At 56.6% G+C, this 55,255-nt stretch carries 53 protein-coding genes and 1 pseudogene; 14 read left to right on the forward strand and 40 right to left on the reverse strand.

Annotation, left to right across the window (positions count from 1 at the left end; translation table 11 throughout):
* Positions 1-278 precede the first annotated feature (278 nt).
* The 7 genes from LARV_RS02115 to LARV_RS02145 all read right to left on the reverse strand — a co-directional run bounded on the left by LARV_RS02115 (position 279) and on the right by LARV_RS02145 (position 6,403).
* Positions 279-641, reverse strand: coding sequence for a nuclear transport factor 2 family protein (locus LARV_RS02115; protein WP_075072086.1), 363 nt, complete (start codon positions 639-641; stop codon positions 279-281).
* Positions 642-658: 17 nt separating this feature from the next.
* Positions 659-1,477, reverse strand: a complete 819-nt coding sequence (locus tag LARV_RS02120; RefSeq protein WP_075072087.1) for a YybH family protein — start codon at positions 1,475-1,477, stop codon at positions 659-661.
* Positions 1,478-1,607: 130 nt separating this feature from the next.
* Positions 1,608-2,066, reverse strand: a complete 459-nt coding sequence (locus LARV_RS02125; RefSeq protein ID WP_083522265.1) for a hypothetical protein — start codon at positions 2,064-2,066, stop codon at positions 1,608-1,610.
* A gap of 8 nt (positions 2,067-2,074) precedes the next feature.
* Positions 2,075-3,301: an aminoacetone oxidase family FAD-binding enzyme gene (locus LARV_RS02130; RefSeq protein ID WP_075072088.1), complete on the reverse strand. Its 1,227-nt coding sequence runs from the start codon at positions 3,299-3,301 to the stop codon at positions 2,075-2,077.
* A 48-nt stretch (positions 3,302-3,349) separates the two neighbouring features.
* Positions 3,350-3,772 (reverse strand): VOC family protein, encoded by a 423-nt coding sequence (locus LARV_RS02135; RefSeq protein WP_075072089.1) that lies wholly within the window; start codon positions 3,770-3,772, stop codon positions 3,350-3,352.
* Between the two features lie 335 nt (positions 3,773-4,107).
* Positions 4,108-5,013 carry a CPBP family intramembrane glutamic endopeptidase gene (locus tag LARV_RS02140; RefSeq protein WP_075072090.1) on the reverse strand — a complete coding sequence of 302 codons (906 nt, stop codon included), beginning with the start codon at positions 5,011-5,013 and terminating at the stop codon, positions 4,108-4,110.
* 469 nt (positions 5,014-5,482) lie between these two features.
* On the reverse strand, positions 5,483-6,403 hold the full coding sequence (locus LARV_RS02145; protein WP_075072091.1) for a GNAT family N-acetyltransferase: 921 nt from the start codon (positions 6,401-6,403) through the stop codon (positions 5,483-5,485).
* 310 nt (positions 6,404-6,713) lie between these two features.
* Between LARV_RS02145 and LARV_RS02150 the strand changes: the two genes are divergently transcribed.
* Entirely contained in the window at positions 6,714-7,691 is a 978-nt protein-coding gene (locus LARV_RS02150) for an aromatic ring-hydroxylating oxygenase subunit alpha (protein ID WP_075072092.1), read from the forward strand.
* Between the two features lie 84 nt (positions 7,692-7,775).
* Here the strand turns inward: LARV_RS02150 and LARV_RS02155 are convergent, their stop codons facing one another.
* Positions 7,776-7,979, reverse strand: coding sequence for a hypothetical protein (locus tag LARV_RS02155; protein WP_075072093.1), 204 nt, complete (start codon positions 7,977-7,979; stop codon positions 7,776-7,778).
* A 220-nt stretch (positions 7,980-8,199) separates the two neighbouring features.
* Here LARV_RS02155 and LARV_RS02160 point away from each other — a divergent pair, with 220 nt between their 5' ends.
* The gene (locus LARV_RS02160) at positions 8,200-8,751 is read left to right on the forward strand and encodes a TetR/AcrR family transcriptional regulator (protein WP_075072094.1); all 552 of its coding nucleotides are present in this window, start codon (positions 8,200-8,202) and stop codon (positions 8,749-8,751) included.
* 58 nt (positions 8,752-8,809) lie between these two features.
* Here LARV_RS02160 and LARV_RS02165 read toward each other — a convergent pair whose 3' ends face one another.
* Complete coding sequence (locus LARV_RS02165) at positions 8,810-9,268, reverse strand: GNAT family N-acetyltransferase (protein WP_075072095.1); 459 nt, start codon at positions 9,266-9,268, stop codon at positions 8,810-8,812.
* Positions 9,255-10,064 carry an endonuclease/exonuclease/phosphatase family protein gene (locus tag LARV_RS02170; protein WP_075072096.1) on the reverse strand — a complete coding sequence of 270 codons (810 nt, stop codon included), beginning with the start codon at positions 10,062-10,064 and terminating at the stop codon, positions 9,255-9,257. The genes LARV_RS02165 and LARV_RS02170 overlap by 14 nt, the downstream gene beginning before the upstream one ends.
* 294 nt (positions 10,065-10,358) lie before the next feature.
* On the opposite strand from LARV_RS02170, the gene LARV_RS02175 reads away from it, so the two are divergent.
* Genes LARV_RS02175 through LARV_RS02195 form a run of 5 tightly spaced genes read left to right on the forward strand, consistent with a single transcriptional unit; the run spans position 10,359 to position 14,234 of the window.
* Entirely contained in the window at positions 10,359-10,913 is a 555-nt protein-coding gene (locus LARV_RS02175) for an RNA polymerase sigma factor (protein ID WP_236709903.1), read from the forward strand.
* The gene (locus LARV_RS02180; protein ID WP_075072098.1) at positions 10,910-11,809 is read left to right on the forward strand and encodes an anti-sigma factor family protein; all 900 of its coding nucleotides are present in this window, start codon (positions 10,910-10,912) and stop codon (positions 11,807-11,809) included. The genes LARV_RS02175 and LARV_RS02180 overlap by 4 nt, the downstream gene beginning before the upstream one ends.
* A 52-nt stretch (positions 11,810-11,861) precedes the next feature.
* Positions 11,862-12,644, forward strand: a complete 783-nt coding sequence (locus LARV_RS02185; protein WP_075072099.1) for an ABC transporter permease — start codon at positions 11,862-11,864, stop codon at positions 12,642-12,644.
* Positions 12,645-12,654: 10 nt separating this feature from the next.
* Positions 12,655-13,320 carry a hypothetical protein gene (locus LARV_RS02190; protein WP_075072100.1) on the forward strand — a complete coding sequence of 222 codons (666 nt, stop codon included), beginning with the start codon at positions 12,655-12,657 and terminating at the stop codon, positions 13,318-13,320.
* 11 nt (positions 13,321-13,331) lie between these two features.
* Positions 13,332-14,234: an ABC transporter ATP-binding protein gene (locus tag LARV_RS02195; protein WP_075072101.1), complete on the forward strand. Its 903-nt coding sequence runs from the start codon at positions 13,332-13,334 to the stop codon at positions 14,232-14,234.
* 97 nt (positions 14,235-14,331) lie between these two features.
* On the opposite strand, the gene LARV_RS02200 is transcribed toward LARV_RS02195, so the two are convergent.
* The 12 genes and pseudogenes from LARV_RS02200 to LARV_RS02260 form a co-directional block, all read right to left on the reverse strand.
* Positions 14,332-15,600: a tail fiber domain-containing protein gene (locus LARV_RS02200; RefSeq protein WP_075072102.1), complete on the reverse strand. Its 1,269-nt coding sequence runs from the start codon at positions 15,598-15,600 to the stop codon at positions 14,332-14,334.
* Between the two features lie 39 nt (positions 15,601-15,639).
* Positions 15,640-16,200, reverse strand: coding sequence for a hypothetical protein (locus tag LARV_RS02205; protein ID WP_152031658.1), 561 nt, complete (start codon positions 16,198-16,200; stop codon positions 15,640-15,642).
* Between the two features lie 29 nt (positions 16,201-16,229).
* A complete protein-coding gene (locus LARV_RS02210) occupies positions 16,230-16,796 on the reverse strand; it encodes a hypothetical protein (RefSeq protein ID WP_075072104.1) in 567 nt (188 codons plus the stop codon).
* 260 nt (positions 16,797-17,056) lie between these two features.
* Positions 17,057-18,229, reverse strand: coding sequence for an acyltransferase (locus tag LARV_RS02215; protein WP_075072105.1), 1,173 nt, complete (start codon positions 18,227-18,229; stop codon positions 17,057-17,059).
* Positions 18,230-18,350: 121 nt separating this feature from the next.
* On the reverse strand, positions 18,351-18,590 hold the full coding sequence (locus LARV_RS02220; RefSeq protein WP_075072106.1) for a hypothetical protein: 240 nt from the start codon (positions 18,588-18,590) through the stop codon (positions 18,351-18,353).
* Entirely contained in the window at positions 18,587-19,147 is a 561-nt protein-coding gene (locus LARV_RS02225; protein ID WP_075072107.1) for a DUF1697 domain-containing protein, read from the reverse strand. The genes LARV_RS02220 and LARV_RS02225 overlap by 4 nt, the downstream gene beginning before the upstream one ends.
* A gap of 582 nt (positions 19,148-19,729) precedes the next feature.
* Positions 19,730-20,895: pseudogene (locus LARV_RS02230) on the reverse strand (IS3 family transposase).
* A gap of 207 nt (positions 20,896-21,102) precedes the next feature.
* Entirely contained in the window at positions 21,103-22,038 is a 936-nt protein-coding gene (locus tag LARV_RS02240; RefSeq protein ID WP_075072110.1) for a hypothetical protein, read from the reverse strand.
* Positions 22,039-22,068: 30 nt separating this feature from the next.
* Positions 22,069-22,512 (reverse strand): hypothetical protein, encoded by a 444-nt coding sequence (locus LARV_RS02245; protein ID WP_075072111.1) that lies wholly within the window; start codon positions 22,510-22,512, stop codon positions 22,069-22,071.
* A gap of 159 nt (positions 22,513-22,671) precedes the next feature.
* The gene (locus LARV_RS02250) at positions 22,672-23,415 is read right to left on the reverse strand and encodes an ABC transporter permease (protein ID WP_075072112.1); all 744 of its coding nucleotides are present in this window, start codon (positions 23,413-23,415) and stop codon (positions 22,672-22,674) included.
* A gap of 10 nt (positions 23,416-23,425) precedes the next feature.
* Entirely contained in the window at positions 23,426-24,352 is a 927-nt protein-coding gene (locus LARV_RS02255; RefSeq protein ID WP_075072113.1) for an ABC transporter ATP-binding protein, read from the reverse strand.
* A gap of 9 nt (positions 24,353-24,361) precedes the next feature.
* Complete coding sequence (locus LARV_RS02260; RefSeq protein WP_236709904.1) at positions 24,362-24,904, reverse strand: MarR family winged helix-turn-helix transcriptional regulator; 543 nt, start codon at positions 24,902-24,904, stop codon at positions 24,362-24,364.
* Positions 24,905-25,202: 298 nt separating this feature from the next.
* Here LARV_RS02260 and LARV_RS02265 point away from each other — a divergent pair, with 298 nt between their 5' ends.
* Positions 25,203-25,976, forward strand: a complete 774-nt coding sequence (locus tag LARV_RS02265; protein ID WP_075072115.1) for a zinc ribbon domain-containing protein — start codon at positions 25,203-25,205, stop codon at positions 25,974-25,976.
* 210 nt (positions 25,977-26,186) lie between these two features.
* Here LARV_RS02265 and LARV_RS02270 read toward each other — a convergent pair whose 3' ends face one another.
* The 6 genes from LARV_RS02270 to LARV_RS02295 form a co-directional block, all read right to left on the reverse strand.
* Complete coding sequence (locus tag LARV_RS02270; RefSeq protein WP_075072116.1) at positions 26,187-27,134, reverse strand: alpha/beta hydrolase; 948 nt, start codon at positions 27,132-27,134, stop codon at positions 26,187-26,189.
* Between the two features lie 32 nt (positions 27,135-27,166).
* A complete protein-coding gene (locus LARV_RS02275) occupies positions 27,167-27,775 on the reverse strand; it encodes a TetR/AcrR family transcriptional regulator (RefSeq protein WP_236709905.1) in 609 nt (202 codons plus the stop codon).
* A gap of 149 nt (positions 27,776-27,924) precedes the next feature.
* Positions 27,925-29,391 (reverse strand): serine hydrolase domain-containing protein, encoded by a 1,467-nt coding sequence (locus tag LARV_RS02280; protein ID WP_075072118.1) that lies wholly within the window; start codon positions 29,389-29,391, stop codon positions 27,925-27,927.
* Between the two features lie 167 nt (positions 29,392-29,558).
* The gene (locus LARV_RS02285) at positions 29,559-30,476 is read right to left on the reverse strand and encodes a GNAT family N-acetyltransferase (protein ID WP_075072119.1); all 918 of its coding nucleotides are present in this window, start codon (positions 30,474-30,476) and stop codon (positions 29,559-29,561) included.
* Between the two features lie 35 nt (positions 30,477-30,511).
* Positions 30,512-31,360: a DUF2208 domain-containing protein gene (locus LARV_RS02290; protein WP_152031659.1), complete on the reverse strand. Its 849-nt coding sequence runs from the start codon at positions 31,358-31,360 to the stop codon at positions 30,512-30,514.
* Between the two features lie 130 nt (positions 31,361-31,490).
* Positions 31,491-31,904, reverse strand: a complete 414-nt coding sequence (locus LARV_RS02295) for a hypothetical protein (protein WP_075072121.1) — start codon at positions 31,902-31,904, stop codon at positions 31,491-31,493.
* Between the two features lie 538 nt (positions 31,905-32,442).
* Here LARV_RS02295 and LARV_RS02300 point away from each other — a divergent pair.
* Entirely contained in the window at positions 32,443-33,000 is a 558-nt protein-coding gene (locus LARV_RS02300) for an RNA polymerase sigma factor (protein ID WP_075072122.1), read from the forward strand.
* A complete protein-coding gene (locus LARV_RS02305) occupies positions 32,997-35,309 on the forward strand; it encodes a PD40 domain-containing protein (RefSeq protein WP_075072123.1) in 2,313 nt (770 codons plus the stop codon). Before LARV_RS02300 ends, LARV_RS02305 begins: the two co-directional genes overlap by 4 nt.
* 166 nt (positions 35,310-35,475) lie before the next feature.
* On the opposite strand, the gene LARV_RS02310 is transcribed toward LARV_RS02305, so the two are convergent.
* Both LARV_RS02310 and LARV_RS02315 read right to left on the reverse strand, forming a co-directional pair.
* Entirely contained in the window at positions 35,476-36,738 is a 1,263-nt protein-coding gene (locus tag LARV_RS02310; RefSeq protein ID WP_075072124.1) for a diaminopropionate ammonia-lyase, read from the reverse strand.
* A gap of 136 nt (positions 36,739-36,874) precedes the next feature.
* On the reverse strand, positions 36,875-37,849 hold the full coding sequence (locus LARV_RS02315; RefSeq protein WP_075072125.1) for a hypothetical protein: 975 nt from the start codon (positions 37,847-37,849) through the stop codon (positions 36,875-36,877).
* 141 nt (positions 37,850-37,990) lie between these two features.
* Here LARV_RS02315 and LARV_RS02320 point away from each other — a divergent pair, with 141 nt between their 5' ends.
* Positions 37,991-38,584 carry a TetR/AcrR family transcriptional regulator gene (locus LARV_RS02320; protein ID WP_075072126.1) on the forward strand — a complete coding sequence of 198 codons (594 nt, stop codon included), beginning with the start codon at positions 37,991-37,993 and terminating at the stop codon, positions 38,582-38,584.
* A gap of 16 nt (positions 38,585-38,600) precedes the next feature.
* Here LARV_RS02320 and LARV_RS02325 read toward each other — a convergent pair whose 3' ends face one another.
* The 6 genes from LARV_RS02325 to LARV_RS02345 form a co-directional block, all read right to left on the reverse strand.
* Positions 38,601-39,185 (reverse strand): hypothetical protein, encoded by a 585-nt coding sequence (locus LARV_RS02325; RefSeq protein WP_075072127.1) that lies wholly within the window; start codon positions 39,183-39,185, stop codon positions 38,601-38,603.
* 91 nt (positions 39,186-39,276) lie between these two features.
* Positions 39,277-39,687, reverse strand: coding sequence for a hypothetical protein (locus LARV_RS02330; protein WP_075072128.1), 411 nt, complete (start codon positions 39,685-39,687; stop codon positions 39,277-39,279).
* A 27-nt stretch (positions 39,688-39,714) separates the two neighbouring features.
* A complete protein-coding gene (locus LARV_RS02335; RefSeq protein WP_075072129.1) occupies positions 39,715-40,569 on the reverse strand; it encodes a DUF2785 domain-containing protein in 855 nt (284 codons plus the stop codon).
* Positions 40,570-40,762: 193 nt separating this feature from the next.
* On the reverse strand, positions 40,763-41,497 hold the full coding sequence (locus tag LARV_RS02340; protein WP_075072130.1) for a DUF72 domain-containing protein: 735 nt from the start codon (positions 41,495-41,497) through the stop codon (positions 40,763-40,765).
* A 304-nt stretch (positions 41,498-41,801) separates the two neighbouring features.
* Complete coding sequence (locus tag LARV_RS20010; protein ID WP_152031660.1) at positions 41,802-42,836, reverse strand: hypothetical protein; 1,035 nt, start codon at positions 42,834-42,836, stop codon at positions 41,802-41,804.
* Between the two features lie 173 nt (positions 42,837-43,009).
* Positions 43,010-43,975, reverse strand: a complete 966-nt coding sequence (locus LARV_RS02345) for a hypothetical protein (RefSeq protein WP_075072131.1) — start codon at positions 43,973-43,975, stop codon at positions 43,010-43,012.
* 439 nt (positions 43,976-44,414) lie between these two features.
* Here LARV_RS02345 and queF point away from each other — a divergent pair, with 439 nt between their 5' ends.
* Both queF and LARV_RS02355 read left to right on the forward strand, forming a co-directional pair.
* Positions 44,415-44,873 carry a preQ(1) synthase gene (gene queF, locus LARV_RS02350; RefSeq protein WP_075072132.1) on the forward strand — a complete coding sequence of 153 codons (459 nt, stop codon included), beginning with the start codon at positions 44,415-44,417 and terminating at the stop codon, positions 44,871-44,873.
* Complete coding sequence (locus LARV_RS02355; RefSeq protein WP_236709906.1) at positions 44,845-45,600, forward strand: queuosine precursor transporter; 756 nt, start codon at positions 44,845-44,847, stop codon at positions 45,598-45,600. The genes queF and LARV_RS02355 overlap by 29 nt, the downstream gene beginning before the upstream one ends.
* 72 nt (positions 45,601-45,672) lie before the next feature.
* On the opposite strand, the gene LARV_RS02360 is transcribed toward LARV_RS02355, so the two are convergent.
* Positions 45,673-47,223, reverse strand: a complete 1,551-nt coding sequence (locus tag LARV_RS02360) for a hypothetical protein (protein WP_152031661.1) — start codon at positions 47,221-47,223, stop codon at positions 45,673-45,675.
* Positions 47,224-47,431: 208 nt separating this feature from the next.
* Positions 47,432-48,037, reverse strand: a complete 606-nt coding sequence (locus tag LARV_RS02365; protein ID WP_152031662.1) for a hypothetical protein — start codon at positions 48,035-48,037, stop codon at positions 47,432-47,434.
* A 550-nt stretch (positions 48,038-48,587) separates the two neighbouring features.
* Between LARV_RS02365 and LARV_RS02370 the strand changes: the two genes are divergently transcribed.
* Positions 48,588-52,844 carry a choice-of-anchor Q domain-containing protein gene (locus LARV_RS02370; RefSeq protein ID WP_075072135.1) on the forward strand — a complete coding sequence of 1,419 codons (4,257 nt, stop codon included), beginning with the start codon at positions 48,588-48,590 and terminating at the stop codon, positions 52,842-52,844.
* Between the two features lie 106 nt (positions 52,845-52,950).
* Here LARV_RS02370 and LARV_RS02375 read toward each other — a convergent pair whose 3' ends face one another.
* Entirely contained in the window at positions 52,951-53,757 is an 807-nt protein-coding gene (locus LARV_RS02375) for an SDR family NAD(P)-dependent oxidoreductase (RefSeq protein WP_075072136.1), read from the reverse strand.
* Between the two features lie 223 nt (positions 53,758-53,980).
* The gene (add, locus tag LARV_RS02380) at positions 53,981-55,051 is read right to left on the reverse strand and encodes an adenosine deaminase (protein WP_075072137.1); all 1,071 of its coding nucleotides are present in this window, start codon (positions 55,049-55,051) and stop codon (positions 53,981-53,983) included.
* Positions 55,052-55,255 lie beyond the last annotated feature (204 nt).

The raw sequence follows: 55,255 nt of genomic DNA on the forward strand, positions 1-55,255 counted from the left end.
AGGTCCTGCATTTTACAGAAACAATCCTACACTACTTGATCAATTAGAATTGTCTTCTAGTTAACCAACAAGATATGTAAAATCCATTACTAATCTCTGGTTAATCGAATCAAATCATTGAAGAACTGATTCTTTATTGATAGAGAATTTATCCTTAATGATAATCCCCACTTTTATTATTATACCTTTTATACTCATCCTCACAATAAAATGAAAACTATATCCATTATGGCTATATCCGAACATTTGGAAACTGGCATCAACCCAAGGTCCTCCCATCAGGTTTCGAAGTAAATAAACGTATGTCGCTTGAGAATCTGTCGATCCTTTACGACGAAGATCGCGACACCTTTTTGGATAGTTTGGCGGACGCCCTTTTCGGTCCGGTACCACTCCAGAAATGCGGTGATCACGTCGTCCTGCACCATGGCGTCCTTCACCGCCACCCGGATGGTGGGTTCCTTCTCGAACCAGTCCCGCAGGAAGTTCTTGGAATTTTGAATGGGATCCGCTTCACCCGGCCCGATGTCGTCGTCAGAGTAATCCGGATGGAGATAGACATCGAGCGCGTCGACATTGTGTTTGACAAAGAGTTCGTCGAAATAATCGCGAATGAAATCAAGGGCCTGTGCGTTGGTCATAGGTACCTCCTTCGGGCTCATGCAGCCCGCTGCCCCTGATTGAATGAAAAGTGGGTATGCAGGATACGCCATTGGCCATCCCGCCGCACGTATACCTCGCTCACATTCCAGGGAGTGCACCGGGCAACCGAACCGTCCGGATTCAACGAGGTTGAGATGAAGCGGAAGGGCATGACGGCCAGGTCGCCGCACACGCGCACCTGCGGATCGACGAAATCCATGACTTCGAAGAATATCTTTCCAGCAGCCTGGGCGTAGTAGGCGCGCAAGGCCTCGCAGCCGGTCAGGCGCGGCTGTGTGCCGACGTCGAGGTAGGTGACCTCAGGTGTGCTGATCTCGACATAACCGAATGGGTCGCCTGTGCGCCAGCGCTGCATGGCGGCTGCCTCGAGCGTCATCAGCTCGCCCAGCACACCCTCGAAGGGCGCCGGCGCCACCTGGATGGGGATGGGCACCTCCAGGCGCTCGGGCAGGCGCTGCTGGATGTAACCCCAATGGCCATGTACGATCTTCCACTCGCCCTGGCGCCGAAAGTAGACCTGGGTCACGTTCCACAGCGGCCGGCCGCCTTCGGCTTCGAGCAGGGAATAGGTCAGCACGGCGGCGTCCCCGACCCGCGTGACCTGCGGCTCGATCAACTCGGGATCGATCGGGCAAATGCGCTGGACGGGGCCCTTCAGGTAGGCCTTGAATTCCGCCAACCCCAGGATGGGTTTGGACAGGTTGGGATCGATGTAGATCAGATCCGCGGCGCTGATTTGCGCCCAGGCAGGCGAGTCGCCGCCGCACCAGCGCTTCACGGCAGCTTGCTCGAGAGAGAGGATGGATTCAGACATATCTGAAACTCCAGATGATAATTTGATCCGTATCAGGGAGGATCGGTTATCCAATCCATCGATGATTGTACAAATTTTCTATGATCGCGTCAAGAAAAAGCGCCCTCCAAAACTGGAAGGCGCTTAATTTTTACTTCTTCGAATACCGCCTCACGGCCGGCGACAGCGTGATGATCAGGATCAGCCCCGCCCATGTGTAATAGGTGGTGTGCAAAAACATAAACGGCACCCAGATCAGTTCGACCGACAGCCACAGGATGACGATTACCGCGGCCGCCAGCGAACCCGCCCAACTCCAATGAAATTGCTTGAACGGGTTGATGGCGTCCGGCCAGGTCCAACCCGGCTGCTTCCACAATCCGTAAGCGACCCCGAACGGGTAGATCCCCACGAACAGGAAAAGGATCAGGCCGGGGATGAAAAAGCTGGAAAAAGGCGCGCCCTTCATCACACTGAGCGGCATGTGCATAAGGCTGCCATCCGGCGAGGCCATGAGCAGCGCCCCACTGGCGACCGCGCCCACGCCCAATAAAAGCTGCAGGACGATCAAGATCCAAACGAGCAAAGGCTTCGATGTTTTTTCTTTCATGATGGCTCCTATCCATCCTTTCCGGCAGCCGCCCGGCCGGCCAGGGCTCCGCTGCTGAATGCGAATTGCAGGTTATACCCACCGCACGGGCCGACCACGTCCAGCGTCTCGCCGGTCAGGTACAGCCCCGGCGCTCGGAGCGATTTCATCGTCTGCGGGTCGACTTCGCTGACCGGCACGCCGCCGGCTGAAACCTGGCAGAATTCGAAGTCGCGCACGCCCTTGACCGGCAGGCGCATATCCTTCAATCCGCCGACCAGCCGGCGCAGCGTGGCATCGTCCACATCGCGCAGGGCGACCTCGCCTGCCAGGTGGGCGATCTGAAGGAGCAGCCCGGACACTTTGGGGGCGAAAAAGGCGTCCAGAAAGACGCCCAGCGGCATGGAACTGGCCCGTTTTTGGGCCAGCAGGGCGTCGAACTCGGCCTGGATGTAACCCAGCAGGTCAAGCGACAATTCGATTGTTTGTCCCGGGCGGGCGGAGACCAGGTGCGAGAGGTCCATTACCGCCGGGCCGTTCAGACCCCATTCGGTGAAGATGAGGTTGCCGCGCGTGGCGCCCAGGACCTGTTCACGGCTGTCAAGCAGGCTGGCGCGAACGTTCAGACGCATACCCTGCAGCGGGCGCAGCCTGCCCAGGTCGACCAGCAGCGGGGCCAGCGCCGGGCGTTTGGGCAGGACGGTATGACCCAATTTCTCGAGCACCGGGAACAACTCGCCGCGCGATCCCAGGGACGGGTAGGCCTTGCCGCCGGCCGAGACGATCGCGCGCGCGAAAGTCTGCTCCTGCTCGCGTCCGTCACGCCAGAACCGGACGCCGAAACCGCCTCCGGCAGCCCGCAGCGAACTCACCTGCGCCGCGGTCAACAGCGCCACCCCGGCCTGCTCCAGCGCGCTGGCAAAGGCCTCCACCACCGACTGGGCCGAATTGGAAAGCGGGTAATACCAGCCGTCATCGGTCATCTGGACCGGGACGCCGATGGCCGTTAACATGTCGATCCAATCCGACACGCCGAAGCGCCCGAGCAGCGTCTCCATCCAGGCCGGATCCGCGCAGGCGTACTTTTCGGCTGCCACACCAGCGTTGGTGATGTTGCAGCGTCCGCTGCCGGTGACCAGCAGCTTGCGCCCGACCGCGGCGTTGCGCTCGAATAGGGTCACATCGGCCCCATTCCAGGCCGCCTGGAGGGCCGCCGCCATACCCGATGCGCCCGCGCCGAGAATTGCGATCTTCATGCCGCAATTATACCCGTGGATTTCCGAACCCACCGGAGGATGCAGTGTTCAGACATCCCGGCCGGCCAGCGGGTGGTCCGGGCTGAACTCGATCAGGTCCCACAGGTTGCCGTACAGGTCCTCGAACACAGCCACCGTGCCGTAGTCCTCGGTTTTCGGCGCGCGGATGAAATGGATGTTCCCGGCGAGCATCTCGTTATAATCGCGCCAGAAATCATCGGTCTTCAGGAACAGGAAGACCCGCCCGCCGGCCTGATTGCCGATGAAGGGTTCCTGCTCGGGTTTGGAGGCGCGCGCCAGAAGCAGGGTCGTGCCGGTTGATCCGGGCGGCGAGACCACCACCCAGCGTTTGTCCTGGGCCGGCTGGTAAGTGTCCTCGACCAGGGTGAAGTGCAGCTTTTGAGTATAGAAGGCGATGGCTTCGTCGTAGTCGCGGACGACCAGGGCAATGTGGGCGATGGATTGTTTCATAAAAATTCCTTGATTCAATTGACAGCGAATAGGCAATTCATTCGGGGGCGCCGTCCGATCGCTTCGTAGCGATCGACCCGCCTGTCCTCGTAGGAGAACATGTCGAATCTCGCGGCAGTTGGCGGACACACAGGTCCGCGTCTACATAATTCTATCCGAGCCGGGTGCCTGTACCCAGCACAGGTGCCTGTACCCGGCATGGGCACCTGTACCCGATATGGGTGCCTGCACCCGATATGGGTGCCTGCACCCGATATGGGTGCCTGCACCCGGAACGGGTGTCGACCAAACCCGGGCGGGCGGACACATAGGTCCGCGGCCACACAGGCCGGGGATTAACCGCCCGGGGTGATGGAGCCCATGGCCAGGAAGATAAAGATGAGTACGTCCTGCCAGAAGTGGATGAACCAGGCCCAGAAAAGCCCCCGCGTTTCCAGCATGGACTTCCCCAGAAACCAGCCCAGGAAGGCGGCCAGGATCACGCCGATCATACCATACGGGACGCCGTAGAAGTGCAAAATGCCAAAATATGCCGCCAACAACAGCAGCGATTGGCGCCGGCCGACCACATCTTCCAGCACGGACAGGAACGAGGCCTTATAAGTCATCTCTTCGTTGAACGCGTTCAAGGCCGCCGAGAGCAGCACAGCCGGCAAATAGGGGGTGACCTGGATCAGGATGCTCAGCGACGGCCGGCCGGCGATGACCAGGAAGGCCAGCGTGCCCAGGCTGATGCAGCCGGCCGAGATGAGGCCCACCCGATTCCAACGGTCCCCGCTCTTGATTCCCAGCCACGGAACGGGCTCCACCACCGGCGCGGAGAGGTCGCCCCTGGCGAGGAAAAAGGCAGTGCGCTTCTTTTTCAGGATGAACAGACAGGCAATGATGACCAGCGTCACGATCAGGTTCAGGGTTTGCTCGGCCGGCATGTACACCTTGAAGGACGGGTTGTTCAACCAGGTCCGGTAGATCGCCAGGCGGTCGACGCGCGTGTAGACCAGCCACTGCGCGCCGGCCAGGACGACAAAAAGGCCGAAGAAGGCTCGCAGCGGGCGAATCGGCTTCCACAGGAAGGCCAACCCCAAACCGGCGACGGCGATGCCGGCGTCGATAGCGTACTGCAGGTTCTCAGAGACGTGATAATGAAAGATCTCCTGGAGAACGATCCTGGTGAGTGTCATCGCGAGAATGGCTGCCCAGGCCGTGACCAGAATGAAAATTCGATTCTGCCGGTTATCCATCGTTTCCCTCCCCAGACACCCGTCGGTTACGGCACACCATCCAGTATAGAGGTTCTTGTAATTTCTCAGGCGAAATTCTCGGCCCAATTATAAAGAAAGCGCCTTCCCAGGGGGAAAGCGCTTCGCATTCTCAAACCAGTTATCGACCCGTACAGACGAATTGGGCCCGGATGAATCGGAAATCGGATCGTCCCGGTTAATCCATCCGGCCGGCCTTTCCCGGATCATTCGGGTTTCTTGCCGGAAGGCAGCTTGGCCTTCTGGTGCTCCTGCTTCTTTTGAAGCTGTTCCTGCTTTTGTTTGTTGGCTTTTTCCTTGTTCTTCTTACCGCCTTTGTCTCCCATCCTACTCCTCCTTTTATGGAATATCAGGCTCAATGAAATCAGAGAGGTTTTTCAAGCTGTTCGACTGAAATTATTATAACCACTTAGGGCTCAATAACCAACCGGATCAAGTTGCCGGTATTTTTCTACCCCGGTTTTAATTCATAGTGAAACCACCGCATGCAGCCGCAGGGGCCCAACTTCTCGTATAACCCATTGGCTTCGTTGCTGTAGCCGGTGATGTAGGCTCTGCGGATACCGCGCGCTTTCAGACGTTGCATGCAGGTGCGGATCACGGCTTCGGCCAGGCCCAGACGCCGATATCGGCTGTGGGTGCATACTTTTTCGATTTCGGCCACCCCATGGACCGGGTCGTTGAAACCCACGCAGGAAGACACGTGGACGCCTTCCGGGGTCACCACCGAAAAATCGAAGGCGGGTTCGTAAGCCGGGTTCTGATGAGAATATACCGTCGTAAGCAAATCGAACTCGCTGATCTGATCCTGGTTGTGATAGGCGTTGTGATACAACAGCGTCTTGCTGCGTTCGTCGGTGTTCTCGCACATGTTCAGGATGCGAAAACCCTCCGGCAAGCGCAGCGGATTTTCCGAAACGGCCTGGATATCGTAGGCCCGCGTGGTGGCGACGATGCCGTTGGAGTGAAAGCCGCGCCGTTGGAGCGCGATGAGCGCGCCCGCCTGATGCTCGTGCACCTCGGTTTTAAGCGAGCCGTAGCGCGGCATCCAGTGCTCGACGGTCCATTCCAGGATCTCGGCGTACAGATAATCGCAGCCGGGCAGCGTGAAGATGAAGAAAATATTGTCCCCGTTCTCCGAAAGCACAAAACCAAGCAGTTCGTCGAATGGCCCGAACCAAAGCTGCGCATGATCGCGGCAAAAAGTCGGCATGCACTTCTGGTCGTTCCACAGTCCGTATTTCCAATCACCCAGGCGGCTGAAGAGCCAGATGAAATGATCCTGCCGGGCGGCGTAATCGGCACGCACAAAATGCCACATCTTCTCGAAATCGCGGCGCTCATCGTCGAAAGGGCGGTCGTAGACGTACATCGTACAGCCTCCATTGGAATAACAAATCCAATATCGTATCTGGAAGTTAATTCTACTGCATGGCAGTCTTCAGAAACGCCAGACTCGCCTGACCATCCGGCGAGTTCCGGATGATCCATTCGACCGGAATTTCTCCCGCCCACGTCCACACGACCCTGCAGAAGCAACCGCCTGGCCGGAATCCGCCGGATGATTTGCCTCTGTCTATCTACTATATAATAGTAGCAATCCCCCTCGAGCCTTTTGGCTGGAAATCCCCAATCTCATTTTCGAACCCTGCCGCTTCTTCTCACCGGTCAAGGAGAACCCAATGATTCGCAATCAATGGTATGTCGTGCTGGAATCGAATGAAGTGAAAAGTCGCCCCGTCGGGGTCACCCGCCTGGGCGAGAAGCTGATCTTCTGGCGGGAACCGGGCGGCAAGGTCTGTGCTGCTCTGGACCGCTGCCCGCACCGCGGCGTGGCCCTTTCCAAGGGGAAAATCCAGGACGGTCATCTACAGTGCCCGTTCCACGGCTTCGAGTTCGACGGTTCCGGCCGGTGCAGGCTGATTCCGGCCAATGGGCGCAAGGGCGCCATTCCAAACGCCATGCAGTTGAACACCTATCCGACCTATGAAGCCCACGGGCTGATCTGGCTGTGGTGGGGCAACCCTGTGCCCGAAGGGGTGCAGGCACCCGAATTCTTCGACGACCTCGACGACACCTTTTCCTACGGATCGGCGCATGATCCATGGGACGCGCATTACTCGCGCGTCATCGAAAATCAACTCGACGTCGTTCATTTGCCGTTCATTCACGGCAGGACCATCGGACGCGGCAATCGCACCCTGGTGGATGGGCCGGTGGTGGAATGGAAGGGCGACCGGCTGCTGTATACCTATGTTTTCAACCGCGTGGACGATGGGACGCCGCCGCGCCGGCCGCGCGAACTCTCGCCCCGAGAAGCATCCAGCGTACACCTGGAATTTATCTTCCCAAACTTGTGGCAGAACTACATCAGTCAGGATGTACGCATCCTGGCTGCCTTCGTCCCGGTCGATGATGAGCACACCTTGCTGTATCTGCGTTTCTACCAGCGATTCCTGCATGTGCCCGTCCTGGGGAAACTGCTGGCTCAGCTGGCCATGCCGGTCAACCTGTATATCGCCCATGAAGACCGGCGGGTGGTCGTCACCCAGCAGCCCAAGGCCAGCGGTCTGAAAATCGGCGAAATTCTGATCCCGGGCGATCTGCCCATCGTCGAATACCGCCGGAAGCGGGCCGCTTTGATGGACTCGCGATCCTGAATTTTCAGGAACATCGAAAAGCGCCCTCCATCTGGAAGGCGCCATTGAGGGAAAAAGGGTTCGATCCGCTTGGAAGTGAGACGGTTATTCTGCTCTGAGGATTTGTCTGGCGCCGACAACCCTGCGCTTGCCATTGCCGGTCTCGACGACGTAAGTGGTCTTTCCAAGTATTTCCCGGACCTCGACGACCTTTCCGGTGACGGTCTGTTCTTCGTTGGTGATCGACTTTTCTACGAGCAAGACTTCATCACCAATCGCAAATCCGTCATTGGATACCTGAGATGTCATTTCAAAACTCCTGTGAATGTTGATCACGGCAGGCGCACCAATGGTTTGGACGGAGCGCGCATACCCTTGTATTTATACCGTCCAGACGGTATAAATATACCACAGAATCCCGATAAGACAAGGGTAACCCGCTCCGGCGCCGGTTTGGAGTCGCTCCCATACACTCCAGGCACCGGCTCGACGGTATAATTACCCGAGAAATTCACGAGGAGCCGCCAAGATGCCCAAATCCGGAGAGCCGACCCACAGAGCGCTTTTGGACGCCGCCAACCGCATCGTTCAGAAATACGGCGTGGAACACCTGACCCTGGAACTGACCGCCGAAGAAGCCGGTATCAGTAAAGGCGGTCTGCTTTACCACTTCCCGACCAAGGAAGCGCTCATCAAGGGCATGATCCAGGATTACCTGGAACGCTTTACCACCGAGTTCAACGCGACGGCGCAGGAAGAAGCCCTGTCTTCAACAGGCCGCTGGACGCGCGCTTACCTGAAGACCACCTACGAAGATAACCAGCGCAATCCGAGCATGAGTTCAGGGCTGCTGGCGGCGGTGGCCACCAATCCGGCGCTGCTCTCGCCCATGCAGCAGACCTTTGGCGAATGGGTCGAACTGTTGGAGAAAGACGGCATCGATCCGACCCGCGCGCAAATCATCCGCCTGGCCGTGGACGGCCTGTGGATGGTCGAGTTGTTCGGTCTGGCGCCGCCCGATCCGGAAATGCGAAAAAAAGTTTTCGAAGCCCTCAACGCAATGATCGATGCCGGTTCGTGAGGATTTGAGCCATTATTTCACGATAAAAGAGGGCGAACCTGTGAGTTCGCCCCGATGGTCATGCGGATAGAGCCAGGACAAAATAGGCATCTCCATCCTGGTAATGTGTGATGCGAAAACCGTGAGTCTGATAAAACTCGATCACATCCTGCCAGGTGGCCGTGGTCTCGAGAATGATTTTCTGAAGTCCGTTCAGTCTGGCGTGATCGCATAAGCGCGCCAGAATTTGCCCGCCGATGCCTTTGCGGCGCAGTCCGGCCGCCACCGACATGCGTACGATCTGGGCGGTATCCGCCGACAGCGGCACCAGTGCGCCGGTGCCAACGACAGTCTGTCCCTGCCAGGCGACCAGAAAATACGCGCCGGCATAGGAGCGGCCGATATCGTTCAGATCGGGATTCAGGCTCAGGTCGAGCGTACCCCAATGCCCGGCCAGCCCCGCCAGGATGAGCGCTTTGACCGCGGCCTGATCCTCGGCCTGAAACGGTAGAAACCGAATTTCCTTATCCGGGTTCATTTTTCGTCCCTTCCCCGGTTTGCTTCCACTCGACCTCGGCCCTGAGTGGGTAATGATCGGAGGGATAGCGGTTATGATTCTGCCAGGGATCGACCGAGGTGGACAGTGTCGTGAAGTGCCGCGACCCCAGAATCCAATCGATGGTCTTGAAGGCTTCCGGATTGCCGTAGCCGTGGAATGTGATTGCATCCGCCTCGCCCGGATGGGCCTGGCGGTAGACGTCGTGAAGTCTGTCCTCCGCGGTCAGCTCGCGGTAGGCCGGCGAATCTTTTTCGGAGTTGAAATCACCGGTCACGATCAGCGGCAGGTCGGGCGTAATTTTCTTCGCCCACCCGCGCAGCAGGTGGGCCGCACCGGCGATGGCTGCCGGTTGAAGATCGAAATGAGTGTTGAGAAAGACCAGCCTCCGTCCGGTCGGGCGGTGGAGGAGTTCGGCCCAGGCGGCGGTGCGCGCAAAGGTGGCGTCCCAGCCAATGGAGCCCGGAATTTGCGGTGTTTCGCTCAACCAAAAATGGCCGGCCCGGAGCACCTGAAAGCACTCCTTGCGCACGAAAATCGGCGCCATCTCGACCCCCGTTTCACCCCCGCCGCCGCGCTGGACGCCGTAGAATTGATATTCCGGCAGGGCGGCTTTGAGAAAGCCAGCCTGGCCGTCGTCGCGGCACTCCTGAACACCGAGCAGGTCGGGCTGAAAGGCCTGAATCCGGGCCAGGACCAGCGGCTTGCGATTCTCCCAACGATTCAGGCCATCGGCGCAGTTGCTGCAACGGATATTGAAGCTCATGATGCGGATCATGCACCCATTATCCCACGAAGTGGGACTTTGCCATAAAATGGCAGAATGCCATAAAATGGCCTTGTGCCATAAAATGGCTTTGTGCCATGAAATGGCAACTTGCCATGGGTGGGCAGAAAAACGGTTCGGCCATTTCTTACGTATATCTTTTCAGAAATAATCCTCCAATATTGAACCTTTTGCCTTCGGTGGGGTACATACGGATGAAAGCAACCGGTTGAAACCAACGAAGACAAAATGATCGCAGACTCCTTGGCTAAGAACTTCCTTCAGACAAATCCGAAAGAGCAGGTTGTGCCACCGGATCAGGTGCACGACTTCGAATTGCTGCGCCGCATCGCCGGCAAGGACGAGGCCGCCCTGCAGGAGTTGTACGCCATCCACGGCCAGCGCCTGTACGCCTTCGCGCTGCGCCTGACGGACGACCCGGCCCAGGCCGAGGACGTGGTCCAGGATGCGCTGGTGGCGGTCTGGAACCTGGCGGATTCGTACCGCTGCGAGGGCCGCCCGATCGCCTGGTTGATGGGCATCGTCCATCACACGGCGCTGAAATCCCTGCGCCGGCGCTCCACCCCGCTCTCCGAGGAAGACGAAGCCAACCTGGCCGCAGCCGACCCGCTGCCTGAAGAACAGGCCCAGGCCAACCAGCAGGCGATCTGGATCCGGCAGGGGCTGCGGGTGCTGTCGCCCGAGCATCGCACGGTGCTCGAGCTGGTCTTCTACCAGGGATTGAGCCTGCAGGAAACCGCCAAGGTCTGCGGCTGTCCGCTGGGCACGGTCAAGAGCCGCCTGAACTACGCGCGCCAGCGCCTGCGCGGCCTGTTGAGCCGAACGGAGGAAACCCGATGAGCCACTATCGTGATGAACTGCCGCTGTACGTCGCCGGTCAGTTGAAACCGCAGGAAAAAGCAGCCGTGGATGCGCATCTGCGCGAATGTGTGGCCTGCCGGGATGAATTGGCCATCTGGCTGTCCCTGGCGGTGGAGATCCGCGCGGCGGACGCCAAAGTGACCGCTCCGGCTGGCCTGGCGGAGCGTGCGCTCGAACGCATCCACACCCCGGAAGCCGAGCCCAAGCCGGCCCCGCGCCTGTGGAGAACCTGCCAGAGCGTCTTCAGCCTCCTGCGCGCGCAGGCCTACCTGATCAAGCGCGAGATCTGGCCGGCCACGGCTGGCATCATGGCGCTTGGCGTCATCCTGGGCCTGCTCTCGAACCACGTCGAGGCGATTTCCTACATTGCCCCGCTGGTGGCCGCGGCCGGTCTGACCGCGCTGTACGGTCCGGAAAATGATCCGGCTCACGAACTGGTCCTGGCCACGCCCACCTCGTCCTGGAAGATCCTGCTGGCGCGGTTGAGCGTCGTCTCGGCCTACAATCTGCTGCTGGCGCTGCTGGCCTCGCTGGCCATGCTGCTCATCGTCCCGCCCAACCTGCTGGGCATGATCATCCTGGGCTGGCTGGCGCCGATGGCCTTTCTCTCCGCCCTGGCGCTGCTGCTCTCGCTGTGGATGAAAACCAGCACGGCCATCGCCATCGCCTATGGGCTGTGGATTCTCCAGTATATGAAGTTCTCCAAGGTTTTCGACAACTGGGGTATTTCAGTCCAATTGAATCACTTTCTGGATATCTATCGAAGTTTCTGGCAATCCCCGGAGTTGCTGCTGATCTTCGCGCTGGTTTTACTGGCCATTGGCCTGTTCTCGACGCACTTCAGCGAGCACAGCCTGAATCAGACCCCGGGTTGAGTCTCCGTCAACCGGTTGCAGGAACTTCCATCCCGAACCTTTGGAAAATTCGATGAAACAATTCTTCAATGTCACACGCTATGAGTTTTCGATGTCCATCCGGCGCGCCGGATTTTGGATCACCTATGTGCTGTTGGGCGGGTTCTATCTCGTCTCGATTTTGATCCCGGCCGGCAGAGACAGCGCAGTCATCGCCCCCGACCAGATCTGGCCGGAAGCCGGCCACCTGGTGTTCATGTTCAACATCTTTCTGCCGCTGCTGGCCGGACTGCTGTCCGCCGATCGTATGCAGCGCGACTTTCGCAATGGGGTGCGCGAACTGCAACGCAGCAGCCCACTCTCGACGCCGAATTACATCCTGGCGAAATATCTCGGAGTATTGATCTCGACCCTGCTACCGTTTTTCCTCATCCTGATCATTGCGGGGTTGTATTCGGTGTTCAAGGGCCTCGCCCCGTGGGAATTCCTCTGGCCGCTTTTTGTGGCGTTCCTGGCCATCGCCCTGCCGGCGCACGCCTTCGTGGTGGCCTTTTCACTGGCCTGCCCGCTGGTCATGCCGCTGCGGGTTTACCAGGTGTTGTTCACCGGTTACTGGTTCTGGGGCAACCTGCTCAGCCCAAAGGCATTTCCCACCATCAGCGATACCGTACTGAACGCGGTCGGCCAAATTCCGTTGCAGGCTTACTTCAGTGTAACCAATGCTTCGACCCACCCCGTCAGCGATACTTTCACCCGCCCGCAGGCAATGCTCAACGTGCTGGTGCTGACGGTTCTCATCGCCGCCGCCCTGTCCACCGCCAACGCTTACCTGCGCTGGCAGGCCAGACGCGCCTAGGAGCATCGCCATGAAACGATTCTCACTGCGCTATTTACTGCTCACCTCGCGCTTCGAACAGATCTGGTTTCCGCTGGCTTTCTGGGCGTTGTTCGTGATCATCGCCTTCCTGCGCGGGCCGGAATACATCGTGGATACCACTCGCGCCTACCTGGGTGCGGTCATTCCGCTCGGCGGCGGCATCCTGGCGGCATACGCCGTCCTCGAAGACCCCGCGCTCGAACTGCGTTTTGCCACCCCGGTCACCAGCCTGCAAACGCTGCTGGAACGGCTGGTCCCCACTTTCCTGGTCCAAACCCTCTTTGCGCTGACCTATCAACTCTTTGCGGTTGCGTTTGGGGCGGATTTCGCGCCGATCTACGCCACCTGGGGTAGTCTGCAACTGGCCTGGTTGGTCCCAACCCTGGCGCTGATGGCGCTGGGCTGCTTCAGCGCCATGCTGGCCACACGGGCCACCACCGGCGCCCTGCTGGCCGGCATGGTCTGGCTGGTGCAACTGGTCGCGCGGAGCTGGTTTGCCGAAAATGAAATCGGAAAGTATCTGCTGGTGTTCATGAGCAGCTTCATGCTCGACCACCCGGCGCTGCGCGCCAACCAACTCGTCCTGGGCGCCGTCAGCCTGGCCTTCTTCCTCGCTTCCTGGGCGCTGCTGCAACGCCAGGAACGTTACATCTAAAGGGTTTACACATGATCTCGATCAACTCGCTCTTCAAAACATATCACGCCAACGGTCACTCGGTGCACGCGCTGAACGGACTCGATCTGGAAATCGGCAACGGCATGTTCGGGCTGCTCGGCCCGAACGGCGCCGGGAAGACCACCCTGATGCGCATCCTGGCCGGCATTTCCAACGCCAGCGGGGGTTCGGCCATCGTCGACGGCCACAACCTTTCGACCCAGGCCGGAAAACAGGCCGTCAAGTCCACGCTCGGCTACCTGCCGCAGGAACTGGGCATGTACACCGAATTGAGCGCCTACCAATTCGTGGATTATATGGCCATTCTCAAGGGGCTGGACGATCCGCGCAGGCGCCGCCAGCAGGTGGGAAAAGTGCTCGAACTGGTCGGCCTGAACCAGGAAGCCGGGCGCAAGATCAAGGGCTACTCGGGCGGGATGAAACGCCGCGTCGGCATCGCCCAGGCCCTGGTCAACGACCCCCGGTTGTTGATCGTCGACGAGCCCACCGCCGGGCTCGACCCGGAAGAACGCATCCGCTTCCGCAACCTGCTGGTCAACCTGTCCACCGAGCGCACGGTCATCCTCTCGACCCACATCGTCGAAGACATCGGCCAGACCTGCCAGGACCTGGCGGTGCTGGCGCGCGGCGAAGTGATCTTCCGCGGCAGCCCGATAGCCCTGATGCAGTCCGCGGCCGGGCATGTCTGGACGCTGACCTGCGCCGGCCTCGATAAGCCGGATCACGATCTGACCGTGCTCTCCATGCTGCACCTGGCCGAGGGCACGCAGTACCGCCTGGTGGGCAATAGCGCCGCGGATTATCCCGCCGCGCAGGAGGTTCAGCCCGGCCTGGAAGACGGTTACGTCTGGTTGATGAAGTGCCGCGGCCATTCCGTGGAAGGGCTGTCATAAGCCGAAAGCGTTATCCAAAGAAAGGCGCCCTCCGCATGACCACGGGAGGGCGCCTGATGATTAAGCTCCTGCCAGGAAACAAATCCAGGCCAAAGATTTATTTTTGCGCTTCAGCCAGTTCCTGCACCAGCTTCTCCAGTTTTTCAACCCGCTGCTCCAGGTCGGCATTCTGCAGTTCCAGGGTGGTGATGCGCGCATCCTGCGCCTCGCTCAGGCGCGTCAGCTCCCGAATGGCTGCCAGCGATACCCCGTTCGCATCCAGGGCCGCGATATGCTTGTTGTCGGCTCCCAGGCCAAAGGCAGCGTAGAAATCCTGCGCGGTCGGGCCCATGTGAACCACCTGACTGCCTTCAGCCTTGTAGCTCCAGGTCGTAACCGGCATATCCAGCAGTTTTTGCAGAATTTCGGCGCCGTCGACCGGTAAAAAACCCATCTTGACGTTGGCATCCGAAAATTCGACGATGTACCCATCCACCCGGACGTTACCAGCGACATGCAACTTCTCAGTCGGGTTCGACGTCCCGACGCCCACACAACCGGTAGAGTCAACGTACAGGGAATTCGCAGGCGCTCCGGCCTCCAGGGTAAACAATTTCCGGTTTGCCGTCGCGTCCATGATCGTGAAATAACTGCTGCCTCCACTGGCAGAATCGTTCATGACCAGGCGCCAGTCGTTGGCCGGGAAACCTGCCAGGCTGGTATCGTCAAAATAGACCTGTAAATTATTCTCTTTGAGTTTGACGGTATCGTATCCAAAGTTTTCACTGCCATCGGTCAGGCAATCCAAACCAACGCACAGACTTCCCGCGACAATCTCATCATCCGGCTGCACGACGTCCAACGGTGTGGCGATATCGGTCGATTGCGCATTTTGCACAGGATCCGTATCCGATCCTTCGACCGCCGCCATGGCAAACGAACCGTTGTTGATGTAGAAGGCGCCGGATTGCGTCAAGGATTGTTGGGGTAACTTACCCGCCTGCTGCAGCTCCAAAATGGTTTGGTCGCGGTTCTCCGGGGTGACCTGTGCCAGAATATTCAAAGTTTCCGCGTCCAATGGCGGCATGACCACCAGCTCATACCGGTATAGACCATCTGCCAGACGATTCCCGTCCGGGTCTGTCAAACCCAATGTTGACGACTCGCCGTAGTCGAATACTTCCCCGCCCGGCGCCGCAATACGCAGATACAGGTGAGAATATTCTCCCACCGGTGTCCAGGTGATGGTATTCGGAGTGAATACGACATCCGCCAGCTCCCCGGGAACGGTCGATTGCGCCTGAACGGGTTTCCCGTTTGCCCCAACGGTGAACAGGCAGAAGATCATCACCACAACAAAGATCGAGAAGAACGGTTTTGTTTTCATGGATTCAAATCCTTGGATGTGTCAATTTCAGAAACCGCCTTAGCGCCCCACCAGCGGAAGGAACATGCGCAGACCGGTATAAGACCGGATCTCAAAAATCGGGCGGATATCCAGCGTCCCGCCGGCCCCGTTCGAATAAACAAAATGCACCACGGGATATTCGGACGCCGTGAGCCGGGTTGTGTAGCCGCTCAAATCCAGCGATAGCCACGTTCCAGTCGCGGCCGTGGTCAGGTCGACCGGGCTGGAAATGGTGCGGTGATAGCTGCCGTCGATGCCGTAGATATCCAGCGTCATCGTCACCGATCCGCTGTAATTCCCCGAACGGTTAAGAATATAAAAGCAAGCCGAATCGATCACCTGCAGCGAGGACACCGCCGGAAAGACGTAGTAGCTTTCAGAAGCAGATGCCGTCTGAACGACTGCGGATGGCGTCTGCGGGCGACCGGTCAGGTTGGTCAGATTGAGAGCCCCGATGACATCGATGCCATAGCGCCGGAATACCGTGCCGGGGGTGGCCGAGGCAGCCTGTGCGATGGAGAAAATACTCCCCAGCAGAGCCGCTCCCAGAAGCAGCGCCAAAATCCTTCTTCGTATCATTTCATCCTGTCCTTCCTGAATGACACGGATTAATGGACCACGACATCGAACAACAGGCGCGCGTCCAGATTATCACCTGCCACGCCGGAGAGTGCGGCGTGGAAAGCCAGAAATTCCCCTGGATTGATGACCAGATTGCCGGCCGTCGCCGAAAGCGGCAGCGCGACCCACTGGCCGGTAGCCGCGGCTTCCAGGTCCACATTTGCCAGCGATACGCTGCGTTTCAACGTCCCCGCGTAATCATAGACGCGCAGGGACAGCCATACATTCCCGCTATACGCGCCGGTTCGATTCAGGATATAGAAACTGGCGCCATCCACCGTTTTCACAGTGGCAGCCGCCGGAAAAATATAGGCCAGTTCGGTGACTCCCCGGTTCGTGCGGAATACCCCGCTGGATTCCAGAAAGCGCCCGGTAGCGGCCAGGTAAGTCGGGCTGCCTTCCACATACGTACCCACCGACCATCGTTCGCCCCCTGCGCCCGGCAGCGCCGGACTTTGAGCCTGTGCCAGTAACGGCGGCACGAAAAACCAGGCCAGTCCGAATACGCAGCTCAAGATCACAAAACCTGAAAACAATTTCCACAAACGAGTCATTTCCTCTCCTTTCATACTCGGGAAACGCGAAAAAACGGCCCTTCTTAATCCTCAATGAAGGCCATCGGTAATAAACTTGGATTGTCGTTTTTTCAGGATGCGTAATAGTTGGAACTATATCTCTGGTAAATGAATAGCCTGATTAGGGATTCATAAAGACATGCACCCTAAAGTTACAATTCATTATATACGAACATATTGGATTCATCCGATTGGATGACCAAGAAAACCCGGCCGCGCGGTTTTCGCAGGCAATTAGGTCAGAATTTAGGCGGGACGGCGGTAGGCCGTGAGGTCAGGTCCCGGAGCCGGATCGAAAGAGCGGCCTTTACCCGGTGCAATCCTTCGGACGCCAGTGTGATGAGGGTCACCGAACACAGCGCCGTAAGCGGGATGCGCAGCAACGGGTTGAGCGCGTCGCCCCTTAAAAATGGCAGTCCAAACGGCAGCAGCTCGTTCACCAGCGGGTGGAAAACGTAGATCCACAGGCTCTGGCGCGAGATGACCTGAACGAGCCCGGCGAAAAGCGGGGAGCGGTCGCGCAGTCCGGCCAGGGGATCATCCGAAAAGAGAGAGGTCAGGCACAGCGTGGCCAGGATGACGTTCAGGCCGACCTGGTTGCTGAAAAAACCGTCATATTTGCCCTGCGCCAGCGAGAGCGATCCGGTGCCGAATAGCGTGACGAGCGTCATCAGGACGGCAATGCAAAGTGCCCAGGGCTTTTTGAGATTCCACCGGCGCAAATTGAAGAAATACCCGCCGAAAAGGAAGTAACCGGTGAAATCGACGAAGGCGCTCGGAAAAATGGCGATGCGGATGGGGCTGAATCGCTGGATCAACGGGACGATCGCTGTCGCCACGACCCACAGAATCAGCATGTACTCGACCCGCGCGCGATTCTGCGGCGTGAAGATGGGCCGCAGAATGGGAGTCAGGAAATACAGCCCGATCAAGGTGTAGAAGAACCACAAATGGTAATACTGCGGCTCGCCAAGGGTCCTGGCCAGGAAGTCCAACACCTGGATCGAACCGTTGGCGGCATGGGCATACAGATAATAAACCAGTGAGGCGACCAGAAAGGGCGGCAAAACGGCCCGGGCGCGTTTGCGCAGGAATTTGGGGATGGATTCATCCGGCCGCGCCGGATTGAGTAAAACGGCCCCGGACAGGATGAAGAAAATCGGCGACAGGAAATTCACCGCCAGGCCGGTGAAGACATTGCCAGCCCACCAGTCCAGGGCGTGGGCCGGAATGTTCAAAATATCATGAAAGCCGCCGGCGGCATGATAGAGCACCACGCACAGGCAGGCCAGGGCGCGCATATCATCGTACACGGCGACCCGGTTTCGATCCCAGGTGCGAGCCGGATCTAGTTTTAGAAATAAATGTCCAAAAGCCGTCTTCGTACCGGCCGAATCGTTCGCAAATTCCAAGAACTTCGCTCCACTCAGGTTAAGGCCTCGCCAACGAACACGAGATTATATCACTCCCGCGCGGCCTTACCGTCGGAAGGGGTTGGATGCGATTCCTGCGACCCGTCGGTCGATCACCGGTTCAGTCGGCCCTTTTCTTGAACGGATTGGGGTTGGGATAACAGCACAGCAGGCTGTCCAGATATTCGACGCCGCAAAAATAGCGGCAGATGGACACATTCTTGACCGCGCAGAAATGCTCCTGGGTGTTCTCGGCAACGTTCCAGGGACAGGCATCCTGCTGCCAGGATATCGTACCGGCCGGCGTGGTCAGATCGATGTCCATGTTGGCGCCTTTGAGCTTTTGGATGGTCGGAGTCATTCGAAATCCTCCTGGGCGGCCAGTTTTCCGGCCAGCCCGGCGATGGCGCACACGCTGCGCCAGTTGCGATCGGTCATCACCACACCGAGCAGCTTCTCCGCGCCGGCGGCCAGCTTCGAACGGCCGACGCCCTCGGGGGCGAACAGGTAGAATACCCGGCCGATGAGTTGAAAGCGTTCGCTGTCCGCCTTGATCCGGGCGAGCCCGGGCAGATCCGGATTCGAAGGCTGAACGGCGAGGAAACCCAGGTGCAGGACCTGGGGGTTGGCCTCGGCTTCGGGAAAGGGATTCTGCGCCATGGCCTGCCCGAGTTCGGCCAGGCTGAGGAGCAGAATATAAGGTTCGAAGCCATGCCGGCGCCGGATTTCAGAACGGATGGCGTCCGCGAGCCGGGATGCGTCCGCTTCCGGGCTGGCAAAGACCGCGTTGCCGCTCTGGATATAGGTCTGGACGGACCGGCAGCCGATGTTCTGCAGGTCGGCGACCAGTTCCTTCATCGGCAAAAGGCTGTTCCCGCCGACGTTGATGCCTCGAAAAAGCGCAATATAGGTGTTCATTTCAATAACCTCAGAGGAGACCTAACCCCCTAACCCCCTTCCCGTCCCGGGAAGGGGGGAAAATCTGTCAGTCAAAGACCGTCTGTTTTTCACGCTTCGAGACCTTACCCTGGCTCCATTCTGAATGGGAACGGGAATCATAGTCATTGGATTAGAACGGCTTACCCCCCTTCTCTCCCCGCAACGGGGAGAGAAGAGGTCGGGGGATGAGAGAGGTCCGTCCCAACCCAGATTTCTCCATCTTCCTAGCGGGTCAGCACGGCCTCGGCCGGTAGGAACGAGAATCATAGTCATCGGATTAGAACGGCTTACCCCCCTTCTCTTCCCGCTTCGGGGAGAGAAGGGGCCGGGGGATGAGAGAGGTCCGTCCCAACCCAGCTTTCTCCATCTTCCTACCGGGTCAGCACGGCCTCGGCCGGTGGGAACGGGAATCATAGTCATTGGATTAGAACGGCTTACCCCCCTTCTCTCCCCGCAACGGGGAGAGAAGAGGCCGGGGGATGAGAGAGGTCCGTCCCAACCCAGCTTCCTCCATCTTCCTACCGGGTAAGCACTGGGCTTACCCCGATTTAATGGACACAATTAAAGGGTGAGACCTAGTTCGAAATCAACCGGGCTGCGATAGCCCAAAGTCGAGTGTAGTCGTTGGCGATTGTACCAAACCTCCATGTATTCAAAGATGATTGTGCGAGCCTGGGCATGGGTCAAGAAAACGCCGGTGACGCATTCGGTTTTGAGGGTGCTGAAGAAGCTCTCCATCACGGCGTTGTCGTAGCAGTTGCCTGCCCCGCTCATGCTGAGTTCCGCCAGGGCGGTGTTGAGGCAATTGAGGTAAGCGGCGCTGGTGTACTGGCTACCCTGGTCGGAATGATGCAGCAGGCCAGCCGGTGGACGGCGGCCCAGCAACGCCATCTCCAAGGCAGACACCACCAATTGCGTATCCATCTTGGCGCTCATTGCCCAGCCAATCACTCGGCGCGAAAACAGATCCAGTACCACTGCCAGATACAACCATCCCTCGGCGGTTTCGATGTAGGTGAAATCACTAACCCATTTCCGGTTGGGCGCGGAGGCAGAGAAATTCTGGTTGAGCCGGTTCGGCGCAGGGATCACTCCGGCCTGGCGTTGAGTGGTGCGCGGGTAATAGCGCCGCTTCCTGCGTGCCACAATCCCGTGCAAACGCATCAGCCGCGCCACCCGGTTATGCCCGCAGCGTATCCCTTGCCTTTTCAACACCGCGTGCAGTCGCGGACTGCCGTAGGTCTTGCGGCTCTTGGCATGCTCCGCCGCGATCAGCCCCAGCAGCACCTGGTTGGCCTGCTCTCGCGTACTCGGCTTGCGCTTCCGCCAGGCATAGTACCCGCTCCGCTGCACCCTCAGCACCTTGCACATCCGCTTCACCGCGTATTCTCCCTCGTGCGCTGCCATGAACATGTACTTCATGCGTCTTTCTTTGAGAAAATACTCACCACTTTTTTTAGGATCTCGCGCTCTTCGGCCATCTCCTTTAGCTCGCGCTGCAAGCGTTGGATTTCCCGTTTCGCCGCTTCCAAGTCACTTGGCTCTAGCCGTGGCGGTTCTTTCTCGCTCGTCACCATCTGGTATTTGGCCCGCCACTTCAACAGCATTCCCGGCGTGATCCCCAGTTCCCGTTCCAGCTGCCCCGCACTTTTTCCGCTGTTCTTCAGTAGTTCCAGCGCTTCTCGTTTGAACTCCGGCGTGTATGTCCGATATCGTTTGTCTCTCATTTCCTCGCTTCCTTCCCGTTTAGTTTACCGGATTCTCCCTTTTTCCGTGTCCACTTTTTCGGGGGAAGCCCACACAGCCTCGGCCAGTGGGAACGAGAATCATAGTCATCGGATTAGAACGGCTTACCCCCCTTCTCTCCCCGAAGCGGGAAGAGAAGGGGCCGGGGGATGAGAGAGGTCCGTCCCAACGCAGCTCTCACGGTCTTCCTAGCGGGTCAGTACGGCCTCAGCCGGCAGGTAGTATTCCCCGTCGGGCGGAGTGATGATCTTCCAGTGGATGGTATTTACATCGACGTAAGTGATCTCGGCTACGCCCGCATTCGAAGTGAAGGAACTCTGGAACTGGACGGTCGCCACCTTGCCCTGGAGGCTGCCGTCGATGGAAACGTCCAGTGTATCGATCTTATTTCCACCCTGAGCGACGACCGTGTGGTGCCCGTAGATGTGCTTCCATTCCTGGTACAGGTCCAGACTGAAATGATCCGCGGCGTCTTCCCAGTGCCCGTCCAGCGAGAAGTCCGCCCGGTATTGCGCCACATCGATCTCGACCGTGTAGACCTTCTGGTCCGGGGTCAGGTTGCAGGCCGAGATGGGCTGGTCGGCCGGGCAAACAACGTCCTCGGCCGGCGCCCAATTCACGGCCAGGAGCATCAGGGCCATGTCGCGGGTCAGCGCTTTCGCGGTGCCTGTCGGGCCATCGGCCTGGTAATCCAACTGTTCGTTCCAACCTGCGCCAACTGAACCGGTCAGGGTCTCCATTATAGACTGGAGATCACTGAAGCGCGTTCCATCGCCGGCGGCCATCAGGCGGCAGCCCTGTCCGCCTTCTCCGGCCAGCGTATCCTCGAAGGGTGCCGCCTCCTCCAGGCTGAAATCGACCGCGAGAGCCTGCGCAGCCGTCTCCTGAAGCATCCTGCATACCTCTGCCGAGACCGGTTCGTAGGCTTCCCCGGCGGCCGGTACGGTTTCCGTCTGGGTGGGCTGCGCTTCAGTGGCGGTTTGCGCTGGAACGGCCGTTTCGGTGAGCATGATCGGCGCAGCGGTGGGTGAAATGGACGGCATTGGAGTGCTCTGGCTGCAGCCAGCGAGCAGCCCGGCGGCTAGAGCCAGGCAGGCGATGATCTGTAATGGTTTTGTGCGCATGATGTTCTTTTCAAAGTTGGCTTTTATGGCTTACTTGACTGGTAGAATCTGGTACTCGAATTTATAGCCGGCCTTCTCGACAATATCCTTGACCTTCTCACGCATCTCTTTGAAATCGAATTGGTAGGAGTAGTCTTTTCCAAATAGCTTGGATTGCTCCTCGATGCTTCCCTGGCGAGCGCCGCCGAACGTGTTATAGGTCTCTTTTTTGAAACCAAAGCCAGAGGACATATCGCTGTCAAAATCGCCGCCGGTTGAAAATCCGGATCCGGCTTCGACCAGCATCTCAGAAAACCTGACCACTTTCATGCCATCATCAATTCGGATTTTCAACGTGTAGGTTAATTTCTTCGTGGAGAGAAAGGCTTTCCGTTCGGCGATCGTCGCTGAAAAATCCCACAGCCCTTTCTTTTCAGTCCACCTGCCAATTTGGTTTTCAAGGGCTTTCTTGATTTCATCGATAAGGCCAGTCATATTGGTCTTCCTTTTTGGGTTGGATGGATGTTATCAGAGTATAGGGAGATGATCGAAGAAATTCAATAAGAAGATACCGGGGATTTCGTCGAATTTCAGACTTCGTCGCCGTTGGGGTGGCTGCGCCAGGCTGATGACGAGATGAAAGCGGCCGAAGTGTTATTCCCACTTAAAGGTCAGGGCGACGACGAACATACAGACGATGAGCATGCCCCCCAACACGGCCGCCTCGGTCAGGTGCATTCCCCAGGGATCGCCAAACCACAGCCCCCGGATCAGGGTCATCGCGTATTTCAGTGGGATGAAGCGCGAGACATTCGCAACGGCCGGCGGCATGATTTCGAGCGGGACCATCGTCCCGGAGAAAATGACCATCGGGATGACGATCACATTTCCCAGCACGATCGCCGTGCGCGAATTCTTGACCAGCCCGGCAATTGCGTATCCCAGGGCAAAAAACGAAAGCGCGCTCAAACACACTGCGGCAGCCAGGCTGAACCAGTTGCCGGCGAAGCGTACGCCGTAAATAAAGAGCCCCATCAAGATGAGAATCAACGCGCCCAACAGGGTCACCAGGAAGGGCGCCAGGATGTCTGCCAGGAAGTAAACCAGCGGGCGGAGCGGAGTAGCGGCGAAACGGCGTAGCACGCCCATTTCACGCCGGGTGGCGGTTACGATGGGGACGGCGGTCAAACCGATGATCCCAACGATGAGAGGAATGTAAGCGGTGACGGATAGATCCATCTGACTCATCCCACCCAACTCGGTACGTGGCATACTTCCAAAAATAAACCCCATGATCATCAGCATGATCGGCCCAAAGGCCAGGGTGAAAAACACCGACATGGGCTCGCGTAAGTAGAGCTTGGTCTGGACCAGGGCTAATTTTCCAAATCCGTGCATCGGATTGCTCCTAATCCCGGATTTCTTTTCCGGTTAATCTCAAGAATACGTCTTCGAGGGTTGGCTGTTCGGAATGTATGTTGTCGTAAGGCAGGTTGGCTGTATCCAGCGCGTTGACGACTTTGCCAACCAGCCCTTCTTTCTTACCATACACCAGAATGCGCTCGCCGATTTTTTCAACGCGCGTGACACCTGGGAGCGAGGTGAATATTGCATGATCCACCGGTTGACTCGTTTCGAACACTACCCGGCTCTCATCTCCCAGCGAATCCACCAGTTTTTGGGGGCTGTCCAGGGCCACGATCTTTCCGTGATCGATGATGGCTACCCGGTCGCACAGGCGTTCGGCCTCCTCCATGAAATGCGTGGTGAGAAAAACCGTCTTCCCGATGGATTGGATGTGCCAGACCAGATCCCACATGGCTCGCCTGGCCTGCGGATCGAGTCCAGTGGTCAGCTCGTCCAGGAAGACGATTTCGGGATCGTTGACCAGCGCCAACGCGATGAAGACGCGCTGTTTTTGGCCGCCCGACAGTTTGGAAATATAGGCATTACGCTTCTCTTCCAATTCCATTTTCGCGAGCAACAGACGCCAATCGATCGTTTTCTGATAGAACGAAGAAAACAGGTCGAGCGCCTCCCATACCTTAATCCGGTCCGGCAGGGCGGCGGATTGGAATTGGATGCCAATGCGCTCGCGCAACGCATAACCATCCTGGTGCGGATCCAGCCCCAAAACCCGGATATTTCCCTGTTCGGGCTGGCGCAGGCCCTCGATGCATTCGATGGTGGTGGTCTTGCCGGCGCCGTTGGGACCGAGCATGCCGAATATTTCGCCGCGATGGATGTCGAAAGAAACGCCGTCCACGGCGCGCACGCCCGGATAGTGTTTGATCAGATTTTCGACCTCGATCACCGCTTCATTATGCAATTTCATTCTTACTCCTTACCCATTCAGCCGCGGCGTTGATTCCGGCCGGGCTGTATCCTCCGGGTCTTCAACATAGTCAGGCGGGCGCGGGGCCGATTCCAGAATCACCCGTCCCTCTGGGATACTTAACAGCACCTTGATGAGCAGATCGCGCAACTGCAGGGATTTACCCTCGCCGAGGGACTGCACGGCTTTGAACGCCAGATCTTCTTCCGAGATGACCGGCATGGCCGCCAGCAGCGCGCGCCCCTGTGAGGTAAGTTGAATAGGGTGGCGTCGGCGGTCGTAAGGGTCAGCGCCGCGCGTAACCAACCCCTTCTGCTCGAGTAAATCGATGATGCGCAGAATAGAGGAAGGATCCATGCCCATGCGCAGGCTAAACGTGCTGATGGTCAGGTTTTCAGCCTGCAGCATTTGCAGAATTCCGAACTGCAGGCCGCTCAAGGTCACGCCGGAATTTTGCATTCGCCGGCTGACGTCATCGTTGAAGAACTTGAGCAGCAGGGCTGCCAGGCCTCGGATTTCGTTGGCACGTACAATCCAATTGACGTCGGGCAAGGTTTCCTCCGATTGATTGCGATTATCAATCATTTCACATATCAATCATATATCATTTCAATCAAAAGTCAAGAGACATGGATCCGCCGATCGGGTCACCTCTGCGGACAACCTTGGTCCTATATTGGTCCCTTTTCCAAAAAACATCCTGAGAAAAAGTGGCTCTATTAAATTGACCCGGGTTCTTTTCCAAATATAATTTAGTAATTACAAGAATTGATTGAGCGTCATGCTAAAGAATTTCTAAAAAATTGCCATCACCAGGCATTTTCCTGATTTCCGCATTGATGGAGCGAACATGAACGCCGAGCCAATTTATTGCACCGCTTGTGGAACTTCGAACGAACCGGATGCCCGGTTTTGCTATAAATGCGGTAAGCCGATCAAAGGCAGCGAACCTGCCCTGCCCGTTAGAGCCGCATCCGATTTCATCAGCCTATCCTGCCCGAATTGCGGCGGAAAGCTGGAAATCACGCCGGACATGGAACGTTTCTCCTGTAAATTCTGCGGCACCGAACACCTGGTCCGCAGATCGGGCGGCGCTGTCTCGCTTGCACCGGTTGTGGAAGGTCTGAAACGGGTGGAAACCAAATTCGACCAGGTGTTGACCGGCTCCGATCGCATGGCCGCCGAACAAACGATCCAAAGGCTAAAAAATGAAACCCGCTCGCTGGAACAACAGATACAAGAAAAACAGGGTTATCTAAAATCCATCACTCCCCAAAAGAGTCTTTACACGCTGGGCGTTCTTTTCATGGCGTTTGCCGTTTTGGCCTACCCACTGGGTAGCCATGTGTTGTATTACAAAATCTATAATTTTATCAACCACCTTCTATTCAATACGCCTTTCTTCGCTGAAGAAAGCCAATTCGTAGGTTGGAGCTGTGTCATCTTTTGCGTTTTGATCGCCGTCATTTTGATCTCCTCCTCGAAAGTAAAGCCGCTGGCGGGGAAAAAGAAAGCCGCCGATCTGGAGGAGAAAACGCGCGCCGAGCTTGAACAGCTCAAGACAGAGTTGCAGGAACGCAGGCAGCAACTGGCCCAATTGAATCGGTATACGACGGAGAGGTAAGAGCCCGCTGCAGGAACCAAAAACAGCGCGTAGGGTGCGTTCAAAAATCGAACGCACCCTACAATAAATCAAATCCTCGCAGGTCGGTTCGGCGGGGTGAGGAAAAACTTCTGTGGGAAATTCATCCTCTTAGAACCGACCTCTTGACTTTCAAGACGGTATCTACTTGAACTGCGCGTGCCAACCCCCATTAGGGGGCAGGTGCACGCCCTACACCAACTTTTGCTTGATGTACGCCATGGTCTCTTCCCAGGCCCGGGTTGCCTCAGGGAACATGGGCGCCAATAGCGGGAAGCAGTGCACCATGTCTTCCCAGACTCGCAGGCAAATATCCACCCCGGCCGCTTTGGCTTTCGCGGCAAAACGCACCGAATCGTCCAGCAGAATCTCGTGGTCGCCGACCTGGATCAAAATCGGAGGCAGCCCGTGCAGATCCCCGTAAAGCGGCGAAATCCACGGGTTCCGCGGATCGTTCGGCCCGACGTAATACCCACCCCACACGTCCCAAGAACCCAGCGTGGAGATGTCGCGCATGGCATTGGTGCGGTAGGAATCACCGGTGCAGGCCAGATCGGTCCAGGGCGAAAGCGCCACGCCCGCCGCGGGCAAGGGCAGGCGCTCATCGCGAATGGCCAACAGGCTGGCCAGGCACAGGCCGCCACCCGCCGATTCTCCCACGATGACGATCCTGGCCGGCGCGATGCCCTGCTCCAGCAGCCAGCGATAGGCCGTCAGCGTATCTTCCATAGCAGCGGGAAAGGGATGCTCGGGCGCCAGGCGGTAATCGTACAACAGCGCGCCGACGCCGGTGGCCTGGACGAAACGAGCCACGTGCATGCGGTGATCGATGCAGTTGCCGCTGACGTATCCGCCGCCGTGGGTGTAGAAGATGGCCCGATCCGCGGCGCCGGGCTGCTCCGGCCCCCCGGCCGGATAAATCCACTCCGCCGAAAGCCCATCCGGCAGCCCGGGGATGCAAACCGGCGAAACATGGATATCGGCGGGCATTTTACTGAATTTCTGCGCGCCCTTTTCGTTCTCCTCGCGCAGGCGCAGCGTGGAGGTCTGTGGAGTAATCACTTCGCGATTAAGCCGTCCTTTAAATAAATGCCGGTTTTGGATGGCGAAGATCACAAGTTTGCTCTTGAAACTGGACATGATGGATGGCTCCTATGGGTCTGTGGCGGGGTTCAGGACTGCGCCCCGCGAATGAATAAATCAACGGATTGAGCAATGGCTTTCTGCGGATCGAAGGTCTCCGGCTCCAGATAAAACGGCTGGATGGCCGCGATTAATGCGTATTCAAACAACCCTTCCAGCATCGTCTGAGGCAGGTCGGCGCGCAATTCACCGGCTGCCTGCCCCAGGCGGATGATCTCGTGAATCAGCAGCGACAGGCCGCTCTGCTCGGCTTCCGGAACGGGATGGAAGGAGAGAACGTTCTTCATCCGGTAGACCATGAACGACTCAAAGATCTGCTTCTGCCTTCTGACGCCCTCGACCAGATCGGTAAACACGGCCGTCAGGCGCGCGCGGGTGTCCGGCAGGTCACGCAGCTTCGCGACGCGATCTTCGTTGCGGTCCTGAAAGGATTGCTGCAGGTAGGCATTGATGATGGCCTCTTTAGAGGGGAAATAATTGTATAGCGTGCCCCTGGCGATATCCGCCACATCGGCGATCTGCTCCATGGTGACCGAATCCAGCCCAAACTGGTTGAACAGCTCGACCGAAACGGCGATGATCTTGCGCTGGGTGTTTTCTTTCTTTCGATCCATACGGCGAGGAGATGATGATTCCATGGCAACCCTAAATGAAGATAATAAATAATTAGACATAGTCCAATGTTGGACAATGTCTAATTATAAAATCACCCTCTCCACCTGTCAAGAGCATGGAATTGTGCTACGGCCAAGCTGCGCCCGTGCCCGGGCAGGCGCACGCTCTACGCCTATTGAATCCGCACGATCATCCAGGCCTTCGCCACGGCTTGAATCAGGTCGTTGAGCGCCAGGGTGAACACCACGATGGCGACATCCGGCAGGAAACCGGTGAACCAGTTCCAGTTGAACCCGCGCCCCAGGAAGGCGGGCACAATCATCACAACGATCAGCAGCGTAAAGGCCACCCCCAGCAGGTGCTTCGCGACCTCCAACCAGCGCCGGCGCAGCGTCCAATCTCGCACGCGGCCGCGCCAGCGGGGCAAGCGCAAGATGTCGCGCACGGTCAGCCCAAGAATGACGAGCCAGAGGATGAACAACCCCCAGCCGTACAGCATGGAGGAAATCCCTTCGGCCGGTCGGGATTGTCCGGTGAGGAGTCCGGCCAGACTCCAGAAGACCGTGTTGTATTCGTTGTAGTCCTTGAGCAGGTGGTTCTCATTTACCAGCATCACCAGCGACATTTTGCGCTGCGGCAACAACAGCACAGCCGTATGGAAACGTTCGGTGTCGCCGCCGTGTGTGATTTGCGTCTCGCCGTAATACTTCGAAATGTACCAGCCAAAACCGTAGGTGCTGTCTGCGGCCGAATTGGGTGTGAAGAGCTGCGCGACGCTCTCGGGGCTGAGGACGCGCGCCCCATCCAATTCGCCGCCATTCATCAACGCCATCGAATAGCGTGCCAGGTCAGAAGCCGAGGAGATGAGGAAGCCGGCCGGCTGGTCGTACCGGTAAAAGGTCTGATCGACCGGCAGCGCCAGCATGAAGATCTGCGCGTAACCCTGCGCCAGTCCGGCCGCCTGCGCGGCAGCCGGGTCGGTAAATGAACGTGTCATTTTCAGAGGCGCGAAAATATGCGCGCTGATATAGTCGCCGTAGGTTTGGCCGGAAGCGGTTTCGACCAACAAACCCAACAGGCTGTAACCGGGATTGAAGTACTGCATCTTTTCCCCGGGACGAGCGGCAAGGCGGGCGCGGGATAAATCGCGCGCCAAAACCTCGAGCGAAGTATCCGGCGGGAAGGATTCAACATACCCCGCTTCGGACAGGCCGCTGGTATGCTGGAGTAGTTGGCGGATCGTGATCTGTCCCGAGGCTTGCTCATCGGCAACCCGGAACCAGGGCAGGTAGGATTTCACCGGTTCGTCCAACGCCAGCTTCCCCTGCTCGACCAACTGCATCACCGCCATGGCCGTGAAGGATTTGGTCTGTGAACCGATGTAGAACGGCGTATCAGGGGTCACAGCGCGATCGTCGCCGGCCTGACCATAACCGCGGCTGAAGACGATCTGGTCATCCTGCGTGACTGCCAGCGCGATGCCTGGAATATTGTGGCGGCGCATGGCGGTCGTGAGATAGTCATCGACAGCCTTAAAATCACCGGCCGCGCCGGATGCCCGGACATCGGAAGTAACCAGCGTGCACACGAAAATGAGGCACAAAGCAGCGAGTAAAAAATGGCTGAGTTTATGAGTCATGAGAGCTCCTTTTTGAGAAAACGGGGAAGCGATGGGCGCAATTGGCCATGCCCTCCCAAAATGAACGCGGAGATTTGACTTCACTATCGAAAGAAACAAGCCGAAAAAGCGATCTTTTCTTACCGGGTTTCAGTGTAATTTACCAAGACCCGGAATTGGGACATTTTTCAACTGATAACCTTGCTATAAAACAAGGTGTTGGATGCAACCCGAAAACCGATCCTTTCAGCGACGCGCTGCATGGCAACGTTGGCGCTGCTGGCGCCCAGCAGGGCCGTGTCGATGCCGCGTTCGCGCAGCCGGTGCATGCCGGTGAGAATCAGCGCTCTGGCCAGACCCTGGCGGCGGTAGGCAGGGTGCACGCCCACCGGATCGGTCCAGCCCTCTTTCTTGCCCCCAGCGCGAGGAACGTCATCCCCAAAAATCTGCCCCATGCAAAAGGCAGCCAGCGTTCCATCCGGCGCCATGGCCACCAGATCCAGGTCGGCCAGATAGTCAGGCGCGTTCATGATCGAGCGCCGGTAATCAATGCTCATATTCTCCGTTCCGAAGGCAGACCGGTGCAGGGCCACGTAAGCTTCCAATTCGGCCGCTCCACCCATGGGGCGAATATGAAAGCCCGGCGGGAGCTCCGGTTCGGGCAGTGGGCAGCCCAACGAGCAGGCCATGAGAAGGGAAGATTCGGCCTGACGGAGGAAACCAAAGCGTTCGAGCAGATCCAGGCGCGACCTGTCTTCCTCCAGCGCACTGGCGTCCAGGGTGAGCATCTCGCCTCTGGCCGGGTTGCGCTGGCGGGCCGCCTGCACCAGCCAGCCCATCATTTCGGCCTGTACGGCCGGGCTGAACGCATCCGCCCAAAAGGCATCCACCATATTCTGCCAGCGGCTGATATAGGCAAATCCGAGCAGTCGGTTCCCCGCTTCCCACAGCCGCGCGCTGACCTGGGCAGCGGGATCGTCCAGCTCTTCATACAAATCCGCCGCGATCGGGTAGACGCGCTGACCCGCAGCACGCAGATCTTTCGTCAGGCGGATCAAAGCGGGTAGATCGTCGGGATGGCGGTAAGGGCGGGAATGTATGTTCATGGTCGAGGTACTTATTGTTTTTATGTGATCATCCGTCAGGCGGTTGGGTTTTGAGTCCGGGATCGGACGCCAGGCGAGCGGGTTCCGAAAGCAAAAAGGTTCAAGATTTGCCCTCCCAGGGATACCACGCTCATCGTGAGCAGGGCGATGCCAAACAAGGCAGCCTCGCGGGGCAGGCGAGCGACCAGCCAACCGAGCAGGACGAAAGGCGCGCAAGCCAGGATCATGGCCGGGATCAGACAGAACCTCGTTCGATACCAGGCTCGTTCGCCTTCCGGCGCATGATCGGGCAGAAATCCATGGATCGCAGTCGCAACCTCCGTCAGGGAAATCACCGCTGGCGGCCTCAAGATCAGAGCCGGCAAATCCGGTGCAAATGTCGAATATAGCGAGACCATCCTCCGGTCTCTTTCCAGCGAAAAGCGACTGAAGGATTCCCACGGCAGCAAAGTCCGGTCATGGACGATGCCCTTTTCGGTGATCGCATAAGCAACCGGATCGTGCCGGTAAATGATCAGGGGAAAAGAGATCAAGACACTTCCGGATAAGAAGCCGATCAACCCAGCGCCGAAATACTGAGCAAACCAGACCATCAGGAGCGTGACCCGGTCCGCCGATTCGGGATACTCATTCAAAATCCCTGGGTTCGAAAACGCGGGCAGGGCGGCGGCGCTCAGGACAAAAACCGCCAGGACGTGAATCAAGATCGCAGTTGTGGAAATCCGCTCATATTCCCAGGCCGGCAGGGGAGCCTCCGTCCATTCATGGAGCACCCCGGTTATTTGCCCGGTCCGACGAGACATTTTGATCTTTCGATAGGTGCTGCGTCCACCGAAGACCATGCCTGCGGCGAAGAATAGCAATGGGAGCATGACAGACGACATCGAACCCCTTCTCTCCGGCCAACGCTCAAATCATTTTCAAAGGATCGGGTATTCGAATATTATGCCATAACAACTGAAAACGCCCTCCAAAAATGAGCGCCGGATTGAAGGGATGATCCGATGGCTGGTTCTACACCCCGTCTTCCCAGGTCATGCTGGTAATTTTCCACTTATTGCCATCCAAAGCCATGCTGATGAAATTCTTGCCCTGTTTCAAGAATTTTTCACGCTCAAAATCCGCATACGCCGCGTATTCATTGCAAATGCAGCCGATATCCCCGTAGATGCGAATTTCATTTCCGACCGAATATTCATAGAAATCGTTCCGGGACAGAAAGGATCGCATCCTTTCGATATAGCTATCCAGCATATAACTGGTAATGCCTGTGCGACCCTGGTCATCCTTTTTACAGATCGACAGGATGGCGCTGCCGATAAAAAGATCCCGAAAAGTCGACCAATCTCGATCATCCGTCATTTTTCCGGAAATAATTCCATAAAAGGATTGGATGTTAAATTCGATGGCTTGGGTTTCCTGATTCATTCTTGTTCCTCATCTGCCAGCGGTCTTGAAATCCGTAGAATTAGGCAATTTTTGTTTATAACATGCCAGCCCATTCAATTGGAACAAAACTGGTCTCCAGGTATCAAGACCCGTCCACCAGCACCGTAAAGCGATCGATCATTTTTCCGAAGATCCCCCCATCGCTGGCCGGAATCCAGGCCCATCTGCCAGCCTGCGGCGCAGGGATCGCGAAGCTCTCATATCGCTCTCCCCCTCCAACCGGCCAGTCTTAACTCTATTCTTCCCTGATAATCAGGATCTGATCGATCGATATGGTATGATCACGCTCTCGCCATCCGCAGGGTTGCCACAAGGAACCATAAAATTCGTTGCACACGGCCGGATGGCTCTTCATTAAAATCAAAATAAAAAACCTTCGAATTGCTTAAACCGAATCAAAACCTATTCCACAAATAAACGAATGGCATCGGACGAAACGGTTTTCGTTCTTCTTCGCCAACCTTTTTAGCCTCGCCCCTGTATGTATTGTATGAGCGCTCAAGAATTGGATCAACCGATGGATGATTTCGATGCCATATGTCGCCTGAAGAACGGCGACATCGGCGGGTTGGAAATTTTGGTGACCCGCCACCAACGTAAAGCCATACAAACGGCTTATCTCATCACACACGACGAGCAACTGGCTGAGGATGTTGTACAGGACACGTTTATCCGCATCTACCGGCGCATCGCCACGTTCGATGAATCGCGCCCGTTCAGACCTTACCTGATGCGCAGCGTGGTCAACGCTGCGCTCAACGCCGGCGAAAAAACTGAACGTTGGGTGCAGTACGGCAACGGGGCCGATTTGGAAAGCGTGACCAAATTGCTCCTGCAAGTTGCTTCCGCGGAGGAAACTGCGGATCGAGCCCGGCTCAAACAAGAAGTGGCCGCAGCGCTCGAACATCTGCCGCCGCGCCAGCGCGCCGCCATCGTCCAGCGCTACTACCTGGGCATGAACGAAAAGGAAATGGCCGAAACACATTCGGTCGCAGCCGGCACGATCAAGTGGCTACTGAGCAACGCACGTGAACACCTGCGCAGTTTACTCGGTGTGGAAAGGAACCTGGAATGAAATCCAATAATCCCTATCTTGTGTTGGAAGAAATCTCCGATGAACATGTGCCGCAGGATGTCAACGTCCTGCCAGATGTTCTGGCGAAAATTCAAAATGGGAATATGAAGAGCATGAAAACCAAACGAAAAACCAGTCTGACCATCCTGACGTTGATGGCCGCCCTTATCATCGCCCTTCCCGGAACGGTCTTCGGCATGCGCGCCATGCTGGGCTTCATCCCCGGAATTGGGCTGGTCGAACAGAGCGAGTCCCTGCGAACATTGGCAGAACCGGTCTCCAATACACGAGATGGTTTTACACTCACCGTCGAAAACGCGGTGCTCGATTCCGAACACACGCTGATCACCTACAGCGTCGAAGGCCCGTTCGAAGGCGGGGCTGTCCAATCCGACGGCTCGCTTTCAGACGTCTGCTACGATGCCGCAGAATTAAGGCTCCCCGATGGAACGGTCTATCAGGTCCCGGGAGGTTTCCCGGATGAAACCTGGACGACTGGCTACCGGGTGCAATATTCCTACCCCGCGCTTCCAGCTACGGTCGATCAGGCCACGCTTTTCCTGACCTGCCTGCATGCGATGCCCGCCGGACAGGGACCGGAAAATTGGGACATGCCGCTCGCTTTCGTCCCCGGGACGTCAAAGCTCACGGTTTATCCGCTTGACAGCCAAACCGAGCTCCCCGCCGAATCCGAAACGGTGGGCGCGAACGCCGGCATCAACCTGGCCGTCGACAGCGTCATCCCACTGCCGGATGGACAACAGCTCGTTCAGATCCGCCTGGATTGGCGCAATCGTCCTGAGATCTCCGGGGTTTCCGTCGACTCGAAAAGCGTAAGCATCTTCGACGCCAACGGGCAGGCGGTTGCCTTCGAACCCTCCAGCGAAGCGACCGATCCGAATCGGGAGGATTTGCTGAGCGCCGTGTACGGCTTCAAAACCGCCCCGATCGAAGCCGGCGCGCCGGCCCGGTTCGTGATCGAAGGCGGCGTACAGGTGAATTACATCACCTCCGATTATGCCGCCCCCTTTGCAAGCTTCACCTTCGATCCGACTTCCAACCCACAGGCCGATCAGATTTGGGAATTGAACCAGGATCTGCAAATCGACGGCCGCCAACTGCGTATCCTGTCCGTGGCTGTGACGGAGAAGGAAGGCAACGCCAGCCTGTCCGTAGAGATGACCTCCAGCGATGGCATTGTCAGCGCAGCCGTTGTCGACCCCCAGCGTCTGCCGGTCAGCGGCGGCGGCAGTGAAAACAACCCGGCCAGCGATTCCGTCCAACCGTTCTGGTCCAGCCTGAATTATGACGGCGGTCTGCCTGAAGGACCGATCACGGTGGCGATCGTCGGTTATTCCATCCGAATTTCCGGCCCCATGAGCGTGGAATGGACGCCTGCCGCGGTTGATTCGGCCGCGTCTGCCCTCACCGCGCAGCCCCAGGCGGCCTGCCTGAGCGAAAGCGACTGGCAAGCTGCCCAGACCGGTTCCGTATCCATCCCGGACGAATTGAACGGGAAGGTACTGTATGAAGCTTACGACACTGAAGCGTCGGCCAATCCCCTGTCGCTGGCCCGCCTGGATGGAAGCCAAAACCAACTCCTGATCGAAGATGGATCCAATGCTTCCATATCGCCGGATGGCAAGCGGGTGGTGTACACCGACGCCCAGGGCGGCTTGTTCATCTATGATCTTTCGACGGGCGTCAGCGAACCCATCCCCGGCGCGAGTTCGAACAGCGGCATCGTCCAGCCGTTTTGGTCGCCGGACGGGAAGCAGATTGGCTTCACGGGCACCCCGGATGGCAGCAGCCCCAACCTGTACCTGACCAATTTGGATGGCGCAAACCCACGGCTGCTGGCAAACGGAGAAGCGCTGAAATTGATGCAGGGCTGGATGCCGGACGGGCGCATTCTATACGTGACGATGGATGAGAACGGTCCGGTCCTGAAGCTGATCGATCCGCAAAGCGGAGAGACTCAAACGCTGTTCAACGTACCTCAACTCACCACGCCCGTCGCGGTTGTGAGCGATGGCGACCGGCTTGCGATCAACTGGCTGGATGAAGCCAGCGGAAAACAGACGCTGTACGTCTTCTCCGCGGATGGTTCACAGCGCAAAGCCCTGCTGGAATTGAATGCCGAGGCTACTGTTCGCAGCATGCATTGGAGCCCGGACGGCAACTGGCTGCTGATTGACCTGGCCTGGACCGCCGGCGGCGAGAACACACAAGCATTGGTGAAGGTGGATACGTGCCAGATCGTCCCCGTCACGCACCTGGAAGGCAAGGTGCTGGATTGGCTGCCGTGAAAGGCCGTTCCACATGCCATAAAGGTCTTCTTACGGCTCTGACCTAAACTCCGAAAAGAGCCTAAATTGCAAGCGCCTCAGCCAGAAGTTCGGCTGAGGCGCTTTTTCTTATTTTATGTGGGCAATTCAAAACAGGGAAACGCGGAATGCTTCTCCCCCTGAACGATTAACCTTCCATGAAGGGGTTCTTGTAAACGCGGAACTGCTTTGGAATCTGGTCGCCGCCGTCCCATACCACGCGCCGGTAATCATCCGGATCGGTATTGCGCTCGGAGTTGACAAGCAGCACCCGGCTGTTGGCGTCCAATCCCAGGGCCTCGCGGATGGGCCGATAACGGTCCAGTTCCATGATGAACATCAAAGCGCCCAACGAAACCGCGCCCGATTCGCCGGCGATGATGTATGGATCGCCGTGGAGCGGGACGCCGCCCACGCGCATGCCCTTGGCGGACACGTAATCCGGGCACTTGACGAAACCATCCGCGCAGTCATACAGCACGTCCCAGGCGATCGGGTTGGGGTCGCCGCACGCCAGGCCGGCCATGATGGTGTTCAGGTCGCCGGTGAAGGAATGCGGCTTGCCGTCGCCGACTTCCATCGAATGGAACAGGCAGGCTGCCCGGTCGGGCTCGACCACCACCATTTTGGGGCGCGCCGGGGCGAACAGGCTGGCGTAAAAGCCAAAGGCCGAAGCCGCCAGCGATCCCACGCCGGCCTGCATGAAGATGTGGGTCGGGCAGAACTCGCCCATGGAGACGAGCTGCTGTTGAATTTCTGAATACAGGGTGGTGTAGCCCTGCATGACCCACACCGGAATTTCCTCATAGCCTTCCCACGAGGTATCCGAAACGACCTGCCAGCCGTTCTTTTGGGCGTCCTCGTTCACCTGGCGCACGGCGTCGTCATAGGTGCCGTCGATGACCTTTACCTGGGCGCCGTTCTGGGCGATGGCGTTGATACGCGCTTCGGAGGTGAATTTGTGAACGTAGATGATGGATTTGAAGCCCAACTGGGTGGCCGCCCAGGCCACGCCGCGTCCGTGATTACCGTCCGTGGCCGCGGCGAAGGTGATGTCGCCCACCATTTTGCGAACTTCGGGCTTGTTCAGGTCGGCGAACGTAAATCCTTCCGGATTACCGATGCGCTTCAGGATGGTCTGATAGATGGCATACGAACCGCCCAGGACTTTGAAGGAGCCCAGGCTCAGGCGGTCGGCTTCGTCTTTCACCCACAATTTCCCGATGCCGATCATCGAGGCCAGCCGGTTGAGGCTTTTCAACGGGGTGACATGGTAAGCCGGGATGTGGGTATGGAATGCGCGAGTTTTTTCGGCAATCCCTGCAGGAAAATATCTCGCCACGGCCGGGCTGTGGCGGATGGTTGCCGCGCGAGGGTTTGCAATCCAGGAAATGGGTTCAGGGGTTGTCATGACAATCACCAAAAAAGTATATTTCTCCCCCGGAGAGGAGATGAGCCCATTATATCAGTTGTCTGACAATTAAACGAGTGACTGAACTCACCACTCGCGTCCTCTTCGACACTCGCCGGCGCGCCACCCTTCCATCCTATCCCGGGATCGTCTTTCCGGCCGGCCAATCCCGGCGGTTTTTGAAAAATGCAAATGCCAATAACCCGGTTTGCACGGCGCTGGCCAGCAGGACGATCCATAGAATCTCGGTGTACCCGCCGATGAGTGTGAACAAAATATCCGAAAGATGCAAAACGGTGGGAAAGACGAAGACCGGCAGGTCATGGACCGTCCAGGGTCCGGTCGTTCTTCCGCGCCACAGGAAAATCAGCAGCCCGGCCGGCAGCGCCAGGTGAAACGCCAGCAGGATCCATTCGATCGAACCGCCTTTTTGGAAGACCGGTCCCAGCCACAGCAACAGGCTCGAGATCGGGCTGATCATCAGCAGCAGCGCGGCGATCATCGAGAGAAACGGATACACATAACCAACGCCGGGTTTGTAGCCCGATTTGCGATACCACCAGCGCCCCACCAGCAGACAGGCAGAACCGTACAGCATGATCAGCATCCACCCGGGGAAGTTGAAGACCGGGATGTTCAGGATGTTGACGTTCGTGGATGGATTGATCAACCAGTTCCAGCGTCCCGAGGTCACGCCCGCAGTGGTGAACACCTGGCGGATCGCCAGCGGATCGAGTGAAAAATCCTGCAGCATGCCCAACAAACCGATGATGGGCGGTTTGGTCCAGGCCGGCAGCGTTGTCTTCTCCAGAAACCAGAAGCCGGTGATCAAGACACAGGCTTCGATGATCGGCACCGCCGCCGGTACAAAACCGATCATGACCAGCGAGCGCCCGTACGAGTAAAGGCCCATTACAATTGCGGCGTTCTCATAGACGGACGCATACAGAAAAATGAAGGCAAACAATTCGAGCAATACGACGACGGGGTGCTTTTCGCGCCGGATGACGAACGCCAGCACAAATAGAAACAGCCCGAGGGCGATGATATCCTGAACGAGCCAGGGTAGCGGAAAGGGTTCAACGAAGAGGTAGTCAAGAACGTTTTTCATGTCGTTTTCCTGGAATCAGTCGGGGGGTGTGTAATGAGATAATCAACAGGCTGTCTATTATCTGGATTATAATGGTGCCAGGCAAAACAAGATCGACATGAAAATCGAAAATGTTGATTAGTTGAAAAATCCAGGATTTCGATGAGCGTATCCGATTCCGACCCGCGTACGATCCGCACCCGCAACCGGCTGCGGGAGGCCATGTTGAAGCTGGCCTCCGAGAAAAGCTTCGCCAGCCTGTCCATTCAGGACGTCACCCGCCAGGCAGGCCTGAACCGCACCACGTTTTATCTGCACTACTCGGGGCTGCACGAACTGCTCGAAGACTGCGCCCGAACGCTGTTCGAACAGATGCGCGCCGAGATCTACGCCAATCCGATCCCCGCCGTCCAACGCGACCCGGCTTACCTGGCGCCGTACGCCGAAAGCGTATTTCGCCACCTGGAGCAGCACGAGAAATTCTACCGGGCCATGCTCGGTAAACACGGCGACCCGTTATTTCGCGGATTGTTCCAGGAAATGCTGTCCGAATTGATCTTCGAGCCCATCACGGAGCGCAAGGCAAGCGGCGAAACCGATCCCCATCTTGAGATGACCCTGCGCTTCTTCAGCGCGGGCTTTGCCGGCGTGGCCGCCTGGTGGCTGGAGAAGGGCAAACCCATCTCCGTTCAGGAGGCAGCCCTGCTGATTGTGCGCAGCATCCTGCCGGATTACCTGCGCCTGATGAACGATTGATGCCCGGAAACGAGGATCATCGGATCGCGCCTGGACCGGCCAGCAGCTCCGCAAATCGACCGGCGGAGGGTGGACTCAGACGATAAATTCCATGCAGCCCGATCACGCTTTTCAGGCGTCCGTCCACGATGTGCCGGAGTCCTCTTTCCCGCTTCTGTGAACGAAAACGGATTTGTTCGAGCATGGCTGCCGGCACAGCCACATCCAGACGAATTGGCAAGCTGTCTTCACCCAGAATGACCTCATCGGTACAGGACGGCGCAAAAATGCGCTTTTCCGGATGAAGCTTCAGATAATTTTCAAAGGTGAAACTATCCCAGGCGCTTCGTTCGCAGCCGGCAAAGACCCCGGGGAAACTTTGGATGTATTCCGCCAGCGGCAGAATGGTTTTGACTTGCATGCGGGTGAGGATGTATAGGATCCCTTTATTGACCCATACCGGGTAGATGTAATCCCCGGTTTTAACCCCGGCACGCCTGAAACCCGGCTCTGAAGTGTGCGGACCGCCAAACAAAGTATCGAACGTCGTTCCCACAAGATTGAACTGGCGGAGCAGCGCGCATCGATCTTTCGTCCAGAGCGTTGTAAACGAGTCTGACATCGAATTCACTCTCAAGATGGTTCGGATTCCCTCGATCCGGAAATGATCCGCGCAGCCCGCTTTTCCGGAGGATCTTCTGCCCGGCGCGCGCTCATCCGATGGCCGGTTTCAGGGTCAGCCCGTAGAGCACGCCCAGAACCAGCATCTCGGCCAACCCGGCGGCCAGGCTGTACAGCAGCGTTTTCAAGGGCACTTTGAACATCACCCACTGCGACGCCGCCGACATGATCCCCCGAAAGAACCAGGCCAGCCCGGCAAAGCTGATGCCTTTGACCAGGCCGGTCGCGCCCGGCAGGCTGTTATAAAGCAGCAGAAACAAGCCGGCCATGACGAACCCGTAGACGAGGTCGATTCCAACGCCAATCCGGGGATTGAGCGACGTTCGCGCGATGGGTTGGTAGACCTCGAACAGCCTGCGCGCCAGGGGATTGGCGTTGATCACCCCGTCCAGGACCCCGAACAGGATTCCGCTGAGGATGCTGACGATTAGGTAGGTAACCATTGGCCTGACCTCCTGTCTTCGCAGAACTCAATCCGCGCTCCGGTTGGCGTAGGGATTGATGCGGAAGAGCGCGCGATCGATGGCCTCGCTTAAGAACCGATCCGGAAACGTCCACTGCAGCCTGAAATACAAGGACTGCAGGAAATTCTTGACGTTCGCGCGCAGAATGAATTTCTGCGGCGGCGACTCAACCTCGCGAACCGTATCCGCGAAGGCGTGCACCCATTCGGCCAGGGCCGCGTCCGGCAGAATCTGGCGCCGCAGAATCGAGAGCACCGCCGTAGCCAGGCGCTCCTCCTCGCCGAAGGCGTAGATCCGCTCCGGGTCGCAGATCACGGCGCGGACGGCAGCCAGGAGCTCGCCCAGGTCGGCCGCGCCCATCTCGGGGCAGCGCGCCAGTTCCTCCAGCGCGTCGGCGGCGTGCGCTACCGCGTGCGCCCAGCCCGGGCCTTCCACGAAACCGCGATGATCCAGCTCCTCATGCAGGAAGCGCAGCACGCCGTCCTTGATCCCGGCCACCTCCGCCGGCGCAAGGAAGGGCCGGGCGCGGTGCCGGTGGAGGATCAGCGGCAGCAGCAGAACCGAAAACGAGCGCCGGAAAACCGAATCGGCGCCCGTTTCGCCGATGCGGTGGAACATGTGGCGGTCATCGAGCGCCGTTTGCAGGATGAGACGCAGCGCGTCCTCCCCCAGGCAATCGTCGACCGTAACCCAGGTGGCCAGGGCGGAATAGATCAGGTCGTCGCGCAGCTCGCTATCCAGCGAGCCGTTGTGCTCGAGCATGTCCGTCACCAGCGCCGCAGCGGCTGCCGGGTCGGCGCAGTGAAAATCGTTTTGAGCGAATGGAATGAGTTTTTCTTTGAGTTGATTTTCGTCCAGCATGGTTTTCCCCGTGGGAGAGGTGTACGGAGTGTCATCCCTATTATGGCATAAACCGCAAGCGCCCGTAGCGGTCGAACGATGTGTCGACCTGCCAGCGCCGTACCGGCCAACCTTCCACCGCCGTAGCGGTCGACCTATGTGTCGACCGGCTTGTCGACCTGCGTGTCGACCTGCCGCCGCCGTGATCCAATCCCTATCCGGCCAGCAGCTTTTGCAGGGCCAGGGCGTTGGCCGGGGCGAAGCCACCGAAATCGTTGTTGAAAAAGATGTACACCCGCCGGGCGCCGCGCTCGATCAGGCGGCGCGCCACCCCGGCGATCCCGTCCAGATCCGCGGCCGAATAATCGCTGGAATACCAGTGCTCGCGGCCGTGCAGGCGCAGGTAGGCCCGTTCGGCGGTGAGGACCTCGGTCAGTGGCTGGCGCGGCGAATCCACGTTGCAGAAGCACGCGCCCAGAGCGCTCAACAGGCTTTCGACCTGCGGGTTGAACCAGCGCGGGCTGCGAAACTCCACCGCCACCCGGGACGGGTCCGGGAAAGCCTGCAGGGCGCCGCGCAGCACCCCGGGGTCGTAGGGCAGGCCGGGCGGCACCTGCAGCAGGATCATCTCGAAGGCGTCGCCCAGCAGCGCCGCCGAGCGGCAGAAGGCCTGGATGTCGGCCTCCGCGCCGCGCAGCAGCTTGCGGTGGGTGATGGTCCTGGGCGCCTTGAGCACGTAGCCGAAGCCCCGCGGCGCGCGCGCCTTCCACTTCAGGTAGGTTTGGTCCTGGAAGGCGCGGTAGAAGGTGGCGTTGACCTCGACGGCGTTGAAGCGCGCGGCGTAGAAATCGAACCAGCGGCTTTTGGCCAGGTCGCCCGGGTAGAAACACTCCTTCCAGTGATCGTAGGTCCAGCCGGAGGTGCCAATGAAGAAGGCGGATGAACTCATGCAATGATGATACTTCCGGGAAGAAGACCATTCAAGCGCTGCGTGAATTGAGATTAGAAGTTCGCGTAGGTCGATTCGGAGGGGAGGTAAGCCAGAGCCTTAATGGATCATTTTTCTCCCCAGAGAACCGACATCGCGCGCGGAGGAAATGTTGGATCCTTCGCCGATAAGGATAGGAATGCGTTTTTTTCTGGTCACGCCGTAAAGTTGTATGCGTTTCCCCCGTGGGGTCGGCTGTAATTGAGAATAAGAATAGAGAGAGTAAATATAGAAACTGAAAGTGCCATATGGAATAAATACATCACTATATTTTTGCAATTGGTAAAGGTTTCCCTAATAAAAAGTCATATATACAAATATGCTCTATTGTTTTTGTACAATGTAGATAATCGTATACACAAGGATATTCTCCTTCTTTACTCGGTGGTAATTCTTGATTTTGCAATTGTCTTTTTACCATAGACCAATAGCCAGAAAATACTTTCTGATCTAATAATATTGGTAAACTAATTTCATAACCTAGAAAACAGATATTTATACAAACATGTTCATCTCGATTGATGGGAATTTTTAACCTTATCAAAGGATCAGGAAATTCATTTGCTCCAATTTGAGATAAATAGAAATCATTTCGTATCGGAAGAGCTAGAGTCTCTTGACTATTATGCTTAAAAGATGAAGTGATGAATTCGCGAAGAAAATCAAACTCTCGATTAAAAATATACCGATAACCCAAAGTATAAAATGCCATCAAGTATGCTGATGTAATCCATCCTGCATAGACTAAATTTGATTTGTACTCTTTCGGAGGATTAATTTTAACTCTAGATGTTTGTTGGGTTTCAATGCTTTTTCTTATTAATTCTTCAAACCTAATTTGATCATTAAGACTACTTCCTATCCACCTATTCTTACTATCTAAATTACCGGTAACAGTAACCTCATCATTGCTATTTACGCTAACATGTGCCCTCAAACGAATTGGATTTTTCCCAGGATCTTCAATAATTTCCACAGTTCTTATCCCATAAAAATCACCTTCTTTATAACCATTCTTTATTCGTTCATAAATTTGCATCTGGGCATCTCCCTTGCTGCCCGCAGAATTATTACAATCCCGGCAAAGAAGTATTGTTTGATTATTGGCTATACTACTTTTTTTTCGTAAATCAGTAGGCCAGACATGGCCATCTGTTATTTCCCCATTATCGATAGATTCTATAGTGAATTCTCGGAGACAAATGGGGCAAACAAAAAAATCTTCAATCGCGGGATCAAAACTTTTGAGATCGGCTAAGTGCGATTTAAAAAGAGATCGAAGATAATCTTTTTTTGTCATGAAAGTTCTCTCGTGTAAATTGAATACAGTGTTAGAGAACGAATATTCGCTTCCCTATAAAGCTGATGGTAATTGACCATAAGTAATTATAGGTCAGAAAACAGGAAGGCGCGTTTAAAAACGAACGCACCCTATAAACTTCGTAAAAAATTGTGAATTTGCATATGGACATATTATATGAATTTTTTCAATTCATCCAATGCACTTGAATTGCTACGATCAAGGAGTATCGGTTTCGCGTGCTTTGGGAAGTGGTTGTCTAAATCCAGCAGAACTTTATAATAAGGCTTATCAGCAGTCACGAAAATATCGACATCCAGTAAATAACATGCATGCATTTGATCACCGAAGTTTCCATGACCTATTTTGTGTTTTACTTGATAAAAATCTACCAAACTCGATATTCGGTTCTTTTGAACCTTCTCGGCTCGAACATTTTCCATCCAAAAAACGCTATAGGAAGGTGAGGTAAAGGATTTATCTTTAATATAAGGAAGAAGCCAGTCTGCATAATCGCGACTTTCGGGTATCCTTTTTACAATTGCATCATAAAATATTTTCCAACATCCAAATCGCCAAAAATTTTCGGGGCCAAAAGGTAAATCCTCAGATAGCAAACAATGTCGATCCGTGTCTTTCTGTTTTACCAGGTTTATCCTTAGATCATTACCGTATTTTAATATGAATTGGCGTAAAGCTCTTTGGCTTTCGGCCTCTTTGGCGATTCCTTTTTCATAATCTCTTTTATATATAGCATATTGAGATGCTGGAGGTATGAATGGTTCTTTAGCTCGTGTCCAATTTTCAAGGTGGCTTTTTAAGAACATTTTTTCTTGCAAAACCAAATTTACTTTTGGTGATTTTTCAATCCAATATGGCCTTAACTTCATTACTTCTGATAATACTTCATTAGCTTGACGCCAAGATTGAGGCTTTGAATCATAGTTGTTCGCTACCGAAGTCAAAACACTCAATTGACTGGTACACAGATCACGATCAGGGATCGCCCAAATCTCATAAATGTTAATATCAGACGCAAGAACTTCATATCCTTTTGTGGCTAAATATTCCCTAACCGATTGAGCCTCTTGTTTTTCATGAATAAAATCATATACGTTTGTATCAAAGTATAGTTTCATTTACGGACCTCGATATCACAAAATCATTCCTTTATATTCATCTATTTCGCAATTATTGATAGATTTTTTCTGTAGGAAAATCACCTATATAAAAGGTAGGTCATGTGTACCCAATTGGTTATCAAACCGAACCAGAATGGAAAGATACGTTTGGGTATCAAAGGCACCACTACCACAATCATCCTTACCTCCAAATCCAATAGCTAAAAAATTTACTCATGTATATATTTGACGGTAATTGGGCAAAGAAATTATAGGACAGAACCCAAAAAGAGAGGGCCTGCCAAGGGTCTTAAACCCCGCACCTCACGTCGGACAATTTCAACCTTCTTACATTCTCAAAATGATGCCTGTTATAATAGACATGCCAATCTTTCCCCAAACCATCGCCCATCCCTTCCGGGGATGATTTCTTATTGTCTTTTGTAAGGAGAACGACATGACCCAAGAAGACGTATCCGGGCTGACGATCCTGGGCGGGCAGGCCCAGCCCAGCAAGAAGCTGGAGGCCTTCCCCAACCGCGCGCCGGACCGCTTTTACCTGGTTTCCCTGCACACCAGCGAGTTCACCTGCCTGTGCCCCAAGACCGGGCAGCCCGATTTTGCCACCATCCACGTCGATTACGTCCCCGACCAGAAGGTCATCGAGTCCAAGTCCTTCAAGCTGTACCTGTGGTCGTACCGCAACGAAGGCGCCTTCCACGAGCACGTGGTCAACCAGATCCTCGACGACCTGCAAAAGGTTTTGGACGCGCACTGGATCCGGGTGACGGGCGAATTCAACATCCGCGGCGGCATCGGGATCAAAGTCGAAGCCGAGCACACCCGCACCCCCGCAGCGCGCCTGCAATGGATGCAGCGCGCGGCTGATGCAGCCGCCGCGTCCGGGCAGGAATGAACGGCTTTTCATGAACGCGCCGCTCGAACGCAAGGCTTACCGCTATTTCACCCCGGTCACGGCCATCTTCGTCACCGTGCTGGTGATCTCGAACATCATCGCCGTCAAACTGGTCTCGTTCTGGGGCCTGACGCTGCCGGCGGCGGTCATCCTTTTCCCGATCAGCTATATCTTCGGGGACATCCTGACCGAGGTCTACGGCTATGCCAACGCCCGCAAGGTCATCTGGACGGGCTTTTTCTGCAACCTGCTGGCGGTCGCAGCCATCTGGGCCGGCGGCCTCCTGCCCTATTCGTCCTTCTGGACGATCGGCGGATATACCAGCCCCGCGTCCGCTCAACAGGCGTACACGGCCATTTTGGGCTTTACGCCGCGCCTATTGGTGGCTTCGTTCATCGCCTACCTGTGCGGTGAATTCCTGAATTCCTTCGTCCTGGCCAAGTTGAAGCTCATCACCGCCGGAAAATTCCTGTGGGTGCGCACCATCAGCTCCACCATCGTCGGCGAGGGCGTGGATGCGGCGATTTTCATCACCATCGCCTTTGCGGGCATCCTGCCCACCGGCGCCCTGCTGACGACGATCCTCTCGCAGTGGCTGTTCAAGGTTTCTTACGAAGTTCTGGCGACCCCGCTCACCTACCTGGTCGTCAATTTCCTCAAGAAGAAGGAAAATGAGGATTACTTCGATCGGGATACCAATTTCAGCCCGGTGTCGTTTCGTTCCTGAGATTTCAAACACCGTAAAAAAACATCCCCTAGCGATCTAGGGGATGTTTCGCATTTTAAGGAATCTCTGAATCTACTTCAATGAGATGTTTGCATCAAATAGATAATTAAAAATGATTGGGAAGGTATTGATTGGATCCGTTTCTTGAACCGAATGGGTCGGCTTATACCCTGGCATCAAACGAGCATACAGAATACTGGTTTTGTACTCTTCGGGGAAATCTTTAATTTGCCCTAAATAATTACCGGTGAGATTTCGCATTCCGTGATCCGATTGGAGGATGATCACCGGTGGATTTGCGGGATCGGAATCATTCAAAATACCGTCCACAATTTTTTTGGCAAGACTGATGGAAAAATTGTACTGTCCAAGATATGAACCGTAATTAGAAAAAGAACCTGGTGCGATATAGTACCCATTTTCATCAAACATGAACGGGGCATGCGGCATCATTAAATGAGCATAGATGAACTTTGGAGAGCTAATATCATTCAATTCTCCGATTTTTTTGGTCGTAAAGAATATGAAATCACTATGCTGGTTAGAACCTAATCGCTTATAGAATATCGATAATTCTTTGAGCATTGTCTTATCTGCAACCAACATCCAAAAATCATCAAAGAAAACGCCCAGATTCGTGGCCGAAACATCGTTATAGGTATATGAGACATCGGAGACAATGGGCGTCGCTGTGGGATAAGGATATTGCATTTCGTTAAAAACAACTGTCGTATAGCCCATTTGCTTTAAATAACTCATCACCCGGTTATCGGCAATATCATTGAACCATTGCTGTTCCGTATCTGGATCCGGATTTTCTTTATAAGGGTAAAACCGATAATTTAAGCGGGTCGCCATTTCATGCGGAGTATAAATACTGCTTCCATGGCTGTCCTCATATACTTCAAAACCTTTCGAAGATAAGTAATTGACGAAATCATCCACCTTCGAATTATGCCAGTATTCGCGCATGGGCTCGAAACCGGAAAATTCATCTAAAAGGATGTAATAGATATCCGGGTTTTTTTGGCTGGTGGACAAACCGGTCTGGAAGGAATTCGGGGTGAATACATCTGATTTTTGTAATTTCGCCAGCTCAACCGGGACGATCATTACCAAATTGTAAGCAATCAATCCGGTCAAAACCACGCTTGCCAAATTCCACAACCTTGCTGCCATTGGGGCTTTTAATTTGTTCAGCAGCCAAATTGAATAAGAAATGAACACAAATATCAAGGGAAGCGTCGTGTAAACATGTACCGGGAACCAATCAAGTTTTAAAAGCAAATCTTCAAAAAAACCGTAAAGATTAAAAAACGCCAGGAAAACAAATGTGGCATTTGCTGTCCTCAGTGGGCCTCGCTGAAAAAAAACAGACAACAAAAAATAAATGACAATCGCTATCAGAAAATAAACAAGGACCGTTCGGGCAAGGTGAGTGAGCAGAAGATTCTTGACATTGCTTGCATATAAGAAAAGCGTAGGATAGGCCGCTGCCAAGAAGGGGAGGAAAAAATACTTAAAATGTAAACCAGTTGGATGATGTAAAGTCTCAATTTCGGTTATGTATTTATGCTGGTTGCCTTTAATACCCATTGATTTTACCTGTTCATCAAAATGCATCTAGAAGAATTTTACTGGATGATCCAAAGTGTTTCTGGGAAGAGGCCGAAGACTTGAATCGTACACTCGATTAATCGGTTCCAGAAGATTGAGGATTTCAAGGTTCATTTGGATGACTCTTTTAATCCGGACTCATTTTAGGACCGTCTGTTTTCTAAGTCCCGTCCGAGTCATTTTATAATACTGAAATATAAGGGGTATCCATTTCTTAGGGTAAAATCCCCGTATTGATAGAAACCGAATTGGGAGTTCGTTTCAGGTAATCGTTGGTTTTCGAATAAATAACCCCCTGCCCTGATTTTCCTGTAAATACGAATCCAATATTGTACCATCCAGATTGGATATTATCTGCCGAAATATAGGCCCGGAAACCAGAATTCACAATATCTAAACCCAGGTTTTCATAATAAGCTTGGACGTCGTCCCTTTTTTTGGTCTCATATTGGAAATAATAAATCCTATCGTTGGATTGTAAAACCAGATACTTATCATATTTTGCCTGATCAGGTTCTTCCAAGAGGAATGCCCACCCGAGGATTTGTTGCAGTTTCTGATGATCAATAACAACTTCCTGATAGCTATCCAGCGAGTAAGAAATCTTGTCGGCTGGGGCAGGCAAGGTAATGTTGCGATCAATAGGTTTCCCTAATTTCCCGGAATATCGCGCGATGATCCCCGGCGCAAATGCCAGATAAGCCACGCTAATAATAAGGATGAATATGTGAATACGATTCCTTTTTATGAATTTCCAAACCCTATAAAGCCGTTTGTCGGATGATAAGGATTTGTTACTTAACGTTGATTGTTCTGTCATCATTTGATCCAGAAAAAATTCTATTGAAGTTATTATATCCTGTTATGAACCTGGATGACCTCAAAAAACAAACTGACTGAATGCGTGTTCCTCTTGGTATTGATCTGCGAGCCGGCCAACTATTCGGCTGGCAAAGGGACTCAAAACATACAAAATCGTAGTTAGAACCGGTAAGTCCTTCCGCCGGTTGCCATCCGCGCGCTGACCCCGCATCCCAATTCAGACGGCCGGTTGGCTATTTCGGTTTGGGGGTTGAGTGATACAATCTTAACCATCTTCAAAAAATTGACAATTTCATACCGATCCGTGGATCAGGGAAAAGGACACACCCGCCGCCCTCTCCGGGGTATGTTCGCCTCCCCGGCGCCGGCCTCGACGCACACCCGGTTCCAAATCATTCGAATGACCCCGATATTTGAAGCCATCTCTTCGGTTCGCCCGACTGCCATAATCCCCCCTGACGACCCCGAAACCCGCCAGAGTATTTATTCGCCCGAAGAACCGACAACTTCAAACCTTGCAGCGCGTACCGCATCGATCGAGATTTGGGATGCCACAGGGCATCTTCATCAACGACAGCGTTTCACCGGAGAATCTCATGAACAGGCGCTTCAGCAATATCATCTCGGCATTTGCGCAACTTTTCAGTGTATTCGTTCTGGCTTTCGGGCTGCTGGGTATGACACCCGGCGCGGCCCTGGGCGCTTCTAATATCCTCTACGTTGTGCCCGGCGGAACGGGCGCCGGCACCAGTTGGGCCAGCGGCATGAACCTGGATGCGGCCCTGGACGCGGCCGCCAGCGGCAGCGAATTGTGGGTCAAGGTCGGCTACTACCAGCCCACCATCGATGACGCGGCCCACCCCTCGCGGGCCACTTTCGAGCTCAAGAACGGCGTGGCGCTCTACGGCGGCTTTGCCGGCAATGAGACAGCTCGCGACCAACGCCAACCGGCCGCCAACGTCACCATCCTGAGCGGCACCCTGGGCTATGCTCACAGCCTGCACGTCGTGACCGGCAGCGGCCTGGATTCCAGCACCGTTCTGGACGGCTTTACCATCTCAGACGGCGCATCCAACACCGCCGACCCCGACGCAACCGGATCCGGCAACGGCGGCGGCATTTACCTTTCCAACAGCAGCCCCACCCTGGCCAACCTGACCCTGACCAACAACAGCGCAACCCTCAACGGCGGCGGGATGTACAACGATTCCGGCAGCCCAACCCTGTCGCAGATTGCGTTTTCGAATAACTCCGCCGGCAGCAGCGGCGGCGGCATGTACAACGTCTCCGCCGGCAACCCGGTTCTGGCAAACGTCACCTTCGAGGGGAACAGCGCCACCGACTTTGGCGGCGGCATCTTCAACTACACCAGCAGCCTGGCCCTGATTACGGTCGCTTTCACGAATAATACGGCCGGCAGCGGCGGGGGGATGTACGACACCAGTACGAGCCACGCGACCCTGACGAGCGTCACTTTCGACACCAATCAGGCCTCGAGCGGGGCCGGCGGCGGCCTGGCGAACAACTGGAACAGCGACCTGACGCTGAACAACGTCACTTTTACCGGAAACCTGGCCCTGGTCACGCTCGGCGGCGGCGGGATGTCTTCGGACGGCGGCGCCGTCAACCTGAATCAGGTGTCTTTTATCGATAACCACGCCTATCAGGGCGGCGGGATGTACCTGTTAAACTGCAACGCTGAACTGACCGGCGTCGTCTTTTCTGACAACCTGGCCAGCGGCGCTAACCGGACCAAGGGCGGCGGGATGTACAACGAATACAGCAATCCCAGGCTGACCCGGGTGATCTTCCATCATAACGGGGTGACGGGCGGCGGCGCTGACACCAATTACGGAGGCGGAATCTACAACCTGCACAGCTCCCCGGCGCTGGTGAACGTTGCCTTCGAGCGCAACTATGCCATCTGGGGCGGCGCGATTTACAACGCCTACAGCGATCCTGTCTTGATCCAGACGACCATCACAGCCGGGCAGGGCTACTGCTCCGTCGCAAACTGCGGCTCGGGAATCTACAACGCCTTCAGCAGCCAGCCTACGCTTCAAAACAGCATCGTGTGGGGAAACGCCAAGGGTCAGATTGATAACGATACCAGCAACGATTTCGACCAACCCGCCACCACGTCGGTCATATACTCCAGCATCATCCAGGGTTCCGGCGGCAGCGGACCGGCCTGGGTTCCCGCGGCCGGAATCGATATGGGCGGTAATCTGGACCTCGATCCGCGGTTCGTGACCGCTTCCACCCCGGACGCCGACGGCGACCTGCATCTGCAAAGCGGCTCCCCGGCCATCAACAACGGTTCGAACAGCCTGGTTCCCAACAGCCTCACCACCGATTTGAGCGGCAGCGTCCCGCGCATCCTGGGCAACGCGGTCGACATGGGCGCCTACGAGTACACCGGCAGCATCCTGCCGCCGCAGACCACGATCACCGCCCAACCGGCGTCCGTTTCCAATCAAATCAATCCGGCCTTCACCTTCAGCAGCGATACCCCGGGCAGCGCTTTCAAGTGCAAACTGGACACCGGCGAGTGGGCCGACTGCACCAGCCCGCAAACCTACCCGGGGCTGGCCGACGGCAGCCACACCTTCCAGGTTCAGGCGCTGGTGACCATCGATTCGACGCAGTACGTCGATTGGACCCCGGCATCCTACACCTGGACGATCGACGCCACGGCGAACGTGGCCATCAACAGCCACCCGGCCGATCCGGCCGGCAACGCCAGCGCCGAATTCACCTTCTACAGCCTCGAGCCAGCGACCTTCGAATGCCAGTTGGATTCGAGCGCGTGGGAAGGCTGCGCCAACCCGAAAACCTATTCCGGTTTGGCGGAAGTCGCGCATACCTTCGCGGTGCGCGCCATCGATGCCCTGGGCAATGTGAGCGCCCCGGCCAGTTACACCTGGACGATCGACCTCACCCCGCCCGACACCACCCTCGAGAGCCAACCCGCTAATCCGGCCACGACCGCTGACGCTGCCTTCACCTTCAGCAGCTCCGAAACCGGCAGTACCTTTTTGTGCCGGTTGGACGGCGGCGCGTGGGCGGCCTGTTCCGGCGCCTCCGACCAGACCTACACCGGCCTGAGCGACGGCAACCACACCTTCGATGTGAAGGCAGCCGACCTGGCCGGCAACGAGGACCCAACCCCGGCCACCTACACCTGGCTGGTGGCGGTGCCGCCCGAAACGGCGATCCTTTCGAAGCCGCCTTCGCCGGTCAGCAGCGCCAGCGCTTCCTTCACGTTCAGCAGCAATGAAACGGGCAGCAGCTTCGAATGCCGGTTGGACAATGGCGGATGGGTTCCGGGTTGTACCAGCCCGCAGGAATATAGCGCGCTGGCGGACGGCTCGCACACTTTCGAAGTCCGCGCCAGCGACCCGGCCGACAACACCGATCCCACGCCGGCCGGCTACACCTGGATCGTCGACACCCAGGCCCAATCGATCACCATCGACAGCTACCCGCCCAATCCAACCGCCAACCCTGGCAATGCGTTTACCTTCTCCAGCCCCGAAAGCGGCGTCACGTTCGAATGCAAACTGAACGCTTCCGATTGGACGGCCTGCACCAGCCCGACTACCTACTACCCGCTGCCCGACGGCGATTACACCTTCCAGGTGCGCTCCGTCGACGCGGCCGGGAACGTCTCCACCGCCGCCAGCTATGCGTGGACGATCGCCGGAGCGCCGATGGTGGCGCTGCCATCCGGTGAGGTCAGCTCAGGATTGGGGCATGCCTGCGCCATCCTTCCAAACGGCGGCGTCCAATGCTGGGGAAGCAACAGCAACGGGCAAGCCGAAAACCAGACCGGGCCGTATACCCAGATCAGCGCCGGCGCCATGCATACCTGCGCCCTGACGCCCAGTGGCGCCGTCGATTGCTGGGGGGATAATGAGTTTGGCCAGGCTGAAGGCCAATCCGGACCTTATGTGCAAGTCAGCTCAAGTTTCGCGCACACGTGTGGCCTGACTCGGGAGGGCGCGGTTCATTGTTGGGGGATGAACGGTTTCACGCAGTATGATTTCGGCCAGGCCGCTGACCAGACGGGGCCGTACACCCAGATCAGCGTGGGACTTTTGCACACTTGCGGGCTGACTCCTTCCGGATCGGTCGACTGCTGGGGCATCCACGACGGTTCCGCAAATGACTTCGGCCAGGCTGCCGACCAGGCCGGGCCATATACCCAGGTCAGCGCAGGCTATGCCCATACCTGCGCCCTGACGCCCGCCGGCGCGGTCCACTGCTGGGGGAACAACGATTACGGCCAATCGGGTGACCATGCCGGCCCGTATGTCCAGGTCAGCGTTGGGCAATTTCATACCTGCGCGTTGTCCATCACCGGCGCCATCGACTGCTGGGGGAATAACAATGGTGGCCAGACTGCCAGCCAACCCGGCCGCTATCGACAGGTCAGCGCGGGTGGAAATTCGACCTGCGCCCTGACGGAGGAAGATACCGTCCACTGCTGGGGTGATCTTGAGTTGGGCCAGGCCGGTCCGTATGGCGCTCCCGAGACGTTCCTGGCGATCCCGCGCAAGGCCGGCGGCGACATGACCTTCGACTTCTTCAGCGACGACCCCGGCGCAACCTTCGAATGCCAGCTCGATGCGGGCGGCTGGGAAGCCTGCCAGAGCCCGGCGGCTTATGCCAGCCTGACGAAGGCCCGGCACGCCTTCCAGGTGCGGGCCGTGAGCGCGACCGGCGCCCGGGATTCGACCCCGGCTGCCTTTACCTGGACGAACAGCTTCTGGATCTACCTGCCCCTGATCGGCAGGCAATGAAATGAGAACCTGACGTCTTAAAGGGCTGTCTCCACGTGCTTTGGAGACAGCCCTTTATTTTTTACACCCGCCCGCGCAAACGCGGGGCGCCCTTCCGGGCCGCGGTTTATCGCAGCAGCGAGCGCATCTGGTTGTAGATGATCTGGGTGGCGCGTTTGGGCATCAGGCGGTACAGGAAGTTCATCATTTTCGCGTCATTCCCAACGTAAACCTGGAAACTGTTGCGTTCGACGCCTTTCAAAATCTGTTCTGCGGCGGATTGCGGCGTCGTCATTTTGATGGTGTTTTTCGCGGACGAGTCGCCCATCGAAATCGTGACCCCCGAGTTGGCGGCGATGTTGGTGCCGATCGCGCCGGGGAAGACCGTGGTCACGTGAACGTGGGTATCCATCAGCTCCGAATACAGTCCTTCGGTGAACAGCTTGACGGCCGCTTTGGAGGCGCCGTACAGCGTCTGGCCGGGCACGGGCAGGTAGCCGCCCATGCTGGAGATGTTGACGATGTGAGCCTCCGGCCGGCTCAGTAAGAACGGCAGGAAGGTCTTGGTCATATAGACCATGCCGTAGAAATTGACGTTGATCATGCGCTCGATATCCGCATAAGCCAGGTCCTTGAACTTGACGAAGGGCTGGATGATGCCCGCACAGTTGATCAGACCGTCCACGACGCCGGTGTGCGCCGCGAGCACGGCGGCCGGCAGCGCTTCGACCGCGGACCGGTCGGTGATGTTGACGACATGCGTCGACAGGCGCTCGCTCTGGCTGCCCGCCAGGCCGGCTGTCTCCTGCAAAGCCTTTGCGCTGATATCGACGGCGGCGACCCGGGCGCCTTTTTTCAACAGCGCCAGGACCAGTTCGCGGCCGATGCCGTTTCCGCCGCCCGTGACCACCATGACTTTGGATTCGATTTCCATAATCTTCTCCCGGACTCATGCTTGAGTAGTGTCATTTATTATGATAAATATTCTCTTATTGGTAATATATATTCTATCCCGAATTGGCGAAATTACAAGAGCCAGTTTCTCGAACCCGCGCCTCGAGGGGATCGCGGTTTGTCAGGAAATGGAGCCGGATCGAAAAAAGCGCCCCCATCCCAGGGGGCGCTTGAACAGTACGCAGTGTTGCATTCAAAACCGGTTAAATATCACCGGACCGCGCGTTTTGCCGCCAGGCTTCCCATTCGCGCAGCATTGCGGCCCTCCGGTCTTCCGGCAGAAAGGCGGCCCGCAGGCCGTTCAGGTTCAACTGCCACAATTCGTCGAAAGAAAATCCCTGCCCGGCCAGGGTCAGGTACTCGTTGTTGAGATCGGTCGAGAACATGGCCGGGTCGTCCGAATTGAGCGTACAGTTCAGCCCGGCGTCGACCATACCCCGGATCGGGTGCGGCTGGTTGCGGTCGACCACCCGGGTGCAGTAATTGCTCTGCGGGGAAACCTCGAGCGGGGTGCGGCGCTCGCGCAAATCCTCCACCAGTTCAGGATCTTCGAGCGCGCGAATGGCGTGCCCGATGCGTTCGGGCCGCAGGGTCTCGAGCACATCGCGCATGAAGGCCGCGTCCCCGGTTTCGCCGGCGTGGGCCACAACGTGCAGCCCCTGGCGGCGCGCTTCGGCGAAGACGTCCCTGAACAGGCTGGAGGGATAGCCGACTTCGAAGCCGGCCAATCCCAGGCCGATGCCGATGCCCAGCGCTTTGGCCTGCAGCGCGAATTCGAGCACGTCCTCGCGCAGATGCTCCGTGCGCCATTCCTGGCGCGACATATCCGGGATGAAGGCGATCTCGACGCCGTATTGCTGCCGGCCGATCTGTGCACCTTCGCGCAGCGCCGCCAGAATCTCGTCCGGCGGCAAGCGGTGGATGTGCAGCGCCGCGCTCAGAAAGACCTCGCTGTAGCGGATGTTCTGCCGGGCCTGCCGCCCCATGAAATCGACGACCATTTCCGTGAAGTCCCGCGGCGATTGCATGCAGCCGACCGAAAGCCGGTAGACCTGGATGAAATGATCGAAATCCTTGAACTCGTAGAAGGCCTTCCACTCCGCGACAGTCGCAACCGGCAGCTCGACCCGGTTGCGCGCCGCCATTGCGAACAGGGCTTGCGGGCTGGTCGCGCCCTCGAGGTGCACGTGCAGCTCGACCTTGGGCATGGCGGAGAGGAGGGCGATGAGGTCCGAGGATGGGAGGGTAGAGTGATGGGTTTGGGTGTAATGCATGAAAAAAATTATATAGCAGAATCTCGCGGCGTCCCATCCCGCGGCCGGAATGCCGGGACCCTCAACGCCGCGTAGGTCGGGTTGAGGGACTTTACGGCAGGCCTCCGCCGCCAGCCTCTACCGGGGGAACCGCCAGACCATCGTCCCGAAACCCGACGTTCCATACCGAGTAGTGTAGGATTGTTTCTGTAAAATGCAGGACCT

This window comes from Longilinea arvoryzae, from assembly GCF_001050235.1.
Lineage (GTDB): Bacteria > Chloroflexota > Anaerolineae > Anaerolineales > Anaerolineaceae > Longilinea > Longilinea arvoryzae.

Bases quoted from the DNA above. Each gene is read 5' to 3' on its own strand.
- LARV_RS02115 (WP_075072086.1), bottom strand. From the start codon at position 641: ATGACCAACGCACAGGCCCTTGATTTCATTCGCGATTATTTCGACGAA.
- LARV_RS02120 (WP_075072087.1), bottom strand. From the start codon at position 1,477: ATGTCTGAATCCATCCTCTCTCTCGAGCAAGCTGCCGTGAAGCGCTGG.
- LARV_RS02125 (WP_083522265.1), bottom strand. From the start codon at position 2,066: ATGAAAGAAAAAACATCGAAGCCTTTGCTCGTTTGGATCTTGATCGTC.
- LARV_RS02130 (WP_075072088.1), bottom strand. From the start codon at position 3,301: ATGAAGATCGCAATTCTCGGCGCGGGCGCATCGGGTATGGCGGCGGCC.
- LARV_RS02135 (WP_075072089.1), bottom strand. From the start codon at position 3,772: ATGAAACAATCCATCGCCCACATTGCCCTGGTCGTCCGCGACTACGAC.
- LARV_RS02140 (WP_075072090.1), bottom strand. From the start codon at position 5,013: ATGGATAACCGGCAGAATCGAATTTTCATTCTGGTCACGGCCTGGGCA.
- LARV_RS02145 (WP_075072091.1), bottom strand. From the start codon at position 6,403: ATGTACGTCTACGACCGCCCTTTCGACGATGAGCGCCGCGATTTCGAG.
- LARV_RS02150 (WP_075072092.1), top strand. From the start codon at position 6,714: ATGATTCGCAATCAATGGTATGTCGTGCTGGAATCGAATGAAGTGAAA.
- LARV_RS02155 (WP_075072093.1), bottom strand. From the start codon at position 7,979: ATGACATCTCAGGTATCCAATGACGGATTTGCGATTGGTGATGAAGTC.
- LARV_RS02160 (WP_075072094.1), top strand. From the start codon at position 8,200: ATGCCCAAATCCGGAGAGCCGACCCACAGAGCGCTTTTGGACGCCGCC.
- LARV_RS02165 (WP_075072095.1), bottom strand. From the start codon at position 9,268: ATGAACCCGGATAAGGAAATTCGGTTTCTACCGTTTCAGGCCGAGGAT.
- LARV_RS02170 (WP_075072096.1), bottom strand. From the start codon at position 10,064: ATGATCCGCATCATGAGCTTCAATATCCGTTGCAGCAACTGCGCCGAT.
- LARV_RS02180 (WP_075072098.1), top strand. From the start codon at position 10,910: ATGAGCCACTATCGTGATGAACTGCCGCTGTACGTCGCCGGTCAGTTG.
- LARV_RS02185 (WP_075072099.1), top strand. From the start codon at position 11,862: ATGAAACAATTCTTCAATGTCACACGCTATGAGTTTTCGATGTCCATC.
- LARV_RS02190 (WP_075072100.1), top strand. From the start codon at position 12,655: ATGAAACGATTCTCACTGCGCTATTTACTGCTCACCTCGCGCTTCGAA.
- LARV_RS02195 (WP_075072101.1), top strand. From the start codon at position 13,332: ATGATCTCGATCAACTCGCTCTTCAAAACATATCACGCCAACGGTCAC.
- LARV_RS02200 (WP_075072102.1), bottom strand. From the start codon at position 15,600: ATGAAAACAAAACCGTTCTTCTCGATCTTTGTTGTGGTGATGATCTTC.
- LARV_RS02205 (WP_152031658.1), bottom strand. From the start codon at position 16,200: ATGATACGAAGAAGGATTTTGGCGCTGCTTCTGGGAGCGGCTCTGCTG.
- LARV_RS02210 (WP_075072104.1), bottom strand. From the start codon at position 16,796: ATGACTCGTTTGTGGAAATTGTTTTCAGGTTTTGTGATCTTGAGCTGC.
- LARV_RS02220 (WP_075072106.1), bottom strand. From the start codon at position 18,590: ATGACTCCGACCATCCAAAAGCTCAAAGGCGCCAACATGGACATCGAT.
- LARV_RS02225 (WP_075072107.1), bottom strand. From the start codon at position 19,147: ATGAACACCTATATTGCGCTTTTTCGAGGCATCAACGTCGGCGGGAAC.
- LARV_RS02240 (WP_075072110.1), bottom strand. From the start codon at position 22,038: ATGCGCACAAAACCATTACAGATCATCGCCTGCCTGGCTCTAGCCGCC.
- LARV_RS02245 (WP_075072111.1), bottom strand. From the start codon at position 22,512: ATGACTGGCCTTATCGATGAAATCAAGAAAGCCCTTGAAAACCAAATT.
- LARV_RS02250 (WP_075072112.1), bottom strand. From the start codon at position 23,415: ATGCACGGATTTGGAAAATTAGCCCTGGTCCAGACCAAGCTCTACTTA.
- LARV_RS02255 (WP_075072113.1), bottom strand. From the start codon at position 24,352: ATGAAATTGCATAATGAAGCGGTGATCGAGGTCGAAAATCTGATCAAA.
- LARV_RS02265 (WP_075072115.1), top strand. From the start codon at position 25,203: ATGAACGCCGAGCCAATTTATTGCACCGCTTGTGGAACTTCGAACGAA.
- LARV_RS02270 (WP_075072116.1), bottom strand. From the start codon at position 27,134: ATGTCCAGTTTCAAGAGCAAACTTGTGATCTTCGCCATCCAAAACCGG.
- LARV_RS02275 (WP_236709905.1), bottom strand. From the start codon at position 27,775: ATGGAATCATCATCTCCTCGCCGTATGGATCGAAAGAAAGAAAACACC.
- LARV_RS02280 (WP_075072118.1), bottom strand. From the start codon at position 29,391: ATGACTCATAAACTCAGCCATTTTTTACTCGCTGCTTTGTGCCTCATT.
- LARV_RS02285 (WP_075072119.1), bottom strand. From the start codon at position 30,476: ATGAACATACATTCCCGCCCTTACCGCCATCCCGACGATCTACCCGCT.
- LARV_RS02290 (WP_152031659.1), bottom strand. From the start codon at position 31,360: ATGTCGTCTGTCATGCTCCCATTGCTATTCTTCGCCGCAGGCATGGTC.
- LARV_RS02295 (WP_075072121.1), bottom strand. From the start codon at position 31,904: ATGAATCAGGAAACCCAAGCCATCGAATTTAACATCCAATCCTTTTAT.
- LARV_RS02300 (WP_075072122.1), top strand. From the start codon at position 32,443: ATGGATGATTTCGATGCCATATGTCGCCTGAAGAACGGCGACATCGGC.
- LARV_RS02305 (WP_075072123.1), top strand. From the start codon at position 32,997: ATGAAATCCAATAATCCCTATCTTGTGTTGGAAGAAATCTCCGATGAA.
- LARV_RS02310 (WP_075072124.1), bottom strand. From the start codon at position 36,738: ATGACAACCCCTGAACCCATTTCCTGGATTGCAAACCCTCGCGCGGCA.
- LARV_RS02315 (WP_075072125.1), bottom strand. From the start codon at position 37,849: ATGAAAAACGTTCTTGACTACCTCTTCGTTGAACCCTTTCCGCTACCC.
- LARV_RS02320 (WP_075072126.1), top strand. From the start codon at position 37,991: ATGAGCGTATCCGATTCCGACCCGCGTACGATCCGCACCCGCAACCGG.
- LARV_RS02325 (WP_075072127.1), bottom strand. From the start codon at position 39,185: ATGTCAGACTCGTTTACAACGCTCTGGACGAAAGATCGATGCGCGCTG.
- LARV_RS02330 (WP_075072128.1), bottom strand. From the start codon at position 39,687: ATGGTTACCTACCTAATCGTCAGCATCCTCAGCGGAATCCTGTTCGGG.
- LARV_RS02335 (WP_075072129.1), bottom strand. From the start codon at position 40,569: ATGCTGGACGAAAATCAACTCAAAGAAAAACTCATTCCATTCGCTCAA.
- LARV_RS02340 (WP_075072130.1), bottom strand. From the start codon at position 41,497: ATGAGTTCATCCGCCTTCTTCATTGGCACCTCCGGCTGGACCTACGAT.
- LARV_RS20010 (WP_152031660.1), bottom strand. From the start codon at position 42,836: ATGACAAAAAAAGATTATCTTCGATCTCTTTTTAAATCGCACTTAGCC.
- LARV_RS02345 (WP_075072131.1), bottom strand. From the start codon at position 43,975: ATGAAACTATACTTTGATACAAACGTATATGATTTTATTCATGAAAAA.
- queF (WP_075072132.1), top strand. From the start codon at position 44,415: ATGACCCAAGAAGACGTATCCGGGCTGACGATCCTGGGCGGGCAGGCC.
- LARV_RS02355 (WP_236709906.1), top strand. From the start codon at position 44,845: ATGCAGCCGCCGCGTCCGGGCAGGAATGAACGGCTTTTCATGAACGCG.
- LARV_RS02360 (WP_152031661.1), bottom strand. From the start codon at position 47,223: ATGCATTTTGATGAACAGGTAAAATCAATGGGTATTAAAGGCAACCAG.
- LARV_RS02365 (WP_152031662.1), bottom strand. From the start codon at position 48,037: ATGACAGAACAATCAACGTTAAGTAACAAATCCTTATCATCCGACAAA.
- LARV_RS02370 (WP_075072135.1), top strand. From the start codon at position 48,588: ATGCCACAGGGCATCTTCATCAACGACAGCGTTTCACCGGAGAATCTC.
- LARV_RS02375 (WP_075072136.1), bottom strand. From the start codon at position 53,757: ATGGAAATCGAATCCAAAGTCATGGTGGTCACGGGCGGCGGAAACGGC.
- add (WP_075072137.1), bottom strand. From the start codon at position 55,051: ATGCATTACACCCAAACCCATCACTCTACCCTCCCATCCTCGGACCTC.